The organism is uncultured Flavobacterium sp. (genome assembly GCF_963975005.1).
In the GTDB taxonomy this organism is placed as follows: domain Bacteria; phylum Bacteroidota; class Bacteroidia; order Flavobacteriales; family Flavobacteriaceae; genus Flavobacterium.
Window position 1 is genome coordinate 1 of sequence record NZ_CAXBFR010000011.1, and the last position, 41618, is coordinate 41618.

At 30.5% G+C, this 41618-nt stretch carries 37 protein-coding genes and 1 pseudogene; 16 read left to right on the forward strand and 22 right to left on the reverse strand.

Annotation, left to right across the window (positions count from 1 at the left end):
- The first annotated feature begins 132 nt into the window (after positions 1 to 132).
- Both AACZ53_RS02490 and AACZ53_RS02495 read left to right on the forward strand, forming a co-directional pair.
- Positions 133 to 609 carry a GyrI-like domain-containing protein gene (locus AACZ53_RS02490; RefSeq protein WP_339834382.1) on the forward strand — a complete coding sequence of 159 codons (477 nt, stop codon included), beginning with the start codon at positions 133 to 135 and terminating at the stop codon, positions 607 to 609.
- Between the two features lie 40 nt (positions 610 to 649).
- On the forward strand, positions 650 to 886 hold the full coding sequence (locus AACZ53_RS02495) for a 4a-hydroxytetrahydrobiopterin dehydratase (RefSeq protein ID WP_339834385.1): 237 nt from the start codon (positions 650 to 652) through the stop codon (positions 884 to 886).
- On the opposite strand, the gene AACZ53_RS02500 is transcribed toward AACZ53_RS02495, so the two are convergent.
- From AACZ53_RS02500 to AACZ53_RS02520, 5 genes are all read right to left on the reverse strand, one after another.
- Positions 879 to 2213 carry a LysM peptidoglycan-binding domain-containing protein gene (locus tag AACZ53_RS02500; protein WP_339834387.1) on the reverse strand — a complete coding sequence of 445 codons (1335 nt, stop codon included), beginning with the start codon at positions 2211 to 2213 and terminating at the stop codon, positions 879 to 881. The two genes, AACZ53_RS02495 and AACZ53_RS02500, sit on opposite strands and share 8 nt — an antisense overlap.
- A gap of 127 nt (positions 2214 to 2340) precedes the next feature.
- On the reverse strand, positions 2341 to 3828 hold the full coding sequence (locus tag AACZ53_RS02505; RefSeq protein WP_339834389.1) for an acyl-CoA carboxylase subunit beta: 1488 nt from the start codon (positions 3826 to 3828) through the stop codon (positions 2341 to 2343).
- 61 nt (positions 3829 to 3889) lie between these two features.
- Positions 3890 to 5329 carry an acetyl-CoA carboxylase biotin carboxylase subunit gene (accC, locus tag AACZ53_RS02510; protein ID WP_339834462.1) on the reverse strand — a complete coding sequence of 480 codons (1440 nt, stop codon included), beginning with the start codon at positions 5327 to 5329 and terminating at the stop codon, positions 3890 to 3892.
- A gap of 112 nt (positions 5330 to 5441) precedes the next feature.
- Complete coding sequence (locus tag AACZ53_RS02515; RefSeq protein ID WP_339834391.1) at positions 5442 to 5927, reverse strand: acetyl-CoA carboxylase biotin carboxyl carrier protein subunit; 486 nt, start codon at positions 5925 to 5927, stop codon at positions 5442 to 5444.
- 204 nt (positions 5928 to 6131) lie between these two features.
- A complete protein-coding gene (locus tag AACZ53_RS02520) occupies positions 6132 to 8309 on the reverse strand; it encodes a B12-binding domain-containing radical SAM protein (protein ID WP_339834393.1) in 2178 nt (725 codons plus the stop codon).
- Between the two features lie 82 nt (positions 8310 to 8391).
- Between AACZ53_RS02520 and AACZ53_RS02525 the strand changes: the two genes are divergently transcribed.
- The 3 genes from AACZ53_RS02525 (at position 8392) to bshC (ending at position 17155) form a co-directional block, all read left to right on the forward strand.
- The gene (locus AACZ53_RS02525) at positions 8392 to 11658 is read left to right on the forward strand and encodes a T9SS type B sorting domain-containing protein (RefSeq protein ID WP_339834395.1); all 3267 of its coding nucleotides are present in this window, start codon (positions 8392 to 8394) and stop codon (positions 11656 to 11658) included.
- A 208-nt stretch (positions 11659 to 11866) separates the two neighbouring features.
- Positions 11867 to 15496 carry a T9SS type B sorting domain-containing protein gene (locus tag AACZ53_RS02530; RefSeq protein ID WP_339834397.1) on the forward strand — a complete coding sequence of 1210 codons (3630 nt, stop codon included), beginning with the start codon at positions 11867 to 11869 and terminating at the stop codon, positions 15494 to 15496.
- 69 nt (positions 15497 to 15565) lie between these two features.
- The gene (gene bshC, locus AACZ53_RS02535; RefSeq protein WP_339834400.1) at positions 15566 to 17155 is read left to right on the forward strand and encodes a bacillithiol biosynthesis cysteine-adding enzyme BshC; all 1590 of its coding nucleotides are present in this window, start codon (positions 15566 to 15568) and stop codon (positions 17153 to 17155) included.
- Positions 17156 to 17215: 60 nt separating this feature from the next.
- Here the strand turns inward: bshC and AACZ53_RS02540 are convergent, their stop codons facing one another.
- Positions 17216 to 17788, reverse strand: coding sequence for a DUF4494 domain-containing protein (locus AACZ53_RS02540; RefSeq protein ID WP_339834402.1), 573 nt, complete (start codon positions 17786 to 17788; stop codon positions 17216 to 17218).
- Between the two features lie 346 nt (positions 17789 to 18134).
- On the opposite strand from AACZ53_RS02540, the gene AACZ53_RS02545 reads away from it, so the two are divergent.
- On the forward strand, positions 18135 to 18554 hold the full coding sequence (locus tag AACZ53_RS02545) for a nucleoside-diphosphate kinase (protein WP_339834404.1): 420 nt from the start codon (positions 18135 to 18137) through the stop codon (positions 18552 to 18554).
- A gap of 56 nt (positions 18555 to 18610) precedes the next feature.
- On the opposite strand, the gene AACZ53_RS02550 is transcribed toward AACZ53_RS02545, so the two are convergent.
- Positions 18611 to 20089, reverse strand: a complete 1479-nt coding sequence (locus AACZ53_RS02550; protein WP_339834406.1) for a helix-turn-helix domain-containing protein — start codon at positions 20087 to 20089, stop codon at positions 18611 to 18613.
- 191 nt (positions 20090 to 20280) lie between these two features.
- Between AACZ53_RS02550 and aceB the strand changes: the two genes are divergently transcribed.
- The gene (gene aceB / locus AACZ53_RS02555) at positions 20281 to 21864 is read left to right on the forward strand and encodes a malate synthase A (RefSeq protein WP_339834408.1); all 1584 of its coding nucleotides are present in this window, start codon (positions 20281 to 20283) and stop codon (positions 21862 to 21864) included.
- Between the two features lie 79 nt (positions 21865 to 21943).
- Positions 21944 to 23221: an isocitrate lyase gene (gene aceA, locus AACZ53_RS02560; protein ID WP_339834410.1), complete on the forward strand. Its 1278-nt coding sequence runs from the start codon at positions 21944 to 21946 to the stop codon at positions 23219 to 23221.
- 74 nt (positions 23222 to 23295) lie between these two features.
- Here the strand turns inward: aceA and AACZ53_RS02565 are convergent, their stop codons facing one another.
- Positions 23296 to 23592: a DUF721 domain-containing protein gene (locus AACZ53_RS02565; protein ID WP_339834412.1), complete on the reverse strand. Its 297-nt coding sequence runs from the start codon at positions 23590 to 23592 to the stop codon at positions 23296 to 23298.
- Positions 23593 to 23666: 74 nt separating this feature from the next.
- The gene (locus AACZ53_RS02570) at positions 23667 to 24086 is read right to left on the reverse strand and encodes a lipocalin family protein (protein ID WP_339834414.1); all 420 of its coding nucleotides are present in this window, start codon (positions 24084 to 24086) and stop codon (positions 23667 to 23669) included.
- A gap of 99 nt (positions 24087 to 24185) precedes the next feature.
- Here AACZ53_RS02570 and AACZ53_RS02575 point away from each other — a divergent pair, with 99 nt between their 5' ends.
- The gene (locus AACZ53_RS02575) at positions 24186 to 25253 is read left to right on the forward strand and encodes a serine hydrolase (RefSeq protein ID WP_339834417.1); all 1068 of its coding nucleotides are present in this window, start codon (positions 24186 to 24188) and stop codon (positions 25251 to 25253) included.
- Positions 25254 to 25521: 268 nt separating this feature from the next.
- Here the strand turns inward: AACZ53_RS02575 and ftsY are convergent, their stop codons facing one another.
- The 11 genes from ftsY to AACZ53_RS02630 form a co-directional block, all read right to left on the reverse strand.
- Positions 25522 to 26502, reverse strand: a complete 981-nt coding sequence (gene ftsY / locus AACZ53_RS02580) for a signal recognition particle-docking protein FtsY (RefSeq protein ID WP_339834420.1) — start codon at positions 26500 to 26502, stop codon at positions 25522 to 25524.
- 89 nt (positions 26503 to 26591) lie between these two features.
- The gene (locus AACZ53_RS02585; RefSeq protein WP_339834423.1) at positions 26592 to 26744 is read right to left on the reverse strand and encodes a DUF4295 domain-containing protein; all 153 of its coding nucleotides are present in this window, start codon (positions 26742 to 26744) and stop codon (positions 26592 to 26594) included.
- A gap of 43 nt (positions 26745 to 26787) precedes the next feature.
- A complete protein-coding gene (gene rpmG, locus AACZ53_RS02590) occupies positions 26788 to 26970 on the reverse strand; it encodes a 50S ribosomal protein L33 (RefSeq protein ID WP_338410612.1) in 183 nt (60 codons plus the stop codon).
- A 30-nt stretch (positions 26971 to 27000) separates the two neighbouring features.
- Entirely contained in the window at positions 27001 to 27237 is a 237-nt protein-coding gene (gene rpmB / locus AACZ53_RS02595) for a 50S ribosomal protein L28 (protein ID WP_026716185.1), read from the reverse strand.
- Between the two features lie 86 nt (positions 27238 to 27323).
- The gene (locus AACZ53_RS02600) at positions 27324 to 28562 is read right to left on the reverse strand and encodes a CinA family nicotinamide mononucleotide deamidase-related protein (protein ID WP_339834430.1); all 1239 of its coding nucleotides are present in this window, start codon (positions 28560 to 28562) and stop codon (positions 27324 to 27326) included.
- 2 nt (positions 28563 to 28564) lie between these two features.
- A complete protein-coding gene (locus AACZ53_RS02605) occupies positions 28565 to 28912 on the reverse strand; it encodes an Hpt domain-containing protein (RefSeq protein WP_026716183.1) in 348 nt (115 codons plus the stop codon).
- Positions 28912 to 29523 carry a fumarylacetoacetate hydrolase family protein gene (locus AACZ53_RS02610; protein ID WP_339834432.1) on the reverse strand — a complete coding sequence of 204 codons (612 nt, stop codon included), beginning with the start codon at positions 29521 to 29523 and terminating at the stop codon, positions 28912 to 28914. Before AACZ53_RS02610 ends, AACZ53_RS02605 begins: the two co-directional genes overlap by 1 nt.
- Before the next feature lie 66 nt (positions 29524 to 29589).
- Complete coding sequence (locus AACZ53_RS02615) at positions 29590 to 30360, reverse strand: 3'-5' exonuclease (RefSeq protein ID WP_339834434.1); 771 nt, start codon at positions 30358 to 30360, stop codon at positions 29590 to 29592.
- 76 nt (positions 30361 to 30436) lie between these two features.
- The gene (locus AACZ53_RS02620; RefSeq protein ID WP_339834436.1) at positions 30437 to 30859 is read right to left on the reverse strand and encodes a thioredoxin family protein; all 423 of its coding nucleotides are present in this window, start codon (positions 30857 to 30859) and stop codon (positions 30437 to 30439) included.
- A 66-nt stretch (positions 30860 to 30925) separates the two neighbouring features.
- Positions 30926 to 32245 carry a dihydrolipoamide acetyltransferase family protein gene (locus AACZ53_RS02625; RefSeq protein ID WP_339834439.1) on the reverse strand — a complete coding sequence of 440 codons (1320 nt, stop codon included), beginning with the start codon at positions 32243 to 32245 and terminating at the stop codon, positions 30926 to 30928.
- Between the two features lie 106 nt (positions 32246 to 32351).
- Entirely contained in the window at positions 32352 to 33488 is a 1137-nt protein-coding gene (locus AACZ53_RS02630; RefSeq protein WP_339834441.1) for a glycosyltransferase family 2 protein, read from the reverse strand.
- A 124-nt stretch (positions 33489 to 33612) separates the two neighbouring features.
- Between AACZ53_RS02630 and AACZ53_RS02635 the strand changes: the two genes are divergently transcribed.
- On the forward strand, positions 33613 to 35463 hold the full coding sequence (locus tag AACZ53_RS02635; protein WP_339834443.1) for a CocE/NonD family hydrolase: 1851 nt from the start codon (positions 33613 to 33615) through the stop codon (positions 35461 to 35463).
- A 109-nt stretch (positions 35464 to 35572) separates the two neighbouring features.
- On the opposite strand, the gene AACZ53_RS02640 is transcribed toward AACZ53_RS02635, so the two are convergent.
- The gene (locus tag AACZ53_RS02640; protein WP_339834445.1) at positions 35573 to 35806 is read right to left on the reverse strand and encodes a hypothetical protein; all 234 of its coding nucleotides are present in this window, start codon (positions 35804 to 35806) and stop codon (positions 35573 to 35575) included.
- Positions 35806 to 36006: a hypothetical protein gene (locus AACZ53_RS02645; RefSeq protein WP_339834448.1), complete on the reverse strand. Its 201-nt coding sequence runs from the start codon at positions 36004 to 36006 to the stop codon at positions 35806 to 35808. Before AACZ53_RS02645 ends, AACZ53_RS02640 begins: the two co-directional genes overlap by 1 nt.
- A 96-nt stretch (positions 36007 to 36102) precedes the next feature.
- Between AACZ53_RS02645 and AACZ53_RS02650 the strand changes: the two genes are divergently transcribed.
- The 6 genes and pseudogenes from AACZ53_RS02650 to secA form a co-directional block, all read left to right on the forward strand.
- On the forward strand, positions 36103 to 37962 hold the full coding sequence (locus AACZ53_RS02650; RefSeq protein ID WP_339834451.1) for an ABC-F family ATP-binding cassette domain-containing protein: 1860 nt from the start codon (positions 36103 to 36105) through the stop codon (positions 37960 to 37962).
- Between the two features lie 83 nt (positions 37963 to 38045).
- Positions 38046 to 38825, forward strand: a complete 780-nt coding sequence (locus AACZ53_RS02655; protein WP_339834454.1) for a class I SAM-dependent methyltransferase — start codon at positions 38046 to 38048, stop codon at positions 38823 to 38825.
- 191 nt (positions 38826 to 39016) lie between these two features.
- A complete protein-coding gene (locus AACZ53_RS02660; RefSeq protein ID WP_339834456.1) occupies positions 39017 to 39706 on the forward strand; it encodes an ABC transporter ATP-binding protein in 690 nt (229 codons plus the stop codon).
- 408 nt (positions 39707 to 40114) lie between these two features.
- On the forward strand, positions 40115 to 40684 hold the full coding sequence (locus AACZ53_RS02665) for a cob(I)yrinic acid a,c-diamide adenosyltransferase (protein ID WP_339834458.1): 570 nt from the start codon (positions 40115 to 40117) through the stop codon (positions 40682 to 40684).
- A gap of 201 nt (positions 40685 to 40885) precedes the next feature.
- Entirely contained in the window at positions 40886 to 41107 is a 222-nt protein-coding gene (locus AACZ53_RS02670; protein WP_022828503.1) for a DUF2795 domain-containing protein, read from the forward strand.
- A gap of 87 nt (positions 41108 to 41194) precedes the next feature.
- Positions 41195 to 41618 (forward strand): annotated as a pseudogene (gene secA / locus AACZ53_RS02675) (preprotein translocase subunit SecA); the annotation flags it as partial.

Below are 41618 nucleotides of genomic sequence, written 5' to 3' on the forward strand. Positions count from 1 at the left end.
TAGAACGAGTAAGATTAAAAGATGAAATTTATCAATACTTAAATGAAAATTAATTGATTTTAATTAGTAATTGATTCCCCATGAATTTAGGGGTTTATGGGGATTTTTCTATATTTGATAAAATTAAACTTTATGTTTCTACGAATAGAGCTAATGGCTTCAAAAAAACTTATTGGATTTTCAACTGAAACATCATTGGCAAATGACCAAACGGCTGTTATCTGGAAAAGGTTTATGCCTCGCTTAAAAGAAGTTAAAAATGCCGTTTCAGCTGATTTATTTTCATTACAAATTTATGATTTTCAAAAAATTCAAAAATTCACACCAAAAACAGTTTTTAAAAAACATGCATTAGTTGAAGTTAGAAACTTTAACTTAATTCCAGAAGAATTTGAAGAATTTGTACTTCAATCTGGAAAATATGCCGTATTTTTACATAAAGGATCAAATACTGATTTTCCTAATACAGCCCAATATATTTATGCTGAATGGTTACCAAATAGTAATTATGAATTAGATGATCGTCCTCATTTTGAAGTTTTAGGAGATAATTATAAAGGACATGAAGATCCTGAAAATGAAGAGGAAGTTTGGATTCCAATTAGGTAGAATTAGATGTTCCGTTAACAGATTTTAATCATTAAAAATTATGTGGAAAGAAGAAAACAATAAATTGACTCAAACATTCAAATTTAAAAACTTTGTAGAAGCTTTTGGGTTTATGGCTAAAGTTGCTTTGGTTGCCGAAAAAATGAGCCATCATCCTGAATGGAAAAATGTGTACAATACAGTTGAAATCACTTTAACAACGCATGATGAAGGAAATACAATTACTGAAAAAGACAGAAAATTAGCTAAAGCAATTGATGAAATTATTACTAATTAATATTATCCAAAACTCTGTTAATTCTAACAAAACGTCTAGCATAATAAGCTTCTTTAACAGAAGAAACTATTACTCCTCGACTCACAGATGAATGAATAAAAAAGATTTCATCATCAACAACTTCTGTAATCATTCCAACATGATTTACTGATCCACGACCATTGGTAGAAAAGAAAATTAAATCTCCTTTTTGTGCTTGTGTTTTCTTAACTTTTTTACCCGTTCTCGATTGTTCGTTTGAGGTTCTAGGCAGTTTAAAATCCAATTGAGAGAATGTGTAACACATTAAACCAGAACAATCAAATCCACCACTTTTTGTTCCACCACTTCTATATCTTGTACCTAAATGCTCAGAAGCAATTGCAATTAATTGATCAGCACTTTCCAAACTTTCATAAGACATTAATGGAGCATCTTCAATAAATTCTTCTAATTCTGCATAAATAACGGCTGGCTTTGTTGAAGTATTTGCAACTCCTTTTTTTATAATTAATTTTCTTCCTGGAAAAATTCTATCACCAACTTTAGGGTTTAATTCTTGTAATTTAGTCAAAGTTATTTTATTTAATCTAGCAATACTCATTAATGTTTCTCCTCTTACGACTACATGTGTAACTTCACCTGAATCATCTGGTTCTTCTACATCATCATCAGCAGCCGCCATACTTTCAACTTGTAATGAACTTGGACTTATTACTTTAATAGGTGCTATTTTTGGCTCAAAAATTTCTTTTTTAGCTTTTTCTTTTCCTTTTCTAATGACTATTTTTTCATCTATTTGAAGTTTGACATCTAAACCTGGATTCAGTTTTTTTAATTCTTTAAAACTCACGTCATACTTTTCAGTAATATGACTAATAGTTTCTCCTTTTTTTACTGAATGAACTAAATCATTTGAAGTTGATGCTTCTTCTTTTTTATTGGATTTAGCATCTTTAGAATTTTTATTTTTAGTTAAGGCCAATTTAGCACCAACTTGTAATTTATTTGGCGAAATAGTTGGATTAAAATCCTTTAGATCTTCGATACTTATATCATATTTTTTTGCAATCGTGTAAAAAGATTCACCAGATCCAACTTCATGAAAATCTTTTGTGATTTTCTTTGTTGCTTTTCCTGTTGGAATAACTAAAATTGCATTTAATTGTAACGTTTGTCCTTTTGCTTTCGGATTTAACTCATAAATATCTGATTCACTTACTCCATATTTTTTGGCTATAGAATAGAATGAGTCTCCACTAACTACTTTATGCTTTGTTGTTTTTTGAGCAAAAGCAAAAGAGTTAGATAGAATAAAAAACAATATAATTAATAAAAAACGATTCATTACCAAATAGTTAAAAGACTTTTATTGAGTTTTAAAAGTTTCACAAGATAAAAAAACTAAATTTATTAAATCGCTTTTAACTTTATTTTAATTCATAAAAAAACCATCTTTTCAGATGGTTTAAATTTTATAAAGGAATATTTCCGTGTTTGCGTTTTGGTGTATCAACTACTTTATTTTCCAACATACTAAATGCTTTGATTAATTTTCTTCTAGTAAATTTTGGCTCAATAACCTCATCTATAAAACCTCTTTGGGCAGCTTTGTAAGGATTTGAAGCAGCTGCAATTTCGTTTTTGAAGATAATTTCTGATGCTCCTTTTGCTCCCATAACTGCAATTTCTGCACTTGGCCAAGCAAAATTCATATCAGCACCAATGTGTTTTGAATTCATTACATCATAAGCACCACCGTAAGCTTTTCTAGTAATAACTGTAATTCTTGGAACTGTTGCTTCACTAAAAGCATATAATAATTTTGCTCCGTGAACTATAATTCCGTTCCATTCTTGATCTGTTCCGGGTAAAAATCCGGGTACATCTTCTAAAACCAAAAGAGGAATATTAAAGGCATCGCAAAAACGCACAAAACGAGCTGCTTTCGTAGAACTATTTACATCTAAACAACCTGCTAAAACCATAGGTTGATTAGCTACGATTCCGATACTTCTTCCAGCTAAACGAGCAAAACCAACGATAATATTTTCGGCAAAATCTTTATGAATTTCGTAGAAACTATCTTCATCAATAATACTACCAATAACTTCATGCATATCATAAGGTTTATTGGCATTATCTGGAATAATTGTATCTAGTTTTTCTCTAATTTCATCATTTAAAATATAGTCTAATTTTGGAGCAGTTTCTCTGTTGTTTTGAGGTAAATAACTCAACAACCGTTTGATATCTTCTAAACATTCCACTCCATTTGAAGAAGTAATATGAGCCACACCAGACTTTGTAGAATGTGTACTTGCACCTCCTAATTCTTCAGAAGTTACATTTTCATTGGTTACTGTTTTTACCACATTTGGACCAGTTACGAACATATAACTTGAACCTTCAACCATCATTGTGAAATCAGTCATTGCAGGAGAATATACAGCACCACCAGCACAAGGTCCCATAATCGCAGAAATCTGTGGAATTACACCACTAGATTGTACGTTTTTGTAAAAAATATCAGCATAACCTCCTAACGAGCGCACACCTTCTTGAATACGAGCGCCACCAGAATCATTTAAACCAATCATTGGCGCACCATTTTTAAGTGCCATATCCATTACTTTACAGATTTTTTCAGCATGCGTTTCTGATAAGGAACCTCCAAAAACGGTAAAATCTTGTGCAAAAACGTAAACCAATCTTCCGTTGATTGTTCCGTAACCCGTAACTACTCCATCGCCATAATAGATTTCTTTTTCCATTCCGAAATCGGTTGTACGATGCGTAACCAACATACCAATTTCTTCAAAAGAACCTTCATCCATAAGATAATTCACACGTTCTCTAGCTGTTAGCTTCTTTTTTTCGTGATGCTTTGCAATTCGTGCTTCACCTCCACCTTGCTTGGCTAAGGCTATTTTATCGTTTAATGTTTTTATTTTGTCTTGCATTTATTCTGAACTTGTTTCAGAATCTTTTCAACAAAGATTCTATTTGTTTAAAATTTACTTTTTAATTAGGCAACTTAACCAACTTCAAATCATTCAAATACTGTTTCAAAGCAATTTTTGCAGCAATTTCAGCTTCTGTTGTATGTTGGGCTTTTAGTTTTTCGGCATCGTAATAATTCTTTACAAAACCTGTATCAAATTCTCCTGAACGAAAAGCTTCATGTTGCATTACAAATTTTCCAAATCCTAAAGTTGTAGCCACACCTTCAACATGATAATTATCTATGGCTTTTATCATTAGAGCTATAGCTTCTTCACGATTTTTACCATAAGTTATCAATTTCGAAAGCATTGGATCATAATAAATTGGCACATCCATTCCTTGTTCGATTCCATTATCTACACGAATTCCTTCACCTTCAGGCAAAACATAAGTACTTAAAAAACCAACATTTGGTAAGAAATCATTTAAAGGATCTTCTGCATAAACACGAAGTTCCATAGCGTGACCGTTGATTTTTAGATCTTCTTGCTTCATCGGTAAAGCTTCACCTTGTGCGACTTTTATTTGCAATTCGACTAAATCTAATCCTGCTATAATTTCAGAAACTGGATGCTCTACTTGCAAACGCGTATTCATTTCTAAGAAATAGAAATTGTGTTTTTCATCTAGTAAAAACTCAACTGTTCCTGCTCCTAAATAATCACATGCTTTGGCTACTTTTACAGCAGCTTCACCCATTTTTTTACGTAATTCTGGAGTTAAAACAGCTGAAGGAGCTTCTTCAACCACTTTTTGATGTCTTCTTTGAATACTACATTCGCGTTCAAAAATATAAAGGATATTTCCGTGACTGTCAGCCATCACTTGGATTTCAATATGTCTTGGTTTGGTTACATATTTTTCAATAAAAACGGCACCATCACCAAAAGCATTCACAGCTTCTGAAATGGCTCTATTCATTTGCGATGTAAAATCAGCTTCTTTTTCTACAATTCGCATTCCTTTTCCACCACCACCAGCGGCTGCTTTAATCAAAATTGGAAATCCGATTTCGGTTGCAATTTTCTTCGCTTCTTCAATATCAGTAATAGCTTCCTCAGTTCCAGGAACCATTGGAATATTGTAATCTTTTACGGCTTCTTTGGCAGCTAACTTATTTCCCATCATTTCAATGGCTTTGGATTTTGGTCCAATAAAAATGATGTTGTTTTTTTCGCATAATTCAGCAAATTGAGCATTTTCACTCAAAAACCCGTAACCTGGATGAATAGCATCAACGCCTAATTCTTTAGCAACTTCTATGATTTTATCACCTCTCAAATACGATTGACTTGAAGCAGCTTCACCAATACAAACGGCTTCATCAGCAAATTTTACATGCAAAGCATTTCTATCAACTGTTGAATAAACGGCCACCGTTTTGATGCCCATTTTTTGAGCTGTTTTCATTACTCTAATCGCAATTTCTCCTCGATTGGCAACTAATATTTTTGTTATCTTTTTTATCATTATATTTTTTTTGACCGCAAATTCGCAAATTAATTTAATTCTATAATGTTTCAATATTTCGCATTCTACTGAACACTAAAAACTGAACACTGATCACTAATTACTCAAACTCAATTAATAATTGTCCTTTTTCAACAGCATTTCCTTTTTCTACTGCAATAGATTTTATAATTCCATCTCTTGGAGAAAGAAAACTGTTTTCCATTTTCATGGCTTCTAAAATTAGTAAAGGATCATTTTCTTTAACTTCTTGTCCAACTGAAACATTGATTTCTAGGATTAAACCTGGCATTGGTGCTTTGATTGCATTGATGACCTTCGTTTTTCCAGCTTCAATTCCCATTGCTGTGATTAATTGGTCTAATTCGTTGGCGATTGCTACTTCATAAACCGAATTATTTACTTTTACAGTATATTTTTTTGCCGCTAAATCTGTTGAAACAACATCAACTAAATAAGGTTTATTATCGTTTAATACGTGAAATTTACTATCAGCTAACTGAATTTCGTTCAGTTGAAGTAAATCGCTTTCCTTGAAATCGAAAGAATTTTCTTGATTTACCGAGAGTTTGTAAGTAGTACTCATATTTTAATTTTTAGGAAATGTAAAATTACAAAAAAGAAAACGTTTTCGTAAATGAAAAGTGGTAAAATGATATAGTTGATGAAATGGAGTGTTTTCCTATTTATTCGATATGCGTTAGTGATGGGAACGGCATCCTTTTTGTGTTTTTAAGAAACACAAAAAGATATAGTGGACAGCACGACCTGAAAGGGAACGCCCAAATAATTATAAAACTAACAATCCTATTTCTCTCAAAGAATTTACAGATTTTGAATACCAAAACAGCTCAAAATCTTCTAAGTTAGTTTCGTAGTCAACTTTTAATTGAGAAAAAGTCATTTTGTTATTTGAAGAAATTGAAATCTTTTCTAACGTTTCGATTAACCATGCCCCTTTTTCTTTTTCCAAAGTGATTTCGGTTGCATTTTTTTTATCGTGAAAAGTCAGTTGCATCATTTCCCAACTGTTTCCTTTTTTGGATTTTGTGAAGATTTCGTACGTTGGCTTTCCTCCTATCCACACTATTTTGGCTGAAGGTTTTGTGTTAAAGTCTAATTCGTTTTGAAGAGCGTTATAAATAAAATCGGGTTTTATTTTAGTATTTGGAATTTTGAAATCGAACCAATCTTGTAAAGGATAATCGAAACAAATTCCGTGCATATAATTGAATAACGATTTCTTTAAGCCAAAGCTGAATTTCTCGTGATTGATTCCGGTTTTATCTTTAAAAGCAATGTCGTTATTGGCAAAAGTCACTTCATTCTGTTGTGGAATTACACCAAATTCTTCTGGAAACATTCCAACTGGAGAATGAGCAGTCATAGCAAATTGATGCCAAAAGCCCGATTGCAAAACTCCAATTTCGAACAATTGACGTACCATTTCCAAACTATCAATTGTTTCTTGAATGGTTTGCGTTGGATAACCATACATTAAATAGGCATGAACCATGATACCACTTTCGGTGAAATTTCTAGTCACTTGAGCTACTTGTTCCACGGTAACTCCTTTTTTGATTAATTCTAATAGTCTATCCGAAGCTACTTCCAAACCACCTGAAATTGCAATACAACCAGAAGCTGCTAACAAAATACACAAATCCTGAGTAAAACTTTTTTCAAAACGAATGTTGGTCCACCAAGTCACTTTTAGGTTTCGTTTTAGGATTTCTAGAGCTACTTCTCTCATCAAAGCTGGTGGTGCAGCTTCATCTACGAAATGAAAACCGTTTTCACCTGTTTGAATTATAAGTTCCTCCATTCTATCGACCAAAGTTTTGGCAGCGATGGGTTCGTATAATTTTATGTAATCTAGTGAAATATCGCAAAACGTACATTTTCCCCAATAACATCCGTGAGCCATGGTTAGCTTATTCCAACGACCATCTGACCAAAGACTGTGCATTGGATTGGCAATTTCGATAACCGAAATGTATTTATCTAAAAATAAATTTGAATAATCTGGAGTTCCGACTTCACTTTGTTTGTAATCTGATTTTGTGGAGTTGTTTTTGTAAACTACTTTGTTATTTTCTAGGAGAAAAGTTCTTTTAAACTCTTTGGAATTTGGAATTTCAATATTGGAATTTAATAATTCAATAGGAAGTTCACCATCATCTAAAGTAATGAAATCGAAAAACTCAAAAACACGTTTGTCTTTTAATTCTCTTAATTCTGTATTTGGAAAACCACCGCCCATTGCGATTTTAATTTCAGGACAATTGGCTTTTAAAAATTGAGCACATCTAAAAGCACTGTATAAATTCCCAGGAAATGGAACCGAAAAACAGATTAATTTTGGTTGGATATTTGCTACTCTTTCTTCTAAAAGTTGGAGCGTAATTTTATCTATAAACGTAGTTTCTTTTTGTAATTCACTGTATAATTCATCAAACGAATTGGCACTTCTTCCTAATCGTTCAGCATAACGACTGAAACCAAAATTTTCATCTACACATTCTACAATAAAATCGGATAAATCTTCTAAATATAAAGTCGCTAAATGCTTGGCTTTGTCTTGCATTCCCATAGAACCAAAAGCGTATTCCAAATCATCTACTTGATCAAAACGAGATGCTTCTGGTAAAAAATTACCACTACAAATTTGTCTGGCTAACGTTGGATTTTTTCCTTGTAGAAATGAAATTACATTGTCAATTGTACTTATGTATTCGTTTTGAAGTGCATAAATTCGTAGGCAATTTTCTGAAACTCTTTCCCCTGAAATAGCAAATAAATTTTCTAATCCTTCTTTTGAAAACATCTTTAAAATCACTTCTATACCTAAATCCATTTGAAAGGCTTCGATGTTTTTGGTATTTAAAAAGCCTTTTATATAAGCTGTTGCTGGATACGGTGTATTCAGTTGGGTAAAAGGTGGTGTGATTAAGAGTATGTTTTGCAAGGGTAATGTTTTTGCAAAGGTAGAATTATTTACTTTTTAATTTGAAAGTTATTTATATATTTGATTTTCTAAAAAATTTTCCATGAAAAAACTTTTTTTACTTTTCATTTGTATTTTTTGTAGTGAACTTCATTCACAAGACTTTATGTGGGCATATAGAACTAAAAATGTATCTACTTCTACTTTAACAGCGATTAGATCAATAGCCACAGATAATACAGGAAATATTTTTTCTGTTGGAGCTTTTACGGGTACATCCGATTTTGACGATAGTGTTATTACAAATAGCTTAACTACTTCTAATATATACGACACTAATGGCTTCTTATTAAAACTTGATGAAAATAAAAATTTTATTTGGGCAAAAAAATTAAATTTTGGAGACCAAACTAACTGTACCTCAATTATATTTGACAATGACCAAAATATTATTATTACAGGAACAGCCACAGGTCAAGTAATAGATTTAAATCCTGATCCAAACGTTGACTTTTTAATAAATAATCCTTCTCAAAGTACTGGTGGATATATTGTAAAACTTGATTACAATGGTAATTTTATTAATGGTAAGTTTTATCCAAGTACCTACTTATATGAATCTACTATAGATAATTCTAACAACATAATTTCGACAGGAATATTAAATGGTAACATAGTAATATTAAAAAACGGAACCAATTTAATTGAAATTTGGGATAAAATTTTTCAAGGTAACCATATTTTTCCCCATTCAATAGTTTGTGACAATGACAATAATATAATACTTAAGGGGAATTTTGATCAAACTATGACTTATTTAAATCAAACAATTACTAGTAATTTTTATAATGAATTCATTTTGAAAATTGATTCAAATTCACAAGAAATATGGTTCAGAAAATTATTTACTTATAATTCTGGTATTGGTAGTTTTGAAGATAAAAGTATTAAAATAGATTCTAATAACAACATCTATTTTTTTTCTCATTTTATGGCTAACTCTACTGTTACATTTCCAAATATAACAATAACGTTAAATTCATATTTTGGCCTAGATGGACTTTTACTTAAACTAAACTCAAATGGTAATCATGTTTGGGATAGACGGTTTTATGGTGATGAGCAACAAAAAATACATTCTATGGATTTAAATAATGGTGAATTAAGTTATCTTATATATTTAGGAGGAACTACTTACTTAGATAATCTGAATAACCAAATAACACCAGTCCAATCAACATCATATTCGTATGGTAAAATTTTTAAATTTGATTTAGATGGAACTTTAACAGATAGTTTTAACACTACAAGAGTAACAAACCCTCAATATATTTTAAAAGATTATCTAGGTGATACTGTAATTGGCGGTTCATTTAATAGTTGGGGATATGATTTTAATCCAAACCCAAACCAAAGTTATATAATGAGTTCTTCAAATTTAAGTGGCTTCATTCTTAAACTCGGAAATTGTGATACAACACCACCAATAGGTGATGCTGATCAATATTTTTGTTCAAACCAAAACCTAACCATTTCAGACTTAACTCCTAATTCAGGAATAATTAAATGGTATAGTTCATCTATTTCAACTGCACAATTACCCAGTTCAACATCTTTAATTAATGGTGCAAGTTATTTTGCAGAAAAACAAACAGGAAACTGTGCTCCAAGTATTTCTCGTTTAGAAGTAACTGTGCATATAAATCAAACACCTTTAGCTCCTCAAACTACAAATCAAGTTTTCTGTGAAAGTGAAAATGCTAAAATTTCTGATTTAATAGTTAATGGACAAAATATTAAATGGTATGATTCTTTAATCAGCAGCACTCCTTTAACAAATAATACATTTTTAGTTAATAACACCAATTATTATGTTTCACAAACATTAAATAATTGTGAAAGTGATAGAGTTATGATTACAGTAACAATAACTTCTGTAAGCCCTCCTATATTAACAACACCACAAACATTTTGTTTTCAAGATAATCCAACCATAAATAACATAACAATCACAGGTCAAAATATAACTTGGTACGATGCTCAAACTGGTGGAAATATTTTGCCAATAAATACAGTTTTACAAAATGGAGTAACTTATTATGCTACTCAAACAATTGATGGTTGTGAAAGTGATAGAACTCAAGTTTTAGTAAATATTCAAAATACTGCTGCTCCAATTGGAGGTGCAAATCAAACTTTTTGCAGTACACAAAATGCAACTTTAGCTGATGTTTCAATAAATGGAACAAATATTATTTGGTATGCAGATAATACTTCAACTTCACCATTATTAAATTCGACAATTCTTGCAAATAACACTTCTTATTTTGCGACTCAAACTGTGAATGGTTGTGAAAGTCCAACAAGGTTTGAAGTACTAATCGACTTAATCAACACATTAAACGCTGTTGATTATCAAGAAACACTTTGTGATGATTTAAATGATGGTTCTGAATCAATTAACTTAACTAATTATAATAGTTACTATATTGCTGTAACTGGAAACACTTTCAGTTATTACAACTCATTAAATGCTGCTGAAAATCAAGTAACTTCTGACCAAATAAATAATGTTTCAAATTACAATTTGACTATTGGCACAAGTACAATTTTCGTTAGAATTGATTCCCAAAATGGATGTCATCAAGTTGTTGAATTAAAACTGACTTTAGTAAGTAAACCTAGAATTACAATTGATGATATAATGCCTATTTGCGAAGGAACTTCAATAACTATAAACGCTGGAAATGGTTTTGATAGTTATACTTGGTCAACTAATGCAACCACACAATCAATTATTGTTTCTCAAGCCGGAAACTATTCAGTTACCGTAACAGAAAATCACAATGGAATAAGTTGCTCATCAACCAAAAACTTTTCGGTTGTAAATTCTAATACTGCTACAGTTTCTCAAATTATTACAGCTGATTGGTCTGACAATAACAATACGATTACTGTTTTACTATCAAATTCAAGTGTTGGAAATTATGTTTATTCTCTTGATGGTATAAATTATCAAAACAGTAATGTTTTCTATGGATTAGAAAGTGGTGAATATACTGTTTTTGTAAAAGACACTAATGGTTGCGGAATTAGTTCTGAGGAAGTTTATTTATTAATGTATCCAAAATTCTTTACTCCAAATGGTGATTCATATAATGATACTTGGAAAATTAAATTTTCTCAAAAAGAAAGAAATCTAAAAATTGCAATATTTGACAGGTATGGAAAACTGTTAAAAACAATGAATAGTTCTGAAAGCTGGGATGGGAAATTAAACGGAAAAGACTTGCCTTCTGATGATTATTGGTTCGTTGTAACTAGACAAAATGGAAAAGAATTTAGAGGACATTTTGCCATGAAACGATAAAATCAATTTAACAAGAAAAAATACAACTAATACATAAACAACATATTAAATCTGGTATTATAGAAAAGGATTTATTACATTTAATTAATTCACTTTAAAAAAAACACTTTAATTCTAAGAAAAATAGTGTCTTTATTTTTTTTAAAAAAAATCATTCCATTAATAGTTATTTTTTAGTTAAATTCTATATTTTTGTAAAAAAAACCTTATGAGTAAAATTTTCTTAATTTTTTCATTTTTATTTGTTAGTTTATCATACAGTCAAACGAATAAGAACACAATTGGAAAAGTAACATCACAAAGCGAAAGAATTTTAGAAGATCATTCCGGAAAAATATTAACAGATTCAATTCAACGTAAAATTTTTCTTGATAAAAAAGAATTAGAAGCAGAAATTAATGCTCCAAAATTAAAGTTTAGGCTTGCTAATCCAGTACACTTGTGTAGTAACAGTAATTTTGAAGAATTTGAAGTTATATCTGGTTCTAATTACTTGAAAGATTTCAGTTATACAACAGAAAATCCTTTAAATCCAACGCAATGTAGTACACCTATGGTTACTGCAAATAATACTATTCCTCAGTACAATCCATCACAGACTTCTTTGATGTCAAGCACAGTACCATCTAATTTCATAGACGATTTTATAGGCAATATCAATGCTTTTGATCAATACGCATTAAAAATAAATTTCAAGAATTCTTATAGTACATCAGGGATAGTTCAAGCTAAAAGATTTAAAACAAATAATGAAAATCAAATTATATTAAACTACAAGGTAGTATTGCAAACTATTGAGGGTCCTGAACATCAAAATGAACAACCTTTTTTTAAAGTTAGAATTATCCGTTCGAATGGCACAATAGCAGACGAATTTTGTTTGATTGGAGATCCTACTAACTGCATTTTTACTCAAGCTCCAAGTTATGAAGCCGGAAGCATAGTTTTGTTTACTCCTAACTGGCAAACAGGAACTTTAAATATATCTTCTATTCCAAATAATGAAGAATTTACAATAGAAATGACAGCTGCCCGTTGTGGCTTAGGAGGACATTTTGGATATGCATATATTGATGACATGTGTTTAGCACATTCTGACGAGAATTTGCAAGGTAGTATTGAGTTAAATCCATTGTTTCAAATTTGCCCTACTTTACCTATTAATGTTTGTGGAACATTTACAATTCCAAATTCTGGTGGTGTAGCAGCAAATGTTAATGGAATTACTTTAAACGTATATAATAATAACAATGCTATAATATATACAAGTTCTACTCCAACCAATTTAAACTTAACAAACAATACTTTTTGTTTTGAATTAACGGCAGCAAACCTACCAAACATTACAACTGGAAACTACAATGTAAGTGCTACCATAAATTACAACATCAATCAAACAAATTGTTCGGGTACAACTTTTAATTCTGCAACAGATCCTGATGCAAACATTGGTTGGGATATATCATTTTTAAATTGTACAACCGATTGCAATTTCCCAATACAAACTGGTACATTAAAAATGTGCGACACAAATTCTGATGGAAAAGATATTTTTGATTTAACATTGGTTAAAAATCAAATAATAGGAATACAGACTGGTTTAACACTATCATATTTTTCTACTTTACCTGATGCTACAAATAACACGAACCCAATTACAATACCTACAAGTTTTGAAAGTTATACATCAACTTTGTATGTACGAATTACAAAAGATGCAAATTGTTATAAAATAATAGCCTTTCAAGTTGTTGTTAAAAATCCATATGCTTCAATATCTGGTATCTTAAATGTTTGTAGTGGGAGCACTAATTTGTCGGCAAATTCAGGTGTTTCATATCTTTGGTCAACAGGAGAAACTACACAAACAATTTCAGTATCCGCTACGGGCACTTATAGTGTTACTGTAATAGATACAGACGGCTGTGCAGCATCTGGTTCTGTTACGATTATACCTAGTCAAGTTGCTGTTTCACCCACATTAGAAATTACCCAACCAACTTGTTTTATTGGAACAGGTACAATTGAAATTACAAGTCCAGCAGCAGAATATAGTTTTGATGGAGGTGTTACTTGGACTACTAATAATAGTAGTTCAAATCTAAATACAGGGACATATCTAGTTCAAATTAGAACAATAAATAATTGTTATTCTTACAACACTACTGTAAATATTTTACCTTTTTTAAGTGATTATCCATTTTATTCTAGTACTCAACCTACAAATTGCAATAGTTTAGGCTCAATTACTATTACAACTGCTGCTTCTGAATATAGTTTTGATAATGGTTTAACATGGTCAACAAACAATACTGCTACAAATCTTCCAATTGGAACCTATCAAATTAGAACAAAAGATGCAAATGGATGTATTTCAAACTTTAATAGTGTTGTCTTTCAAGCGGAGTTTTTAAGTAATCCAACTTATCAGTTTAGTCCACCTTATTGTAGTAATCTAGGAAGTATAATTTTCACTTCTCAATCTGATTTTTATAGTATTGATGGAGGAACAACTTGGCAAACTGCAGCTACTTTTGATAATTTAACTTCAGGTAGTTATTTATTAAAAATCAAGAATTCCCTTGGATGTACTTCACCAACTACCTATGTATATTTAACTAGTTTAGAAAACACATATCCAAATTATACTATTAATAATGCTGGTTGTAATACTTATGCTTCAATAGTAATAAATACAATTGGTGACGAATATAGTTTTGATAACGGATTAACTTGGTCAACCTCTAACATTTTAACTAATTTAATAGGCGGAGGATTAACTTATCAATTAAATGTAAAAAAGGGGATTAACTGTTATAGTTTAACTTCCTACGCAACGGTATATTCAAGCTTTCTTCCCTTACCGTCAGTTTTTAATTATGCTACATTAATTTGTGATAACCAAAATAACAGTAATGAATTAGTCAACCTAACTCTATATAATTCATATTTTGTTGCAAATAGTGCAAATCACACTTTTAATTATTACAACACATATAATGGAGCTCTAAATCAACTTAATAGTGATAAAATTCAATCACCTACGAATTATAATTTAAACACTCCTAATAAAATTATTTATGTCACTGTTAAAGACATTAATGGATGTGCAAATATTAGTGAATTAGACTTAACTTTAATTCAAACTCCGATTCCAACAATAGCAGATAAATTCTATCTATGTGAGAATTATTCTGTATTATTAAGTGAAAGTCAGTATTTTGATAGCTACTTATGGTCGACCGGTGAAACGACACAATCAATAATAGTCAATCAAACTGGCAATTATTCTTTAACCGTAACTCAAAATCATGGAGCAATAATATGCTCAACCACAAAAAATATTAGTGTAGTTCTATCAAATCCTGCAAAAATTTTAACAATAAACACAGAAGATTGGACTGACAACAACAATATAATGTCTGTTTTATTAACAAATTCTAGTATTGGAAATTATGTTTACTCCTTAGATGGTATAAATTATCAAACAAGCAACGTTTTTTTAGGTTTAGAAAGTGGCGAATATGATGTGTTTATTAAAGATGTAAATGGTTGCGGAATTATTAAGGATGATTTTTATTTATTAATGTATCCTAAATTTTTCACTCCAAATGGAGATGGTTTCAATGATTTTTGGAAAGTGAGACTGTCACAAAAAGAACCTAATTTTAAAATAGCTATTTTTGACAGATACGGAAAACTTCTAAAAACAATGAATAGTTTTGAAAGTTGGGATGGAAAGTTAAACGGAAAAGATTTACCTTCAACTGATTATTGGTTTTTAGTAACAAGACAAAATGGTAAAGAATTTAGAGGGCATTTTGCTATGAAACGATAAAAACTTAATACTTAGTTAAACCAAATTAAGTTTGTCATATTTTCTGTATTTTTACAAAAAATTAAAACTATGCCATCTGACTGTATAAGCTATCAAAAATCAGGATATTTCTCTAAATTAATGAACGATTATTTAGACGAAAAAACCAATTTAAAAGCATTGTACAATAGGTTTCCGAAGTTGGAACATTTTTCTGAACAAATTCAAGAAAAGCAAAACAACTTTCCCATTGAAAACAGAAAAACTCTAGTTGATTCCTTAAACAATCAATACCAAAACTTTGAAACTTCTGAAGCAACTTTAAACAATATAAAACTCTTAAACAAAGAGAACACTTTCACAATTACAACAGGTCACCAGTTGAATTTATTCACTGGACCCTTATATTTTTTGTATAAAATTATTTCAACAATAAACCTTTGTGAGCAGTTGAAAAAAGAAAATCCAAACCAAAATTTTGTGCCGATTTATTGGATGGCAACTGAAGATCATGATTTTGAAGAAATCAATCATTTTTGGTTTAAAGAAAACAAAATTAAATGGCAAAAAGAAAGTTTTGGTCCTGTTGGAAGATTAACGACTGAAGGTTTAAAAGAAGTTTTTGACCAATTTTCGGATGAATTAGGTTTAGGAGAAAACGCAACTTTTTTAAAACAATTATTTGAAAAAGGCTATTTAAAACACAATAATTTAGCTGACGCAACTCGTTATATTGCTAATGCAATCTTTAAAGAAAAAGGATTGGTAATTTTAGATGGTGATAATAAAAATCTAAAACAATTGTTTGTTCCTTTTGCGAAAGAAGAATTAGTTAATCAGACATCAAGTGAAGAGGTTTTGAAAACTAACGAACTTTTAACGGAATACAAAATTCAAGTAAATCCTCGTGAAATTAACTTGTTTTATATTGAAGATAAGTTGCGTGAACGAATCGTTTTTGAAGATAATACTTTTAAAGTTTTAAATACAAATTATATTTTTTCGGAAAGTGAAATTTTAGCAGAATTAGAAAATCATCCCGAAAAATTTAGTCCAAATGTAATTTTACGTCCTTTGTATCAAGAAGTAATTTTACCAAATTTATGTTATATTGGTGGTGGTGGTGAATTGGCTTATTGGTTAGAATTGAAATCAAATTTTGAAGCTAATAATGTAACTTTTCCAATGCTTTTATTACGCAATTCAGTTTTAATTGCAACAAGTAAACAAGTTGACAAAGCAGATAAGTTAGCATTGACTTGGGCTGATTTATTCAGCAAACAAGAAGATTTAACATCAAATAAGACAAAAGAATTATCCAATTTTGATATAGATTTTACTTCTCAAAAAGTAAATTTGAAAAAGCAATTTGAAAACTTATACGAAATTGCAGCTACAACAGATAAATCATTCGTTGGCGCTGTAAAAGCTCAAGAAGTTAAACAAACAAAAGGATTAGAAAATCTAGAAAAACGTTTGCTAAAAGCTGAAAAAAGAGTTCTAGCTGAAAAACTAGAACGCATAACTTCTTTACAAGACGAATTATTTCCTAAACAAAGTTTACAAGAACGAAAAGCCAATTTCTCTGAATATTATTTAGAATTTGGACCAAAATTAATTGACAAGTTATTTGAGGATTTGAAATCCTTGGAAAATGAATTTACAATTATAGTACTATAATTATAAGAGACTTTTAATAAAAAACCTCATTAGATTAAGTTCAAATGAGGTTTTTTTGTTTTATTCTTCGGTTATTTCTTCTTCTAAGATTACTTCTGAATCAACTTCTTCAATGTCCAAAGGATCTTCCATTATATCAACTTCAATTTTAGAATCTTTCACTAAATTGAATTTTTCTAACTTTTCTAAATCTCCTTCTTCTCCACTAAAATAGGGAAAAACATCCATAATGGCTGATTCTGAAATAGCTGGAACAGTATAATCACCCATAGTATTTTTCATCGCGTGAATGGTATTATCATACGCTTCCTTAACATCATTTGCTTGTATTAATAAATACATATTTGATTTACGTTCTTTTCCACTTTCTTCGTCATAGGCTATTAATGAAACTTTAGACCTAAACCATCTATCCGCTTTTTCAAAAGGATGAATTTCAGCATAATTAGCTACTTTAATATTAGTTATCTTAAATTCTTCACTAACATAAGCTGACATTTCTTCATTAATTCTTCTTTCTGCTTCTGTATATGACATTGCATCAACTAAATAAGGTTCGGTTGCTATTTTTTGTACGCCATTCTCATCAATTTTTCTATACTTTACTTTACACTCATACCAAGTTGCACTCATATCTTTTATTTTTATTTTTAAGAATGCCAAAGATAATTTTAAAGAAAAAAGAACTACTATTTTTTAACAAATAGATATTCACAATTTTGTTATTACTCAATTTTAATAGAAAACTAAACAACTTACTAAGTAAATAGACAATAAAATTTACTCTTCTAGCCCTGATAGGAATGGAAATCCTCGAAGAGATTGGAATGGATAGCAGGAAATACATCGCTTAAAAAGCCCAAGCCATTCGCTTCAAATTATTTTTAAAGTAAGTTTTTAGTAAAGTTCAAAAGAATCTGAAATGAATTCAGATTAAATGCTTACTTTTGCACTCGAATTAAAAAAAAATAAAAAAGCTATGGCAACAAATAGGACTTTTACAATGATTAAACCAGATGGTGTTGAAAACGGACACATCGGTGGAATTTTAAATATGATTACTGAAGGTGGTTTCAGAATTGTAGCAATGAAATTAACACAATTAACCATAGCTGACGCTAAAGAATTTTATGCTGTTCACGCTGAAAGACCATTTTATGGTGAATTAGTTGAGTTTATGACAAGAGGTCCAATTGTGGCTGCTATCTTAGAAAAAGAAAATGCTGTTGCTGATTTTAGAACTTTAATTGGTGCTACAAATCCTGCTGATGCTGCTGAAGGAACTATTCGTAATAAATACGCTACTTCAATGGGTGAAAATGCAGTTCACGGTTCTGATTCTGATGAAAATGCTGCTATTGAAGGTGCTTTTCATTTTTCTGGAAGAGAAATGTTCTAGTGAATAGTTTCAACAAAAAATATAAAATCCCGCTTCTTCATTGAAACGGGATTTTTTTATTTAAATTTTTCCATAATTTCTGTTACAACTTTGTCTGTTTTAGCAAATCGTTGTTTTCGTTCCAAATTTCTAGGAGGAGCTACTCTTTCTAAACAATCAGAAACGGAACAAGATTCACATGTCACTCCAACTTGCCTTATAGGAATAGTAGCATCTTGTAAAAAACTAATTTTATTTATAGAATGAGACGAAATTAAAATTCCCAATGAGATACTTCTAAAATATCCTTTTCTAAACGGATCTTTCGTAGCAGATGAAAGTACTAAATATCTATTTTCAGTGTGTTGATAAGAAGATATTTGATAATCTAACAAATGCGAATCCTTTGAAGTAGCAATCTTTTGTAACGTTTTTATAGAAACCCATCGTCTGCAATAATGTTCATTTCTTTCGTTTGCATGTGGTTCTAGCAGATTTGTAATATGCAACTCTTTTGTCAGTTGAATATCATTTCTTTCTGGCTTATGTGAAAAACGCAAGAAAAATAAGTTTTTTAAATTAAAATCTTTAGGCAATACATTTGTTAAACGTTGGTAGAAAGTTTCAGGTGAATCTGTGAATTTATCCATTAATTTTTGAAAATCTTCGGCAATAAATTCTTTATTTTCAAAAAACATCTTTAATTCTTTAACTAATATTTTACGTGGAATTAATAACGAACCTGCAAAATACGAAGCCATAAAATTATTTAAAACCTGATCAAAACTCTCAAATTTTATCCAAGAAAAAGTATAAAGTCTATCTGAAATTTCTAAGAAATTATAAGCAATTTCTTTGGCATAAATAAACATTCTTTGTGAATTATCTGTTTCCGATGAAACCAATAAAGTTTTAGAAGTTGGCACAAAAACCGAACGTAAACTATTCAATTCAGTATGTTGGGTTAACTCTTCATTATTAATAGTGTAACCATATTCTTCAACTAAAATCTCTTCTAAGTCTTCAACCAGTAAACGTTTATTTAAGTCTATCGAATAAGCTTTGGCAAATTTTTCGACTTGCACTTCAATTTCTTCAAAATAATTATTATTAGCTTCTTGGTATGAACGTAAAGCCGCTAGAAAAAAACTTTCACGCGTTAAATTATAATGTTTTGCAATTTCAAAAAGGGTACTGATAAAAGCATTGACTTTTATTGGTGCTTCTGCAATTATATCAATTAAATTACTTTCTTTTATTCCAAAAACTTCTAACGGAATTTCTTTTAAGATTCGCGATTGCAATATTTCTCCAATTGGAGCTAAGTTTTTATCCAACTTTAAAGAAACCATTTGGTCATAAGTAGTGTCTAAAGCTTCTGACAATACTAATATTTTATCACGTTTTGGATATTTTTTACCTTTTTCAATTTCATTTAAATACGATTTTGAAAGTCCAGTAACTTTAGCTAAGCCAAATAATGATAAATTTTTATCTGTTCTTAATTGCTTTAATTTTAATCCAAAAATCAATCGAATATATTCTTCTTCTATCATTTTTTCTACATTAAACCTTTCACTAAGCTAATTTAAAGCATAATACTTGGTTACTTATAGCAACAAATATACATTAAATCAAAATAAAAAACACTACTAAAAATTATTTTTACATTTTAGCGAACGTTCGCTTGTTTTGTAATTTATTTTTTTATAATATTGTCCCAGCTAATCATTTAATTTCCATTACTATGAAAACAGTAACACAAAATAATGTTCAAGTTGTTAATCATTCCGAAGCTAATTCAATACTTACAGAAGAAGCCTTAACTTTTTTAGAAGCGCTTCATGTTAAATTCAATTCACAAAGAATCGAACTTTTAGCAAAAAGAAAAATCCAACAACAAAAATTTGATCAAGGAGAAAAACCAAAATTTCCAACAGAAACCGAACATATTAGAACATCAAATTGGACAGCTGCTCCAATTCCAGAAATTCTTTTAGACAGAAGAGTTGAAATCACAGGACCAGTTGACAGAAAAATGGTGATTAATGCTTTAAATTCGGGAGCAAAAGTTTTCATGGCAGATTTTGAAGACAGTTGCTCACCAACTTGGTCCAACTTAATCGAAGGGCAACAAAACTTAAAAGACGCTATAGATAAAACGATTTCCCTAGAGCAAAACGGTAAAAAATACAACCTTAATAATGAAACAGCAACATTATTAGTTCGCCCAAGAGGATTGCATTTAGAAGAAAAACATTTAAAACTAAATGAAGAATTTCTTTCTGGTGCTTTGGTCGATTTTGGCTTATTCTTTTATCACAATGCTAAAACTCAAATATCACAAGGTTTAGCGCCTTACTTCTACTTACCAAAACTGGAACATTATGAAGAAGCACGATGGTGGAATGATGTATTTGTTTTTGCTCAAGAGTATATAAACATTCCTCAAAAATCCATTAAGGCTACAGTTTTAATTGAAACCATAACGGCTAGTTTTCAATTAGATGAAATAATTTATGAACTAAGAGATCATATGGCTGGCTTAAATTGTGGTCGTTGGGATTATATTTTTTCATACATTAAAAAATTAAAAAATCATACTGATTTTATAGTTCCTGACAGAGATCAAGTAACAATGGCAAGTCCATTTATGGAAGCTTATTCACTAAGAGTTATACAGATTTGTCATAAAAGGAATGTTTTAGCTATTGGAGGAATGGCAGCTCAAATTCCAATAAAAAATGATGAAGAAGCCAATAAAATGGCCTTTGAAAAAGTAAAAGCTGACAAAATACGTGAAGTCAAAAATGGTCATGATGGAACATGGGTTGCTCATCCTGGATTAGTTCCTTTAGCAATGAATGTTTTCAATGAATTTATGACTACTAAAAATCACCTCCATATAAAACGACCAGAAATTAATATCACAGAAGAGCAGTTACTAGAATTACCAAAAGGAACTGTAACATTAAAAGGGGTTCATAAAAATATTAACGTTGGAATATTATATATAGAATCCTGGTTAATGGGTGTTGGAGCAGCAGCATTATACAATTTAATGGAAGATGCAGCTACAGCTGAAATTTCAAGAGCACAATTATGGAATTGGTTAAACAAGGAAGTAATTCTTGAAAACGGAGAAAAATGTACAGCTGAATTATATAATCAAATCATTAAAGAAGAATTAAATACCATCAAAACCTATGTAGGTGAAATAAGATATGCTAATGGAAAATTTGATTTAGCTACAAAATTATTCTCAGAAATGATTTTAAATAAAGAGTTAGATGATTTTTTAACCCTAAAAGCTTACCAATATATAGACTAAAAAAAACTGCCAGGTGCTAGAACACCTGACAGTAAATTCAAATAATTATAAATAACCATTCAAAAATCACAACAAAATTATGAAAACAAATGCAAGAATTCAACAATTAGTTACAGATTGGACTACAAACCCAAGATGGAAAGGTATTGAAAGACCATATTCTGCAGAAAAAGTAATTACATTACAAGGTTCTTACCAAATTGAATATTCTATTGCTCGTCGTGGAGCTGAAGTTCTTTGGCATAAATTAAACAATCAAGAATGGGTTGCTGGCCTTGGTGCTTTAACTGGAAATCAAGCCATTCAAGAAGTTGATGCTGGATTAGAAGCAATTTATTTAAGTGGTTGGCAAGTAGCTGCTGACGCAAATGTAGCTGGAGAAATGTATCCTGATCAATCTTTATATCCTGTAAATAGTGTTCCTCAGGTTGTCAAAAGAATAAATAATGCTTTATTGCGTGCAGATCAAATTCAATCCGTAAATGGAGTTGAAAATAAAAAAGACTATTTAGTTCCTATTGTTGCTGATGCTGAAGCAGGTTTTGGAGGAAATTTAAATGCTTTTGAATTGATGAAAGCTATGATTGAAGCTGGTGCAGCTGGTGTTCATTTTGAAGACCAACTTTCGTCGGCAAAAAAATGTGGGCATTTAGGAGGAAAAGTTTTAGTTCCAACTCAAGAAGCAATAAACAAACTAGTTGCTGCTAGATTAGCTGCTGACACGATGAATGTTCCCACATTAATTGTAGCAAGAACAGATGCTGATGCAGCCAATTTATTAACTAGTGATATTGACGAAAGAGATAGAAAGTTTTTGACTGGAGAAAGAACTCTAGAAGGCTTTTTTCACGTAAATGCAGGAATAGAGCAAGGTATTGACAGAGGATTATCCTACGCCCCTTTTGCAGATCTAATTTGGTTAGAAACTTCGACACCTGATATTGAGGAGGCAAGAAAATTCGCTGAAGCAATTCATGCTAAATTTCCAGGAAAATTATTAGCCTATAACTGTTCTCCATCCTTTAACTGGGCGGCAAAATTATCGGTTGCTCAAATGGAAACTTTTAGAGAAGATATTGCTAAAATGGGCTATAAATTCCAATTTATAACTTTAGCCGGATTCCATGCACTAAATACCTCTATGTTTGAATTAGCTTTAGCTTATAAGAAAAAAGGAATGGCAGGATATTCAGAATTACAAGAAAAAGAATTTGCTTTACAAGCCGAAGGTTTTAGAGCTGTTAAACATCAAAATTTTGTAGGAACAACTTATTTTGATGAAGTACAAAATACAGTTACAGCTGGATTATCATCAACTGTAGCCATGAAGGGTTCAACGGAAACAGCACAATTTTAATTGGCGTTTGTTTTATTGAAAAATGTTCTTAATTAGTTAAAAGAAATCTCAATTTATTTTGGGATTTCTTTGTTTTATCTCAAAACTAAAGACTTTACTACTTCTTTACCCATTTCTTCATTAATCATTTTTATGATTTTGTCTTTTCCATAACTTAATTCGTTTCGCAGAACTGCGGAGGAGAGTTTTACGTATAAAGTAGTTTTTTTTAGCAAAACTTCTTCTGTATAATTATTCACGCCATTTCCCATAAGGTTTTTCCAAGCTTGTTCTACATCTACTTTATCCATTCCTGAATCTAATTTATTGACTTGAATAAATTCTTTTAGAATGTCCTCCATGGAATGTTCTTCGTTAAATCGCTTTGCCATTATTAATGTATATCGTAAAATGTATATTGAAAATATGTTTTGCTACAATCTATAAAACCTAGTCAAAACTAAAGTTATTTTTTTGTAAATAAAACAGGCCTTTTGTAATGGTATTCTAGTTGATTTTTATTTTTTACAACAAGTTTTTCTTTACTTATCGATAGAATTTCTTCTTCCCATTTTGCAAAATCAGTCTTATAGTTTATGTAATAATTTCCATCTTTAACTTCTATTGTAAAGGCTTCCGAAACATCATTTGTTAAAAATGTCCCATCAAATTGTTGCATTCCTTTTCTTCTTGTACCAGAATCTCCTTTAATTTCAAAAAAATCGAAGGTCTCGCTTGCTTTATATTCTTTGTCTTCTCCATCAGGAAGAATTACTTTTTCAATTTCCCAATAACCACTAAGATTTTGGATATCAGTTTCTTTTACAGCTTGTTTGCACGAAACCAAAAAAACGAATGCTATTGCAAATAATAACTTTACCTTCATAATTTAAATATTGTACTAAATTACAAATATTTAGTTTCTGATTAAACTATTTTATACTTTAATTGTCTAATAAAGGTATTAAAGTTAAATTCCTCAATTATGAAAAAAATAGCTATTATTATCCCAATTCTTATCCTCCTAATTTCATGTTCTAAAGATGATGAAATAAGCGTGAATGATCCTGCTTCAGAGAACATTTACTTTCCTCAAAATGGATCTGATATTTGGGAAACAAAATCGATAAGTGAATTAAGTTGGAACGAAAACAATTTACAGCCTTTATTAGATTATTTAGAATTAAAAAACAGCAAAAGCTTTATTATTCTTCATGATGGAAAAATTGTAGTAGAACATTATTTTGGCACTCATACAGCTACAACTCCTTGGTATTGGGCTAGTGCTGGAAAAACATTAACGACTGCAGTAAGTGGTATTGCTGAACAAGAAGGTTTAATAAATATTAACAATAAAGTATCTGATTATTTAGGCACTGGTTGGACGAGTGCTCCTTTAGCTAAAGAAAATTTAATTACCTGCAAAAATTTATTATCTATGACCTCAGGTTTAGATGATTCAAACAATGGAGTAACTACTGCTGACTTACAGTACTTAGCTGATGCTGGCTCAAGGTGGGCATATCACGGAGTGTTTTTTAAATTACAAGATGTTATTTCACAATCTGCAAATCAAACATGGGATAACTACTTTAATACAAAGTTAAAAAACCCAATAGGCATGAGTGGAGCATGGCTTTCAACAGTGACAGAAAATGTTTATTGGAGTAACACTAGAAGTATGGCTCGTTTTGGCTTAATGATTTATGCGAAAGGAAAATGGAATTCAACTCAAATTATAAATGAGAATTTTTTAAATGCTGCTACAAACACTTCGCAAAATATTAATCAAGCTTATGGCTATTTATGGTGGTTAAATGGAAAATCAAGTTATCATTTACCGCAAAGTCAATTTGAATTTAGTGGAAGTTTAATACCAAATGCTCCAAGTGACATGTATTGTGCTTTAGGCAAAGATGATCAAAAGATTTATGTCGTACCAAGTAAAAAAATGGTAATTATAAGAATGGGGAATTCAGCTGATGAAACAAATTTTGCTTTATCTGATTTTGACAATGTGCTTTGGGGAAAAATTAATGCTTTTATCAATTAATTAAAAAACTAAGAAATAGTTAAACCATTAAGAAATCAAACTACTTTATCTAGTAAACTAATTTCTTAACGGTTTGATTTATGCTTATTTTTTAGCTATTTTTTTTGATACAAATAACAGATGTATTGCATAAAAAAACAACACAAAAGAAAGCAATCTTAGCAAAACTAATATGTTTTCGTTATCAAAAAGAAAAGGGATTAAAGCTAGTACAATAGCGATGATTGCTATTACTAAAGGACTTCTTAAAAGCGATTTATCCATATAATTATTTAAAAAATGAATCTACAAACTCTATTTTGTTAAAAACCTGAAGGTCATCAATTCCTTCACCAACACCTATATATTTTACCGGAATTTGAAATTGATCGGAAATTCCAATTACAACTCCACCTTTTGCTGTTCCATCTAATTTTGTAACAGCTAAACTTGTCACTTCTGTTGCTGCAGTAAATTGTTTGGCTTGTTCGAATGCATTTTGACCTGTTGAACCATCTAAAACTAACATTACATCATGTGGTGCATCTGCAACCACTTTTTGCATTACTCGTTTTACTTTAGTCAATTCATTCATCAAATTGATTTTATTATGCAAACGTCCAGCTGTATCAATAATTACAACATCAGCATTTTGTTTTACTGCAGATTCTAAAGTATCGAATGCTACAGAGGCAGGATCACTTCCCATTTTTTGTTTTACAATTGGAACTCCAACTCTATCAGCCCAAATTTGAAGTTGGTCAATTGCAGCTGCTCTAAACGTATCTGCTGCTCCAAGAACAACATTATAACCTGCTTTTTTATATTGTGATGCTAACTTTCCAATAGTAGTTGTTTTTCCAACACCATTTACACCAACAACCATTATTACATAAGGTTCACCAATTTTTGGAATGTTAAATTCAGTTTGATTACCTTGATTAGTTTCAGATAACAAACCAGCAATTTCTTCACGAAGGATTTTGTTTAATTCGTCTGTTCCTAAATATTTATCATTAGCAACACGCTTTTCAATACGTTCAATAATTTTTAATGTTGTGTTTACACCAACATCAGAAGAAACTAAAATTTCTTCTAAATTATCTAAAACCTCATCATCAACTTTAGATTTTCCGGCAACTGCTTTAGATAATTTTGAAAAAAATGAAGATTTAGACTTCTCTAAACCTTTATCTAAAGTTTGCTTTGCCTCTTCACTTAGGTTTTGGTCTTTTTTATCTGAAGAAAATATCTTTTTAAAAAAACTCATTTGGTAAGATTATTAAATTTCAAACAAATGTAAAAATAAAAAAGCTACTTTCAAACGAAAGCAGCTTTTCTATATATTATTTTATTGTCTTATTTCTTTTTTAAGAACTCGTCAACAAGTTCTAGAGCCATAACTGACTCAACGAAAGTATAAGCACCAGTCTTGGGAGACTTAACCATTTTGATTGCTTTGGTTAATCTTTTTGAAGCTGTTTGTAATGTTGCTACGGTTTTCTTTGCCATAATTGAATATTTTATGAAGTTTTACAAAAAGTAAAATTTCTTATTATTTTATTTCTTTGTGAACTGTTACTCTTTTCAAAACAGCATTGAATTTTTTAATTTCCAATCTGTCTGGAGTGTTTTTTTTATTTTTAGTAGTGATATAACGAGAAGTCCCAGCTACACCAGAAGCTTTATGCTCAGTACACTCTAAAATAACTTGTATTCTATTACCTTTCTTTGCCATCTTTTTATATTTTTTTTAGAGGTTTTCGGATTAAAATTTCAGTCCGTTAGCTTTTGCTTTTTTCATCGCAGCAGTAATACCTATTTTGTTTATTGTTTTTAAAGCAGCAGCAGATACTTTCAAAGTAACCCACTTATCTTCTTCTGCAACATAAAAACGTTTTTTAAATAAGTTCACAGAGAATTTTCTCTTTGTCTTATTCATAGCGTGAGAAACATTGTTTCCGGTCATCGCTCTTTTTCCTGTAAGTTCACAAACTCTTGACATTATTGAAATCTTTTTATCGTTATTCTAAATAAGGGTGCAAAGAAACAAAATTTATATTAATATACAAACAAAGTTTATTCTTTTTTTTAAATTTCTTTATATACCATTTCAAAGGCTTTATTTACAGCCCTATCGATTACTTTTTCTCTTGGTTGTCCAAACTCAAATCGCTCTACAAAAACGCTATTTGGTGTAGCTATTGCAATATATACAACTCCTAAATCAGCCTCAGAATCTCCTTTAGATGGACCTGCATTTCCTGTTGTAGCAATTGCATAATCAGACTGCATAATTTGCTTCACATTCTTCACCATTTCTAATGCAACTTCTTCACTTACAACTGAGTGCTTTTCAATAGTCTTTTTTAAAACCTTTAAAACATCTATTTTTGATTGTGTTGCGTATGTTACTAAACTACCTTTATAATAAGCAGATGCACCTCCAATAGCAGCCAACATTTGCCCAATTTTACCACCAGTACAACTTTCTGCCGTTGCAATTGTAAGTCCTTTTTCTTTTAATTTTCTTCCTAGAACAACTTCTATTGAATCATCTTCTTCAAAACCTACAATTATATCTCCAATTAAAGGAATTAAAGTTTCCACTTGATTTTTGATAGCTTCTTTTAAGATATCTTCATCTATTCCACGAGCTGTTAATCGCAAACGTACTCTTCCTGGACTTGGTAAATAAGCTAATTTAACAAATGATGGTAAGTTATCTTCCCAATCTTCAATTTGTTCAGCCACCATACTCTCGCCTCTTCCATATGTCATAATGGTTTGATGTACAATAAATGGTCTTTCAAACTTTTGCATTAAATTTGGAATCACTTCATTATCCATCAAGTATTTCATTTCATAAGGAACTCCTGGTAAAGAAATAAAAATGGTGTTTTCATGTTCCATCCACATACCTGGTGCTGTTCCCATTTTATTGAACAAAATCTTAGCTTTTGATGGAACAAGCGCTTGATCTTTATTTAATTGTGTAATTGGTCTTTTGTAAAAACCTTCAATAATATCAGTAACGTGTTTTAAAACGTTAGCATCTTCAACAAGAAAATCATTGAAGTAATCACAAAAAGTTTTTTTGGTAATATCATCTTTTGTTGGACCTAATCCACCTGTAATAATTACGACATTTACTTTATTTTGAAGTTTTTGAAATGTAGAAATAATATGCTCTTTATCATCTGATATTGAAAGCATTTCATGTGTTGCAATTCCGATTTTATCTAAAGCTTTTGCTATATATGACGAATTAGAATCTACAATTTGACCTATTAGAATTTCATCACCAATAGTAACAATTGTTGCCTGCATACCTATTTTATATTATGGTTTTTTCTAATTTCTTTTGAAGCTAAATCAACTTGCTCCTTAAGTAATTTAAAAACTTCTTTTACCTCTTTTTTCTTGCCTTCTTTTTTAGTCCAAGCCATAATTTGATTGACTTCTTCATAAGCTAAATCTACCCCTAATAAATCAAGTGTCGGTTTAATTTTATGAGCTGCAGCGTAGGTTTTTTTAAAGTCTTTTATCTTTATCCCTTCTTTCATTTGTTTTAACTCAAATGGAACTTCTTCCAAAAAAAGAGTCAGTATTTGATTAACAAATTCGACATCATTTGAGGATATATCATATACCTTAGCTAGATTATAATGTATTGCCATTATTTAACTTGAATTTTAAATAGTTGTTTTCCTTCGATAAAACCTGTTAGTTCATCACCATTTTTTACTTGAGCTACTCCTTTTGGTGTTCCAGTGAAAATAATATCACCTTTTTTTAAGGTAAAATATTGTGAAACATAAGAAATCAATTCATCAATTTTCCACAACATTAGACTTGTATTTCCTTGTTGCACAATATTTCCGTTTGAATGCAATTCAAAGTTAATGTTTTCTAATGATTTAAATTCTTCTTTTGGTAAAAATTCTCCAATCATAGCAGAACCATCAAATGCTTTTGCTTTTTCCCAAGGCAATCCTTTTGCTTTTAACTCAGCCTGAACATCTCTTGCTGTAAAATCGATTCCTAATCCAATTTCTTCATAGTAAGCATGTGCAAATTTTGGACTAATATATTTTCCAACCTTACAAATCTTAACCAAAATTTCTACTTCATGGTGCACATCTTTACTAAAAGCCGGGATCACAAATGGAAATTTTTTAAGAATTGGAGCTGTGTCAGGTTTCAAAAAGATAACAGGTTCTGTTGGTTTTTCGTTATTGAGTTCGGATATGTGGTCAGCGTAATTTCGACCGATACAGATGATCTTCATAGCAAAGTGGTCAGTGGTCAGTTTTTAGTGAACAGTTTGCTTACTGAACCCTAAAAAACGAACACCTTATTTAGTGTTTAACTTTCTTAATTTAATGGCTGTAAGTACTTTTTTAGTATACAGTGGAAAATCAGCATTTTGTAACCAACTGAAATAACCTGGTTCTTTATCTAAAACATCATCAACTAAAACTCCTTTGTGTTTTCCGAAAGAGAAAATTTCTTGATTATCTTTGTTTAAAGCAATGAACCCAGCAAAATCTACTGAACGTTTTCTTGTCGTAAACTCAGACAAAACCTTCATATCGTTTTCTAAATCTGGATACCTGTCTAATTGTGCTTTTAAAATTTCATACGTTGCCATTGTATCAGCTTCTGCTGAATGGGCATTTTCCAAACTTTCACCACAATAAAATTTATAACCAGCACTTAAAGTTCTTTCTTCTTTTTTATGGAAAATTGTTTGAATATCTACCGAAACTCTATTTTTCATATCAAAATCAACTCCAGCACGAAGCATTTCTTCGGCTAACAATGGAATATCAAATCTATCTGAGTTAAACCCAGCTAAATCTGAATCTTTAATCATGTTATAAACTTGTGTTGCTAATTCAGAAAAAGGTGGTTCATTGGCTACTTTTTCATCTGTAATTCCATGTACAGCAGTTGTTTGTGGTGGAATTGGAATAGTTGGATTTACCAACCACGTTTTACTTTCTTTATTTCCGTTTGGATATACTTTGAATACTGATATTTCTACGATTCTATCTTTTGCTACGTCTATTCCTGTTGTTTCAAGGTCGAAAAAGCAGATAGGTCTAGTTAATTTTAATTCCATTATATAATTTTATAGGACAAATATAATTTTTTGAAAACTGTTTCACTAAAATTTAAATGATAAATTTAGGTTAATATCAAGGAATAATTCTTTTTCCGAAATTTATTAAAATATGAGGCGTTACAAATCCAGTTGTTTTGGTTCTCATATTACCTTCATAATCAGCAATTATTAAAGTAGGATAACTTCTGACTTTATATTTATCCAAAATTGCATTTCCTTCTTCCGTTTCGCCATCAATTGCAATACAAATGAAGTTTTTATTAAAATATTCTCCAACCGCTTCGTCTTTAAAAGTAGTCTTTTTTAACTTTTTACATGGCCCACACCAACTGGCATAAACATCCAAAAAAACGGGTTTATTTTCTTCTTTGGCTTTGCCTAATGCTTCTGTATAAGTTCCTTTAAAAAAATCAATTCCTTTTTTATAAGACTTGTTTTCTTTTGATGAAAAAGACAAAAAAAGAATACCAATCCATAAAACTAAAAACCTTTTCATATGTAGTGCTTTAATTTAAAGCAAGTTATAAAAAAAACCGCCAAATTTGACGGTTTTTGATTTGAATTATATTTCTCTATTAATATCCCAAGCTTCAAGATATTCGGCTACTCGTTTAACGAAACTTCCACCTAATGCTCCATCTACTACTCTATGGTCATAACTATGTGATAAAAACATTTTTTGACGGATTCCAATAAAATCACCTTCTGGAGTTTCAATAACTGCTGGAACTTTTCTAATTGCTCCAAGTGCTAGAATTCCTACTTGTGGTTGATTGATAATTGGAGTTCCAAACACTGAACCAAATGTTCCAACGTTTGTTACTGTATATGTTCCACCTTGTGTATCGTCTGGTTTTAATTTTCCTGTTCTTGCTCTGTTAGCTAAATCGTTAACTGCTTTTGCCATTCCAACTAAATTCAATTGATCAGCATTTTTGATAACTGGTACAATTAAATTTCCGTTAGGTAAAGCTGCTGCCATTCCTAAATTGATATTTTTCTTTTTAATGATATAATCACCATCAACAGAAATATTTATCATTGGAAAATCTTTTATTGTTTTTGCAACAACTTCCATGAACAAAGGAGTGAATGTTAATTTTTCGCCTTCACGTTTTTCGAAAGTATTTTTAACTTTTTCTCTCCATTTAAACATATTTGTCACATCCACTTCAATAAATGACTGAACGTGAGCAGAAGTTTGTAAAGAAGCAACCATATAACCCGAAATCAGCTTACGCATTCTATCCATTTCAATGATTTCATCTCCACCATTTACTGAAACTGGAGCTGATTTAGGAGTTTCAACTTTAGCAGTTGGTTGTTGAACTTGAGCAACTTGTTGAGCTACAACTTTTTCAACTGGTGCATTTCCTCTAGCAACAACAAAGTCAAGAATATCGTTTTTTGTAATACGTCCTTCTTTACCTGTTCCGTTAATATTATTTAATTCTGCAACTGAAATTCCTTCAGCAGCAGCAATATTTTTTACTAGTGGTGAAAAGAATTTATCTGATTCAGAAAAATCTGGTACGAAATTTAAATCTGTTTTAGCAGTCGAAATTTGTTCTTCGATTTGTTGTGCAGCAACAGGTTCACTTGATTGAATTGGTGCTAAAACTGGTTCAGCAACACTTCCTCCTTCTGTTTCAATAATCGCGATGGTTTGTCCGACTTGAACTACATCATCAACATTGAAAAGAATTTCCGTCAAAACACCTGAAACCTCACTTGGCACTTCACTATCGACTTTATCGGTAGCGATTTCAAGTACAGCTTCATCCATTTCAATAGATTCACCTACCTTTTTTAACCAATTTGTAATGGTAGCTTCTGCAACACTTTCTCCCATTTTAGGAAGTTTTAATTCAAATTTTGCCATATTGTTACTATATCGTTTGATTCTTTTGATTCGATTGCAAAATTAATAAAAGTTTTGACTATTTAACTCGAATTCAAAAAATATATTACTCTTTTTTATTGATTCACTAATTTAGGATTCCTTGAATAACTTCACCTCTATCATTTGAATTATTACTTCCAATACAATAGTTTGATGATTTTATATAGTTCTTGTATGTAATATTCTTGGCCTTATTTAGTTCCATAAAAGCTATAATCTCTTTAAAACTAAACGAATTTGTATCAAAAATCAATTCAAAATTCTTGCTTAAATCATTTTTAAATTTATCAAAATCAGTTAAATAAGTGATTTTTTTATTCAAATTTAAGGAGAAATTATTTTTTGAAAAAACTATGTATTCATCAATTTCAACTTTTTCGTTTTTTTGTTGATTTTTTTTAATCACACTAAATGCAAAAGCACCAAATTGCATCATTAAATCAAAAACAACAGATTTCTTAAAATGCTTTTTATAGAAAAACTGCATTGCTTCACGAAAACGTTTCATGTACAAACCATCACGAACTGTGCTTTCTCCTTTATAATGAATAACTGATGTCTCATGAAAATAATAATTTTCTTTTCCAGATTTCAAAACCATGTAACTCAAATCAATATCATCTGAATACATGAAACAATTTTGATCAAAGCCACCAATTTTATTATACAAATCACGTTTTATAATCATAAATGCTCCAACCAAAATATCAACCTTTCCTGATTGATTTTCAGTAATATGTTGGGCATAATATTTATTAAAAAAACTTGAATTAGGAAGAAATTTATACAACCCAAAAATCTTTGTAAAAGCAACCCAAGGAGTAGGAACACCTCTTTTTGATTCAGGCAAAAAATTACCTGTTCCGTCAATTAATTTACATCCTATTATTCCAGAATTCAGATTGCAGAATTCAGATTGCAGAATTTTAGTAAACGTATTTTCTGCAACAACTGTATCTGGATTTAAAATACATAAATATTTACCTTTTGCTTTTGCCACACCAATATTATTTCCTTTTGGAAAACCTGAATTTTCTTTATTTTCTATGAGTTTTACATTCGGAAATTTCTCCTTCATCATGGCACAACTATCATCTGATGAATTATTATCAATCACTATAATCTCACCATCAATGTCTTCAAGTGCTTTTTGAACACTAAAAACACATTGCTCCAAAAAGTAGCGAACGTTATAATTGAGAATGATTACCGATAATTGCATAGTGCGAATATAAATAAAGTTTAAAACTATTTACAGCAACAATTTATTTAATTGAGAAAATCTTAATATCTTCGAAGTTCAAAATTACAAATACTCCTAATTAATAACCAAATAACGATTCAAAATGAAATTTTTATTAAAAACATTACTACTTCTAATGTCATTAAATATGTTTTCACAAGAAGACATCAAATCAAATTATGACAAAAAAGAAGTATATATTCCAATGCGAGATGGGGTACAACTTTACACGGCTATTTACACTCCAAAAGATATTTCTAAGGATAAAAAATATCCAATGTTAATGCAAAGAACATGCTACAGCATTGCTCCTTATGGTGAAGAAAATTTCAAGAAATCACTTGGACCAAGTACTTTTTTAGAAGAAGATAAATATATTTTTATCTATCAAGATGTTCGTGGAAGATATATGAGTGAAGGCACTTTTACAAACATGACTCCTCAAGTAGAGCACAAAACCAAAAAAGATGTTGATGAAAGCACAGACACTTACGACACTGTTGATTGGTTAGTGAAAAACATCAAAAACAACAATGGAAAAGTTGGTCAATATGGAACTTCTTATCCAGGTTTTTACACAGCTGTTGGAACTATTGCCAATCATCCTGCTTTAGTTGCTTCATCACCTCAAGCTCCTATTTCAGATTTCTTTTTTGATGATTTTCATCACAATGGTGCTTTTGTAATGGGATATTTTAGAACTTTTCCTGTTTTTGGCGTTCAAAAAACTAAAGCCGAAAAAGACGGTTGGTACATGAGCCAGTTTATCAGACCAACTTCTAAAGATGGTTCTATATTTTATAATGAACTTGGAACTGTAAAAGAAGCAACTGACAAATATTACAAAGACAATTTCTTCATGCAAGAAATTATTGAACACCCAAACTATGACGAATTTTGGCAATCTAGAAATATATTACCTCATTTAAAAAACATCAATCATGCTGTAATGACAGTTGGTGGTTGGTTTGATGCAGAAGACTTAGCGGGACCCTTAAATATTTATAAAACGATAGAAAAAACAAGTCCAAAAGCAAAAAACACAATTGTAATGGGACCTTTTTCTCATGGTGGTTGGGGAAGAGAAACTGGAAAACATTTTCATAATGACATCTATTTTGGAGATAGTATTGCTACTTTCTATCAAAAAAATATTGAATATAAGTTCTTTACTCATTATTTAAAAGGGAATTCAAAAAATGCAGTTGCACTTCCTGAAGCTTATATGTTTGATACTGGAAAAAAAGTGTGGAATGAATTTACTAATTGGCCTCCAAAAGAAAGTTCAAAATTAAATTTCTATTTAAATTCAAATGGAAAATTAGAAAAAGAGAAATCTAAAAATAATTCTTATTCAGAATATTATAGTGATCCAAACAATCCAGTACCAAGTAGTATCAATTATGGAGAATATAATGGCTTTACGCCAAGAAATTACATGAGTGAAGACCAACGTTTTGCTTTAAACAGACCTGATGTAATAACCTTTACAACAGATTATTTAACAGAAGAGATGACTTTAGCTGGAGAAATTATGGCAAAATTAAAGATTGCTTCCTCTTCTTCTGATGCAGATTTCATTGTGAAGTTAATCGATATTTATCCTGCAGATGAACCACAAAATGCAGACAAACCTGAAGTGCTTTATGCTAATTATCATCAAATGGTTCGTAGTGAAGTAATGCCAGCACGTTTCAGAACTAGTTTTGAAAAACCAGAAGCATTAACTCCAAACCAAACTACTGAAGTTAATTTTAGATTACAAGATGTTTTACATACGTTTAAAAAAGGACACAAAATTCAAATTCAAGTGCAAAGTACTTGGTATCCTATGATTGCCGTAAATCCACAAAAGTTTTTAGAAAACCAATATTTAGCTAAAAAAGAAGATTATACAAAATCATTTATCAAAATTTTTAACGATAGTCATATTGAAGTTGAAGTTTTAAAATAAGAAGCAAAAGCTGTCTGAAAAGGCAGCTTTTTTTTTATTTAAGTAATTTTAATAAATCGCTTGGGTTTTTTAAATTATTCCAAAACAAATACAATTGTATTATTTTAGTTTAATCATTTAAATTATAATATAAAGTAGTTTGCTTTGAGATAACTAAATAATTAATATTATAAAATTTATTAAATGTTCCAATTTTAGGATTTATTGAAATTCTATCTAAATTTAATTGAACTAAATGTTCAAAATTATCAACCTCTTTTTGATTCCACTTTTTTAAAATAAATTTAGATTCTGCAATAAAAGATTCAATTGCAACAATATCCCAATTAACAGTGTATCTCATTATTTAGAAGACATCTTTTCTTTGTAGATTTCCATAGCTTTTTCATGAGAGAAAACATCACCTAATTCGTGATTCTTTTTTGATTTTTCAATCAACTGAACTAAAACGGGATTCAAATCTTTCAAAGGAAACTCGCTTTTATGAGATACTTCATAGATTTCAATAGGCTCTTCTAACTTTTTATTTTCCTTTTTGCTCAATAGAACTAGATTAATAATCAAATATACAAAAAATCTTCACTTCCAAATTATTTAAACCTAAAACAAAACCTTACTTTTGCAAAAAATAAAATCGCAGTGAATTACTTATCAGTAGAAAATATATCAAAAGCTTATGGCGAACGTGTTTTGTTTGAAAACATTTCGTTTGGAATTAACAAAGACCAAAAAATAGCTTTTATTGCCAAAAATGGTTCTGGAAAAACAACCATAATGAACATGTTGAATGGTTTTGACGAACCAGATACTGGTCAGGTTATTATTCGAAAGGAAATTAAAATGGCTTTTTTATCGCAAACTAATAATTTACAAGACGAATTAACAGTTGAAGAAAGCATTTTTGCTTCAGATAATGAGGTTTTAAAAGCTATTCAACGCTACGAAAAAGCATTAGAAAACCCAGAAGATGAAGAAGTATATCAACTTGCTTTTGATGATATGGATCGCTATGATGCTTGGGATTTTGAAACGCAATACAAACAAATTCTTTCTAAACTTAAATTAGACGATTTAAAAGTAAAAGTAAAAGGGCTTTCTGGTGGACAAAAGAAACGTTTAGCTTTAGCTATTATTTTAATTAGTCGTCCAGATTTATTGATTTTAGATGAACCAACCAATCACTTAGATTTAGAGATGATTGAATGGTTAGAAAGTTATTTTGCAAAAGAAAACATCACATTATTTATGGTTACTCACGACCGTTTCTTTTTAGAACGTGTTTGTAATGAAATCATCGAATTAGATAACGGAAAATTATACCAATACAAAGGAAACTATTCTTATTACTTAGAGAAAAAAGAAGAGCGAATTGCTTCTGAGAATGCAAGTGTTGACAAAGCTCAAAACTTATTCGTAAAAGAATTAGCTTGGATGCGTCGTCAACCAAAAGCCAGAACTACCAAGTCAAAATCGCGTCAAGATGATTTTTATGTAATTAAAGAAAAAGCAGAAAGTCGTAGAAAAGAAAATGTAGTGGAGCTTGAAATCAACATGGAACGAATGGGAAGCAAAATCATTGAATTGGTTAAACTAAACAAAAGCTTCAAAGACAGAGTTATTTTAGATGATTTTACGTATGCTTTCCAAAGAGGAGAACGTATCGGAATTATCGGAAAAAACGGTACAGGAAAATCAACTTTCCTAAACATTATGACTCAAACAATGCCGCCAGATTCTGGAAAGGTAATTGTTGGTGAAACTATAAAGATTGGATATTACACGCAAAGTGGTATCAATCCAAAACCTGGACAAAAAGTAATTGACATCATTAAAGAATATGGTGAATATATTCCGTTAACAAAAGGAAAGATTATTTCGGCATCACAATTATTAGAGCGTTTTTTGTTTGATGCCAAAAAACAATATGATTTCGTAGAAAAATTAAGTGGTGGTGAATTAAAACGTTTGTATTTATGTACCGTTTTAATTCAGAATCCAAATTTCTTAATTCTGGATGAACCGACAAATGACTTGGATATCGTTACTTTAAACGTATTAGAAAGTTTCTTATTAGATTTCCCTGGAAATTTATTAGTAGTTTCTCACGATAGATATTTCATGGATAAAATCGTAGATCACTTATTTGTTTTCCGCGGTGAAGGAGAAGTAGAAGATTTCCCAGGAAATTATTCTGACTTTAGAGCTTATGAAGATTCAGCAGAAGTGCAACAAAAAGAAGACAACAAAGCAGAAAAGAAAGATTGGAAACAACAAAATAACACCTCTAGTTTAACATTCAATGAGCAAAAAGAATATCAAAAAATCGAAAGAGAAATCAAAGATTTAGAATTCGAAAAAAGCAAAATTGAACAACTATTTACTGATGGTAAAGTAGCAGACGATGCCATTGAAAAAAAGGCAAACGAGTTACAAAATATCATCAAAAAAATGGAAGCTAAAGAAGAACGTTGGTTTGAATTATCAGCCAAAATGGAATAAATGAGTAACTAGTAAAAAGTGATTATTAATTAGCTGAATTCGAGCTAATTACTAGTTACTAATCACTTATCACTATTAAAAAAATGTTATTTCAAATTAAATCATATTTAAAATTCCTAAAAAACTCCAGCAATCAACATGGAGTACATTCACCATTTGTATATAGTTTAATTACAAAATGTTTTTACGATAAGAAAAAATATGCTGAATATTCAATCTTAAAGCAATACAGAAATTCCTTATTAGCAAACAAAAACTTCATTGAAGTCACCGATTTCGGAGCAGGTTCAAGAGTTTTTAAATCCAACAAAAGGCAAATATCCAAAATTGCAAATACTGCTGGAATTTCTCCTAAAAGAGCCAAATTACTATTCCGAGTTGTAAATTATTTTCAACCTACAACTATTTTAGAAATAGGAACTTCTTTAGGATTAGCCACTTCTGCTCTATCGTTAGGAAATAAAAAAGCAAAACTAACTACGTTAGAAGGTTGTGCAAAAACCCAAGAAATTGCACAAAATCAATGTCTATTACAAAATTTATCAAACATTGAGTTTATTACCTCAAAATTTGAAGATTATCTAGTTAACTGCAAACTGAACACTGAACACTGCAAACTAATCTACTTCGACGGTAACCATTCCAAAAAAGCCACATTAAATTATTTTGAACTATTACTTCCAACAATAACAAACGAAACTGTTTGGATTTTTGATGATATTCATTGGTCAATAGACATGGAAGAAGCTTGGGAAGTCATAAAAAAGCATCCAAAAGTAAAAGTCACAATCGATACTTTTCAATGGGGATTTGTTTTCTTTCGTCAAGAACAAGAGAAAGAACATTTTGTAGTTAGAGTATAAAATTTAACCGCAAAGACGCAAAGTTTTTCGCTAAGTGCGCTAAGATTTCTTTCTATTATTCAAATTTCTTAAATCTGTGTTCCAAAAAAATGCTCATTACTTGTAACATTTTTACATTTAATTCTACTTATGTTTAGTTAAGAGTTCTATTTTCTGAATTCTAAATTCTAAATTTTAAATTCTAAATCAAAATGTCACAACCCATAATAGAAATCAAAGGAATTACAAGAGATTTTCCATTAGGAAACGAAATTGTTTATGTACTTAAAGGAATCGATTTAACCATTCAAAAAGGAGAATATGTTGCCTTAATGGGACCATCTGGTTCAGGAAAATCAACTTTGATGAATATTTTAGGCTGTCTAGACACACCAACCGCAGGTTCATACATGCTAAACGGAAAATTAGTCAGCGAGATGCACGACGACGAATTAGCAGGCATCAGAAACACAGAAATCGGATTCGTATTTCAAACGTTTAACCTAATGCCAAGAACAACTGCTTTGGATAATGTTGCTTTACCTATGGTTTATGCTGGTTACTCAAAATCAGAAAGAAACGAACGTGCAACCGATGTATTAACGCAAGTTGGATTAGAAGACCGAATGGATCACAAACCCAACCAACTTTCAGGTGGACAACGTCAGCGTGTAGCTGTTGGTCGTGCTTTGGTCAACAAGCCATCTATCATTCTTGCCGATGAACCAACTGGTAACTTAGATAGTAAAACTTCTTTAGAAATCATGGGTCTTTTCAATGATATTCATGCCAACGGAAACACAGTGATTTTAGTAACTCACGAAGAAGATATTGCAGCTTATGCTCACAGAATTATTCGTTTACGCGATGGTGTTATTGAAAGTGACCTAAAAAACAAGTAATTTAGAAGTAAATAGCTTGGTCTTTAAGTGCCAATTTTCCTGCTGTAAATTCTATTCCTTATGAATAGAGAGATGCCATTTCCATCAAGGTTATCAGATAAATCATTTTTACTTTTATAAACTTTAGGCTATCTTTGAAAAAAATGGTTAAAAGTTTACTAGGGTAAATGTTTAATAGGCAAAACTTTAAAAAAATGATTATTCTACTATCAATTATTATAATTTTATATATCGTTTTAAAAGTTTTGCATAAAATATATCCAAATAGCATGAATCATCAAAAAACGTTTGAAATAAAATCAACCAAAAAAGATAAAAAATAGGTTAAAAAGTTCTAGGTTTAAGTATTTAAAAGATATTACGTTTAACTCTTAACCCTTTATACTTCTAAACTCATAAATTAAAAATATGAAAGTTTACACAAAAACAGGAGATACAGGAACCACTGCCCTTTTTGGAGGCACAAGAGTTTCAAAACATCATATAAGAATCGAAAGTTATGGAACCGTAGATGAATTAAATTCATACATAGGGTTAATTCGTGACCAAGAAATAGATTCACATTACAAAACAGTTTTAGCCGAAGTTCAAGACCGATTATTTACGGTTGGCGCAATTTTAGCAACACCTCCAGAAAAAGAACTTTTAAAAAACGGTCAACCAAGACTTCAAAATTTAGGTTTAGTTGAAACTGACATCGAGTTCTTGGAAAAAGAAATTGACACTATGGAAGAATCCCTTCCACAAATGACACATTTTGTTTTGCCTGGTGGACACACAACCGTGTCATATTGTCATATTGCCCGTTGTGTTTGTCGTAGAGCTGAACGTTTAGCTGTCCATTTAAATGACTTAGAGCCTACAAACGAACTTGTTTTGACATATCTAAACCGACTTTCTGACTATCTTTTTGTGTTGGCACGAAAGTTGTCTTTAGACTTAAAGGCTGAGGAAGTAAAATGGATTCCAAGGAAGTAAGTTTGCAGTATTCAGTTAGCAGTAATCAGTTACTGTTTAATGCAATTAAATATGTGTTTTAATACTAATTACTAAACACTAAAAACTGAACACTGAACACTAAAAAAACAACGTTCTTAAAAATAATTATAAAATAAATCAAAAAAAACTTGACTTTTTAAGTTAAAAATTTATTTTTGCACAAATTTAAATCGATAAAAGATGTATTGGACATTAGAATTAGCGTCATATTTAAGTGATGCACCTTGGCCAGCAACCAAAGATGAGCTTATTGATTACGCTATTAGAGCTGGAGCTCCATTAGAAGTAGTTGAAAATCTACAGTCAATTGAGGATGAAGGAGAGATCTACGAATCAATGGAAGAAATTTGGCCAGACTATCCAACAGACGAAGATTATCTTTGGAACGAGGATGAGTATTAAAAATAATAAATAATCACAACAAAAAAGTCTCAACTTGAGGCTTTTTTTTTGGTTATATTTACAAACAATTAGATAAAACAAACTATTATGAGTTTTTTAAATTCAATATTGAAGGCTTTTGTGGGTGATAAATCCGAAAAAGACGTTAAAGCCATTCAACCACTTGTAGCTAAAGTTCACACTTTTGAAAAAGCTTTAGCTGCCTTATCTCACGATGAATTAAGAGCTAAAACGGCTGAATTCAAAGAGAAAATAAAATTAGCAAGAGCAGAAAAAGATGCTAAAATTGAATCTCTTAAAACAGACGCTGATAACACAGCTGACATTGATGCAAGAGAAGATATTTATGCAGCAATTGATGTTTTAGAAGCAGAAGCTTATGAGATTACAGAAAAAGTATTAAATGAAATACTTCCTGAAGCCTTTGCAGTAATTAAAGAGACAGCTAAACGTTTTAAAGACAATACAACTTTAACCGTTAAAGCAACTCCAAAAGATATCGAATTATCAG

What these genes read in the sequence shown, in the direction of transcription:
- AACZ53_RS02490 (WP_339834382.1), top strand. Translation starts at nt 133, where the DNA reads ATGTTTCTACGAATAGAGCTAATGGCTTCAAAAAAACTTATTGGATTT.
- AACZ53_RS02495 (WP_339834385.1), top strand. Translation starts at nt 650, where the DNA reads ATGTGGAAAGAAGAAAACAATAAATTGACTCAAACATTCAAATTTAAA.
- AACZ53_RS02500 (WP_339834387.1), bottom strand. Translation starts at nt 2,213, where the DNA reads ATGAATCGTTTTTTATTAATTATATTGTTTTTTATTCTATCTAACTCT.
- AACZ53_RS02505 (WP_339834389.1), bottom strand. Translation starts at nt 3,828, where the DNA reads ATGCAAGACAAAATAAAAACATTAAACGATAAAATAGCCTTAGCCAAG.
- AACZ53_RS02515 (WP_339834391.1), bottom strand. Translation starts at nt 5,927, where the DNA reads ATGAGTACTACTTACAAACTCTCGGTAAATCAAGAAAATTCTTTCGAT.
- AACZ53_RS02525 (WP_339834395.1), top strand. Translation starts at nt 8,392, where the DNA reads ATGAAAAAACTTTTTTTACTTTTCATTTGTATTTTTTGTAGTGAACTT.
- AACZ53_RS02530 (WP_339834397.1), top strand. Translation starts at nt 11,867, where the DNA reads ATGAGTAAAATTTTCTTAATTTTTTCATTTTTATTTGTTAGTTTATCA.
- bshC (WP_339834400.1), top strand. Translation starts at nt 15,566, where the DNA reads ATGCCATCTGACTGTATAAGCTATCAAAAATCAGGATATTTCTCTAAA.
- AACZ53_RS02540 (WP_339834402.1), bottom strand. Translation starts at nt 17,788, where the DNA reads ATGAGTGCAACTTGGTATGAGTGTAAAGTAAAGTATAGAAAAATTGAT.
- AACZ53_RS02545 (WP_339834404.1), top strand. Translation starts at nt 18,135, where the DNA reads ATGGCAACAAATAGGACTTTTACAATGATTAAACCAGATGGTGTTGAA.
- AACZ53_RS02550 (WP_339834406.1), bottom strand. Translation starts at nt 20,089, where the DNA reads ATGATAGAAGAAGAATATATTCGATTGATTTTTGGATTAAAATTAAAG.
- aceB (WP_339834408.1), top strand. Translation starts at nt 20,281, where the DNA reads ATGAAAACAGTAACACAAAATAATGTTCAAGTTGTTAATCATTCCGAA.
- aceA (WP_339834410.1), top strand. Translation starts at nt 21,944, where the DNA reads ATGAAAACAAATGCAAGAATTCAACAATTAGTTACAGATTGGACTACA.
- AACZ53_RS02565 (WP_339834412.1), bottom strand. Translation starts at nt 23,592, where the DNA reads ATGGCAAAGCGATTTAACGAAGAACATTCCATGGAGGACATTCTAAAA.
- AACZ53_RS02570 (WP_339834414.1), bottom strand. Translation starts at nt 24,086, where the DNA reads ATGAAGGTAAAGTTATTATTTGCAATAGCATTCGTTTTTTTGGTTTCG.
- AACZ53_RS02575 (WP_339834417.1), top strand. Translation starts at nt 24,186, where the DNA reads ATGAAAAAAATAGCTATTATTATCCCAATTCTTATCCTCCTAATTTCA.
- ftsY (WP_339834420.1), bottom strand. Translation starts at nt 26,502, where the DNA reads ATGAGTTTTTTTAAAAAGATATTTTCTTCAGATAAAAAAGACCAAAAC.
- AACZ53_RS02585 (WP_339834423.1), bottom strand. Translation starts at nt 26,744, where the DNA reads ATGGCAAAGAAAACCGTAGCAACATTACAAACAGCTTCAAAAAGATTA.
- rpmG (WP_338410612.1), bottom strand. Translation starts at nt 26,970, where the DNA reads ATGGCAAAGAAAGGTAATAGAATACAAGTTATTTTAGAGTGTACTGAG.
- rpmB (WP_026716185.1), bottom strand. Translation starts at nt 27,237, where the DNA reads ATGTCAAGAGTTTGTGAACTTACAGGAAAAAGAGCGATGACCGGAAAC.
- AACZ53_RS02600 (WP_339834430.1), bottom strand. Translation starts at nt 28,562, where the DNA reads ATGCAGGCAACAATTGTTACTATTGGTGATGAAATTCTAATAGGTCAA.
- AACZ53_RS02605 (WP_026716183.1), bottom strand. Translation starts at nt 28,912, where the DNA reads ATGGCAATACATTATAATCTAGCTAAGGTATATGATATATCCTCAAAT.
- AACZ53_RS02610 (WP_339834432.1), bottom strand. Translation starts at nt 29,523, where the DNA reads ATGAAGATCATCTGTATCGGTCGAAATTACGCTGACCACATATCCGAA.
- AACZ53_RS02615 (WP_339834434.1), bottom strand. Translation starts at nt 30,360, where the DNA reads ATGGAATTAAAATTAACTAGACCTATCTGCTTTTTCGACCTTGAAACA.
- AACZ53_RS02620 (WP_339834436.1), bottom strand. Translation starts at nt 30,859, where the DNA reads ATGAAAAGGTTTTTAGTTTTATGGATTGGTATTCTTTTTTTGTCTTTT.
- AACZ53_RS02625 (WP_339834439.1), bottom strand. Translation starts at nt 32,245, where the DNA reads ATGGCAAAATTTGAATTAAAACTTCCTAAAATGGGAGAAAGTGTTGCA.
- AACZ53_RS02630 (WP_339834441.1), bottom strand. Translation starts at nt 33,488, where the DNA reads ATGCAATTATCGGTAATCATTCTCAATTATAACGTTCGCTACTTTTTG.
- AACZ53_RS02635 (WP_339834443.1), top strand. Translation starts at nt 33,613, where the DNA reads ATGAAATTTTTATTAAAAACATTACTACTTCTAATGTCATTAAATATG.
- AACZ53_RS02640 (WP_339834445.1), bottom strand. Translation starts at nt 35,806, where the DNA reads ATGAGATACACTGTTAATTGGGATATTGTTGCAATTGAATCTTTTATT.
- AACZ53_RS02655 (WP_339834454.1), top strand. Translation starts at nt 38,046, where the DNA reads ATGTTATTTCAAATTAAATCATATTTAAAATTCCTAAAAAACTCCAGC.
- AACZ53_RS02660 (WP_339834456.1), top strand. Translation starts at nt 39,017, where the DNA reads ATGTCACAACCCATAATAGAAATCAAAGGAATTACAAGAGATTTTCCA.
- AACZ53_RS02665 (WP_339834458.1), top strand. Translation starts at nt 40,115, where the DNA reads ATGAAAGTTTACACAAAAACAGGAGATACAGGAACCACTGCCCTTTTT.
- AACZ53_RS02670 (WP_022828503.1), top strand. Translation starts at nt 40,886, where the DNA reads ATGTATTGGACATTAGAATTAGCGTCATATTTAAGTGATGCACCTTGG.